The sequence below is a fragment of the Actinoplanes sp. NPDC051346 genome (assembly GCF_040682215.1).
Classification (GTDB): Bacteria; Actinomycetota; Actinomycetes; order Mycobacteriales; family Micromonosporaceae; genus Actinoplanes.
The window spans coordinates 1-57351 of the sequence record NZ_JBFBAJ010000012.1 but is presented as its reverse complement, the minus strand read 5'-3'; the positions used below and the strand labels follow the sequence as shown (position 1 = coordinate 57351).

General features: G+C 69.6%; 48 protein-coding genes, 1 tRNA gene, 1 pseudogene and 1 riboswitch. Of the genes and pseudogenes, 28 read left to right on the top strand and 22 right to left on the bottom strand.

The window, feature by feature from the left end:
- The first annotated feature begins 1 nt into the window (after position 1).
- A complete protein-coding gene (locus AB0M36_RS27080; protein ID WP_364162538.1) occupies positions 2–1447 on the top strand; it encodes a carboxyl transferase domain-containing protein in 1446 nt (481 codons plus the stop codon).
- 28 nt (positions 1448–1475) lie between these two features.
- Positions 1476–3482: a biotin carboxylase N-terminal domain-containing protein gene (locus AB0M36_RS27075; protein WP_364162535.1), complete on the top strand. Its 2007-nt coding sequence runs from the start codon at positions 1476–1478 to the stop codon at positions 3480–3482.
- 12 nt (positions 3483–3494) lie between these two features.
- Here AB0M36_RS27075 and AB0M36_RS27070 read toward each other — a convergent pair whose 3' ends face one another.
- The 5 genes from AB0M36_RS27070 to AB0M36_RS27050 all read right to left on the bottom strand — a co-directional run bounded on the left by AB0M36_RS27070 (position 3495) and on the right by AB0M36_RS27050 (position 10261).
- On the bottom strand, positions 3495–5009 hold the full coding sequence (locus tag AB0M36_RS27070) for a serine/threonine-protein kinase (RefSeq protein WP_364162532.1): 1515 nt from the start codon (positions 5007–5009) through the stop codon (positions 3495–3497).
- Between the two features lie 31 nt (positions 5010–5040).
- Complete coding sequence (locus tag AB0M36_RS27065) at positions 5041–8685, bottom strand: adenylate/guanylate cyclase domain-containing protein (protein ID WP_364162529.1); 3645 nt, start codon at positions 8683–8685, stop codon at positions 5041–5043.
- Positions 8682–9473, bottom strand: a complete 792-nt coding sequence (locus tag AB0M36_RS27060; protein ID WP_364162527.1) for an MBL fold metallo-hydrolase — start codon at positions 9471–9473, stop codon at positions 8682–8684. Before AB0M36_RS27060 ends, AB0M36_RS27065 begins: the two co-directional genes overlap by 4 nt.
- Positions 9474–9567: 94 nt before the next feature.
- The gene (locus AB0M36_RS27055; protein WP_364162524.1) at positions 9568–10050 is read right to left on the bottom strand and encodes a RidA family protein; all 483 of its coding nucleotides are present in this window, start codon (positions 10048–10050) and stop codon (positions 9568–9570) included.
- 55 nt (positions 10051–10105) lie between these two features.
- A complete protein-coding gene (locus AB0M36_RS27050) occupies positions 10106–10261 on the bottom strand; it encodes a DUF4177 domain-containing protein (RefSeq protein ID WP_364162521.1) in 156 nt (51 codons plus the stop codon).
- Positions 10262–10420: 159 nt separating this feature from the next.
- Between AB0M36_RS27050 and AB0M36_RS27045 the strand changes: the two genes are divergently transcribed.
- The 3 genes from AB0M36_RS27045 to AB0M36_RS27035 all read left to right on the top strand — a co-directional run bounded on the left by AB0M36_RS27045 (position 10421) and on the right by AB0M36_RS27035 (position 13606).
- On the top strand, positions 10421–11383 hold the full coding sequence (locus tag AB0M36_RS27045) for a hypothetical protein (protein ID WP_364162518.1): 963 nt from the start codon (positions 10421–10423) through the stop codon (positions 11381–11383).
- Between the two features lie 32 nt (positions 11384–11415).
- Positions 11416–12366 carry an ArsA-related P-loop ATPase gene (locus tag AB0M36_RS27040; protein ID WP_364162515.1) on the top strand — a complete coding sequence of 317 codons (951 nt, stop codon included), beginning with the start codon at positions 11416–11418 and terminating at the stop codon, positions 12364–12366.
- 94 nt (positions 12367–12460) lie between these two features.
- Positions 12461–13606 (top strand): ArsA family ATPase, encoded by a 1146-nt coding sequence (locus tag AB0M36_RS27035; protein ID WP_364162512.1) that lies wholly within the window; start codon positions 12461–12463, stop codon positions 13604–13606.
- Between the two features lie 6 nt (positions 13607–13612).
- Here AB0M36_RS27035 and AB0M36_RS27030 read toward each other — a convergent pair whose 3' ends face one another.
- Positions 13613–13915: a WhiB family transcriptional regulator gene (locus AB0M36_RS27030; protein ID WP_041832981.1), complete on the bottom strand. Its 303-nt coding sequence runs from the start codon at positions 13913–13915 to the stop codon at positions 13613–13615.
- A gap of 317 nt (positions 13916–14232) precedes the next feature.
- Between AB0M36_RS27030 and AB0M36_RS27025 the strand changes: the two genes are divergently transcribed.
- Positions 14233–16638 (top strand): transglycosylase domain-containing protein, encoded by a 2406-nt coding sequence (locus tag AB0M36_RS27025; protein ID WP_364163132.1) that lies wholly within the window; start codon positions 14233–14235, stop codon positions 16636–16638.
- Positions 16639–16736: 98 nt separating this feature from the next.
- On the opposite strand, the gene AB0M36_RS27020 is transcribed toward AB0M36_RS27025, so the two are convergent.
- A complete protein-coding gene (locus AB0M36_RS27020) occupies positions 16737–17189 on the bottom strand; it encodes a GatB/YqeY domain-containing protein (RefSeq protein ID WP_364162510.1) in 453 nt (150 codons plus the stop codon).
- 25 nt (positions 17190–17214) lie between these two features.
- On the opposite strand from AB0M36_RS27020, the gene AB0M36_RS27015 reads away from it, so the two are divergent.
- Complete coding sequence (locus tag AB0M36_RS27015; RefSeq protein WP_364162507.1) at positions 17215–18108, top strand: metallophosphoesterase; 894 nt, start codon at positions 17215–17217, stop codon at positions 18106–18108.
- 391 nt (positions 18109–18499) lie between these two features.
- Here the strand turns inward: AB0M36_RS27015 and AB0M36_RS27010 are convergent, their stop codons facing one another.
- Together AB0M36_RS27010 and AB0M36_RS27005 are read right to left on the bottom strand one after the other, a co-directional pair.
- On the bottom strand, positions 18500–18814 hold the full coding sequence (locus tag AB0M36_RS27010) for an SMR family transporter (RefSeq protein WP_364162504.1): 315 nt from the start codon (positions 18812–18814) through the stop codon (positions 18500–18502).
- Positions 18815–18828: 14 nt separating this feature from the next.
- Positions 18829–18894, bottom strand: a riboswitch (guanidine-III (ykkC-III) riboswitch).
- A 225-nt stretch (positions 18895–19119) separates the two neighbouring features.
- Positions 19120–20091: an alpha/beta hydrolase gene (locus AB0M36_RS27005; protein ID WP_364162501.1), complete on the bottom strand. Its 972-nt coding sequence runs from the start codon at positions 20089–20091 to the stop codon at positions 19120–19122.
- A 63-nt stretch (positions 20092–20154) separates the two neighbouring features.
- On the opposite strand from AB0M36_RS27005, the gene AB0M36_RS27000 reads away from it, so the two are divergent.
- Both AB0M36_RS27000 and AB0M36_RS26995 read left to right on the top strand, forming a co-directional pair.
- Positions 20155–20709, top strand: coding sequence for a TetR/AcrR family transcriptional regulator (locus tag AB0M36_RS27000; protein ID WP_364162498.1), 555 nt, complete (start codon positions 20155–20157; stop codon positions 20707–20709).
- Between the two features lie 58 nt (positions 20710–20767).
- The gene (locus tag AB0M36_RS26995) at positions 20768–21328 is read left to right on the top strand and encodes a VOC family protein (RefSeq protein ID WP_364162495.1); all 561 of its coding nucleotides are present in this window, start codon (positions 20768–20770) and stop codon (positions 21326–21328) included.
- Here AB0M36_RS26995 and AB0M36_RS26990 read toward each other — a convergent pair.
- Complete coding sequence (locus AB0M36_RS26990; RefSeq protein WP_364162493.1) at positions 21290–21676, bottom strand: DUF1304 domain-containing protein; 387 nt, start codon at positions 21674–21676, stop codon at positions 21290–21292. The genes AB0M36_RS26995 and AB0M36_RS26990 overlap by 39 nt on opposite strands.
- Positions 21677–21758: 82 nt before the next feature.
- On the opposite strand from AB0M36_RS26990, the gene AB0M36_RS26985 reads away from it, so the two are divergent.
- Positions 21759–22322 carry a helix-turn-helix domain-containing protein gene (locus AB0M36_RS26985; protein WP_364162490.1) on the top strand — a complete coding sequence of 188 codons (564 nt, stop codon included), beginning with the start codon at positions 21759–21761 and terminating at the stop codon, positions 22320–22322.
- A gap of 198 nt (positions 22323–22520) precedes the next feature.
- On the opposite strand, the gene AB0M36_RS26980 is transcribed toward AB0M36_RS26985, so the two are convergent.
- Complete coding sequence (locus AB0M36_RS26980) at positions 22521–23069, bottom strand: hypothetical protein (RefSeq protein WP_364162487.1); 549 nt, start codon at positions 23067–23069, stop codon at positions 22521–22523.
- Between the two features lie 246 nt (positions 23070–23315).
- Here AB0M36_RS26980 and AB0M36_RS26975 point away from each other — a divergent pair, with 246 nt between their 5' ends.
- On the top strand, positions 23316–24098 hold the full coding sequence (locus AB0M36_RS26975; RefSeq protein WP_364162484.1) for a hypothetical protein: 783 nt from the start codon (positions 23316–23318) through the stop codon (positions 24096–24098).
- 134 nt (positions 24099–24232) lie between these two features.
- Here the strand turns inward: AB0M36_RS26975 and AB0M36_RS26970 are convergent, their stop codons facing one another.
- The gene (locus AB0M36_RS26970) at positions 24233–24691 is read right to left on the bottom strand and encodes a hypothetical protein (protein ID WP_364162481.1); all 459 of its coding nucleotides are present in this window, start codon (positions 24689–24691) and stop codon (positions 24233–24235) included.
- 447 nt (positions 24692–25138) lie between these two features.
- On the opposite strand from AB0M36_RS26970, the gene AB0M36_RS26965 reads away from it, so the two are divergent.
- Positions 25139–25224, top strand: a tRNA-Leu gene (locus AB0M36_RS26965).
- A 15-nt stretch (positions 25225–25239) separates the two neighbouring features.
- Here the strand turns inward: AB0M36_RS26965 and AB0M36_RS26960 are convergent.
- From AB0M36_RS26960 to AB0M36_RS26940, 5 genes are read right to left on the bottom strand one after another with little or no spacing between them, the layout of a single operon-like run.
- Positions 25240–26304, bottom strand: coding sequence for a GNAT family N-acetyltransferase (locus AB0M36_RS26960; RefSeq protein WP_364162478.1), 1065 nt, complete (start codon positions 26302–26304; stop codon positions 25240–25242).
- Complete coding sequence (locus AB0M36_RS26955; RefSeq protein WP_364162475.1) at positions 26301–27323, bottom strand: GNAT family N-acetyltransferase; 1023 nt, start codon at positions 27321–27323, stop codon at positions 26301–26303. Before AB0M36_RS26955 ends, AB0M36_RS26960 begins: the two co-directional genes overlap by 4 nt.
- The gene (locus AB0M36_RS26950; protein ID WP_364162472.1) at positions 27310–28845 is read right to left on the bottom strand and encodes a glutamine synthetase family protein; all 1536 of its coding nucleotides are present in this window, start codon (positions 28843–28845) and stop codon (positions 27310–27312) included. The genes AB0M36_RS26955 and AB0M36_RS26950 overlap by 14 nt, the downstream gene beginning before the upstream one ends.
- Positions 28842–30251 (bottom strand): amidase family protein, encoded by a 1410-nt coding sequence (locus tag AB0M36_RS26945; RefSeq protein WP_364162470.1) that lies wholly within the window; start codon positions 30249–30251, stop codon positions 28842–28844. Before AB0M36_RS26945 ends, AB0M36_RS26950 begins: the two co-directional genes overlap by 4 nt.
- The gene (locus AB0M36_RS26940) at positions 30244–32193 is read right to left on the bottom strand and encodes a hypothetical protein (protein WP_364162467.1); all 1950 of its coding nucleotides are present in this window, start codon (positions 32191–32193) and stop codon (positions 30244–30246) included. Before AB0M36_RS26940 ends, AB0M36_RS26945 begins: the two co-directional genes overlap by 8 nt.
- A gap of 147 nt (positions 32194–32340) precedes the next feature.
- On the opposite strand from AB0M36_RS26940, the gene AB0M36_RS26935 reads away from it, so the two are divergent.
- From AB0M36_RS26935 to AB0M36_RS26890, 10 genes are all read left to right on the top strand, one after another.
- Positions 32341–33801 carry a hypothetical protein gene (locus AB0M36_RS26935; RefSeq protein WP_364162465.1) on the top strand — a complete coding sequence of 487 codons (1461 nt, stop codon included), beginning with the start codon at positions 32341–32343 and terminating at the stop codon, positions 33799–33801.
- Positions 33798–34529: a class I SAM-dependent methyltransferase gene (locus AB0M36_RS26930; protein ID WP_364162463.1), complete on the top strand. Its 732-nt coding sequence runs from the start codon at positions 33798–33800 to the stop codon at positions 34527–34529. The genes AB0M36_RS26935 and AB0M36_RS26930 overlap by 4 nt, the downstream gene beginning before the upstream one ends.
- A complete protein-coding gene (gene purB / locus AB0M36_RS26925) occupies positions 34526–35818 on the top strand; it encodes an adenylosuccinate lyase (protein WP_364162461.1) in 1293 nt (430 codons plus the stop codon). Before AB0M36_RS26930 ends, purB begins: the two co-directional genes overlap by 4 nt.
- Positions 35805–36209: a GNAT family N-acetyltransferase gene (locus AB0M36_RS26920; RefSeq protein ID WP_364162459.1), complete on the top strand. Its 405-nt coding sequence runs from the start codon at positions 35805–35807 to the stop codon at positions 36207–36209. The genes purB and AB0M36_RS26920 overlap by 14 nt, the downstream gene beginning before the upstream one ends.
- Positions 36206–36931, top strand: a complete 726-nt coding sequence (locus AB0M36_RS26915; RefSeq protein ID WP_364162457.1) for a gamma-glutamyl-gamma-aminobutyrate hydrolase family protein — start codon at positions 36206–36208, stop codon at positions 36929–36931. The genes AB0M36_RS26920 and AB0M36_RS26915 overlap by 4 nt, the downstream gene beginning before the upstream one ends.
- 43 nt (positions 36932–36974) lie before the next feature.
- Positions 36975–38393 (top strand): 50S ribosomal protein L11 methyltransferase, encoded by a 1419-nt coding sequence (locus AB0M36_RS26910; RefSeq protein WP_364162454.1) that lies wholly within the window; start codon positions 36975–36977, stop codon positions 38391–38393.
- The gene (locus AB0M36_RS26905; protein ID WP_364162451.1) at positions 38390–39706 is read left to right on the top strand and encodes an MFS transporter; all 1317 of its coding nucleotides are present in this window, start codon (positions 38390–38392) and stop codon (positions 39704–39706) included. The genes AB0M36_RS26910 and AB0M36_RS26905 overlap by 4 nt, the downstream gene beginning before the upstream one ends.
- Entirely contained in the window at positions 39706–40965 is a 1260-nt protein-coding gene (locus AB0M36_RS26900) for an ATP-grasp domain-containing protein (protein ID WP_364162448.1), read from the top strand. The genes AB0M36_RS26905 and AB0M36_RS26900 overlap by 1 nt, the downstream gene beginning before the upstream one ends.
- A gap of 78 nt (positions 40966–41043) precedes the next feature.
- Positions 41044–41484 carry a hypothetical protein gene (locus tag AB0M36_RS26895; RefSeq protein ID WP_364162445.1) on the top strand — a complete coding sequence of 147 codons (441 nt, stop codon included), beginning with the start codon at positions 41044–41046 and terminating at the stop codon, positions 41482–41484.
- A 17-nt stretch (positions 41485–41501) separates the two neighbouring features.
- Positions 41502–45350, top strand: coding sequence for a bifunctional nitrate reductase/sulfite reductase flavoprotein subunit alpha (locus AB0M36_RS26890; protein ID WP_364162442.1), 3849 nt, complete (start codon positions 41502–41504; stop codon positions 45348–45350).
- Here AB0M36_RS26890 and AB0M36_RS26885 read toward each other — a convergent pair.
- Both AB0M36_RS26885 and AB0M36_RS26880 read right to left on the bottom strand, forming a co-directional pair.
- Positions 45329–45799, bottom strand: coding sequence for a transposase family protein (locus tag AB0M36_RS26885; RefSeq protein WP_364162439.1), 471 nt, complete (start codon positions 45797–45799; stop codon positions 45329–45331). The two genes, AB0M36_RS26890 and AB0M36_RS26885, sit on opposite strands and share 22 nt — an antisense overlap.
- 33 nt (positions 45800–45832) lie before the next feature.
- The gene (locus tag AB0M36_RS26880; protein WP_364162436.1) at positions 45833–46501 is read right to left on the bottom strand and encodes a TetR/AcrR family transcriptional regulator; all 669 of its coding nucleotides are present in this window, start codon (positions 46499–46501) and stop codon (positions 45833–45835) included.
- Between the two features lie 192 nt (positions 46502–46693).
- Here AB0M36_RS26880 and AB0M36_RS26875 point away from each other — a divergent pair, with 192 nt between their 5' ends.
- From AB0M36_RS26875 to AB0M36_RS26865, 3 genes and pseudogenes are all read left to right on the top strand, one after another.
- Positions 46694–47662, top strand: a complete 969-nt coding sequence (locus tag AB0M36_RS26875; RefSeq protein WP_364163130.1) for an NAD(P)-dependent alcohol dehydrogenase — start codon at positions 46694–46696, stop codon at positions 47660–47662.
- Between the two features lie 166 nt (positions 47663–47828).
- Complete coding sequence (locus AB0M36_RS26870; protein WP_364162433.1) at positions 47829–48524, top strand: hypothetical protein; 696 nt, start codon at positions 47829–47831, stop codon at positions 48522–48524.
- A pseudogene (locus AB0M36_RS26865) lies at positions 48524–48744 on the top strand (LacI family transcriptional regulator); the annotation flags it as partial. The gene AB0M36_RS26870 and the pseudogene AB0M36_RS26865, both read left to right, overlap by 1 nt.
- A gap of 1126 nt (positions 48745–49870) precedes the next feature.
- Here the strand turns inward: AB0M36_RS26865 and AB0M36_RS26860 are convergent.
- Together AB0M36_RS26860 and AB0M36_RS26855 are read right to left on the bottom strand one after the other, a co-directional pair.
- Positions 49871–50881 carry a restriction endonuclease gene (locus AB0M36_RS26860; protein WP_364162430.1) on the bottom strand — a complete coding sequence of 337 codons (1011 nt, stop codon included), beginning with the start codon at positions 50879–50881 and terminating at the stop codon, positions 49871–49873.
- Between the two features lie 361 nt (positions 50882–51242).
- Entirely contained in the window at positions 51243–51587 is a 345-nt protein-coding gene (locus AB0M36_RS26855) for a hypothetical protein (protein WP_364162427.1), read from the bottom strand.
- Between the two features lie 170 nt (positions 51588–51757).
- Here AB0M36_RS26855 and AB0M36_RS26850 point away from each other — a divergent pair, with 170 nt between their 5' ends.
- Positions 51758–52417, top strand: coding sequence for an HAD family hydrolase (locus AB0M36_RS26850; RefSeq protein WP_364162424.1), 660 nt, complete (start codon positions 51758–51760; stop codon positions 52415–52417).
- Here the strand turns inward: AB0M36_RS26850 and AB0M36_RS26845 are convergent.
- Positions 52398–53453, bottom strand: a complete 1056-nt coding sequence (locus AB0M36_RS26845; RefSeq protein ID WP_364162422.1) for a hypothetical protein — start codon at positions 53451–53453, stop codon at positions 52398–52400. The two genes, AB0M36_RS26850 and AB0M36_RS26845, sit on opposite strands and share 20 nt — an antisense overlap.
- Before the next feature lie 1106 nt (positions 53454–54559).
- Here AB0M36_RS26845 and AB0M36_RS26840 point away from each other — a divergent pair.
- Both AB0M36_RS26840 and AB0M36_RS26835 read left to right on the top strand, forming a co-directional pair.
- A complete protein-coding gene (locus tag AB0M36_RS26840; protein WP_364162419.1) occupies positions 54560–54769 on the top strand; it encodes a hypothetical protein in 210 nt (69 codons plus the stop codon).
- Positions 54770–55399: 630 nt separating this feature from the next.
- The gene (locus AB0M36_RS26835) at positions 55400–56758 is read left to right on the top strand and encodes a LacI family DNA-binding transcriptional regulator (protein WP_364163127.1); all 1359 of its coding nucleotides are present in this window, start codon (positions 55400–55402) and stop codon (positions 56756–56758) included.
- Positions 56759–57351 lie beyond the last annotated feature (593 nt).

Here is a 57351-nt window from a genome sequence, read left to right as displayed (position 1 = left end):
CGTGACCGTGCTGGACACCGCGATCGACCCGCGCACCCCCGCCTACCTGGCCAGCCGCAGCGCGATGCTGGAGCGGCTCGCCGAGCTCGAGACGGCGCTGGAGGCGGCCCGGGCGGGCGGTGGCGAGAAGTGGGTGACCCGGCACCACGCGCGGGGCAAGCTGCTGCCTCGCGAGCGGGTCGAGATGCTGCTCGACCAGGACAGTCCCTTCCTGGAGCTCTCGCCCGTCGCCGCGTGGGGTTCCGAGTTCCCCGTCGGCGCCAGCGTCGTGACCGGCATCGGGGTCGTCGAGGGTGTCGAGTGCGTGGTCATCGCCAACGATCCGACGGTCGACGGTGGTGCCGTCAACCCGTACACGGTCGAGAAGATCCGGCGGGCCGCGCGGATCGCCTCGGTGAACCGGCTGCCGCTGGTGAACCTGGTGGAGTCGACCGGGGCGGCCGCGCCCGCGGGGCCGCCGCCGGGCGGCGCGATCGCCCGAGATCTCAGCCAGCTGACCGCCGACCGGGTGCCCACGGTGTGTGTGGTCTTCGGCGCCACCACAGGGGACGCGGCATACCTGCCGGCGCTCTCCGACTACACGATCATGGTGCGCGGGCACGCCAAGATGCTGACGATCCACCCGCAGCCGGTCCGCGCCTCGGGCGCCAACGGCCGGCCCGCACCCGAGGTACGCAGCGCGCCCACCGTCCCCGCCGGCGTGACCGGGCCGGCCGACCAGCTGGCCGAGGACGAACGCGACGGGCTGCGCCTGGCCCGCCAGTGCGTACGCCGCTTCAACTGGCGCAAGCGCGGTCCGTCCCCCCGCTCATTTCCTCCGGAGCCGCCGAAATACGACGCCGAGGACCTGCTGACGATGGTGGGTACGGACGCGGCACCCCCCTTCGACCCGCGCGAGGTGCTGGCCCGGATCCTCGACGGCAGCGACTTCGACGAGTTCAAGCCCGCCCAGGGCACCGGGCTGGTGACCGGCTGGGGCGAACTGCACGGTTATCCGATCGGCGTGGTCGCCAACCTCGGCGGCGCGTTCTCGCCCGCCGAGACGCAGAAGGCGGTCCACTTCATCCAGCTGGCGAACGCGACCGCCACCTCGCTGCTGTTCGTGCAGTACACCGGCGCTCCCACCGCCGAGCCACACGAGGCCGCCGACGTACGGCACGGCGCGCCTCTGGTCCACGCGGTCGCCAAGTCGACCGTTCCTCACCTGACACTGATGATCGGCGCCACCCCCGCCGAGGAGGCCGGGGGCATCTACGGGCGCGCGTACGAGCCGCGGTTCCTGTTCAGCTGGCCCGTCGAGCGACCGGCCGACGGACCGCTCGGCAAGCTCCCCGACGACGGCGTCATCGACCCTCGCGATACCCGTACGGTGCTCGGACTCTGCCTGTCCGCGGTGCACAGCGCGGCCGTCGAAGGCGCCGAGCACATCGGCGTGTTCCGGCCCTGACGCGATTTTCGAAAGGTAGAGCAGAGCAGTGATCCGACGTCTTCTGGTGGCCGACCGTGGGGAGATCGCCCGCCGGGTCTTCGCCACCTGCCGCCTGGTCGGCATCGAGACGGTCGCCGTCTACTCCGATGCCGACTCCGACGCGCCACACGTCACGGAGGCGGACTACGCGGTCCGTCTCACCGGCGGCTCGCCGTCGTCGACGTACCTTCGCGGCGATCTCATCATCGCGGCAGCGAAGCGAGCCGGGGCCAACGCCATCCATCCGGGCGACGGCGTGCTCGCCGAGGATCCGCGATTCGCGGCTGAGGTGGCCGACGCGGGCATGATCTGGGTCGGGGCACCGGCCAAGACGCTCGGCGTCCTGCACAGCAAGATCGAGACCAAGGCGGTCGTCGCGGAGGCCGGCGTTCCGGTCCTGCCGACGTTCACCGATCCCGAGACCATCGACGACTTCCCGGTGCTCATCAAGCCCTCCGGCGGCAGTGGCGGCGCCGGCATGCGGGTCGTCCGGGACCCGGTCACCCTCGCCGAGGCGGTCGCCTCCACCCGGCAGGAGACCGGCGACGACGTCTTCTGCGAGCCGTACCTGGAGAACGTGCGGCACATCGAGGTGCCGATCATCGCGGACGCCCATGGTGCCGTGGTGCCGTTCGGCGAGCGGGAGTGCTCGGTCCAGCGCCGCTACCAGAAGATCATCGAGGAGACGCCGTCACCGGCGGTCGACCCGGCGCTGCGCGAGCAGCTGTGCCGGGCGGCGATCATCGCGGTCCGATCGATCGGGTACGTGGGCGCCGGCGCCGTGGAGTTCCTGCTCGAGGAGGACGGCGACTTCTGGTTCGTCGAGCTGACCCCGAGCCTGCAGGTCGAGCACGCGGTGACCGAGTGCGTGTCCGGATACGACCTGGTCCGCCTGCAGTTGCTGGTCGCCGAGGGCGGCAACCTGCCGATGCCCGGCCCCCCGCCGATCCGCGGGCACGCCATCGAGGTCCGGATCTGCGCGGAGGACCCGGCGTACGCCTGGCTGCCCGCGACCGGCACCCTGCACCGCTTCAAGGTGCCGGACGTAGCCGGCTCCTTCCGCCCGCTCCCCCAGCCCGGCCTGCGCCTGGACGCCGGCGCGGTGGACGGCTCGGTGATCGGCGGGCAGCAGGACTCGATGCTGGCCAAGCTCATCGCCTGGGCGCCGACGCGCCAGGAGGCGGCACGGATGCTGGCCTCGGCGCTGACCCGCACGGAACTGCACGGCGTGGTCTCCAACCGGGACCTGCTCGTCCGGGTGCTGCGCCACGGCGCGTTCCGGGCCGGCGACGTGGACACCGGCTTCCTCGACCGGCATCCGGAGGTGTTCGCGCCGCTGCTGTCGTCGGTCGACGCCGTCCGCATCTCCTGCCTCGCCGCGGCCCTGGCCGGTGCCGCCGCCCGGCGGACGTCCGCTCCGGTTCTGCGCTCCCTGCCGTCGGGCTGGCGCAACGTCCCGTCCGGCTCGCAGACGGCCGTGTACGACGGCCCGGCCGGCCCGGTCGAGGTCGGCTACCGGATGAACCGGCACGGCGAGCTGGCGGGCTGGTGGGTGCGCGCGGTGGATCCGGAGGAGCTCGACCTCGCGGGCCTCGGACAGGCGCCGACCCTCGACGACCACCCGCCCACGGTCGTCGTGCGCGCGGACGGCTCCCGGGTGGACCTCGACGTCAACGGCATCCGGCTGAGCCTCAAGGTGCACCGGGTCGGCGAGGTCTCGTACGTGGACAGCCCCGAGGGCTCCGTCGCCCTGCGCGAGCTGTCCCGCTTCCCCCTGCCCGCCCCGGAGGCGACCGAGGGTTCCCTGATCGCGCCGCTGCCCGGGGCCGTACGCCGGGTGCTCGTGGTGCCGGGTCAGCGGGTCCGCGCGGGCGAGCTGCTGCTCACCCTGGAGGCGATGAAGCTGGAGCATCCGGTGCACGCGCCCTCCGCGGGCGTGGTCGCCTCGCTGCCCGTGCATCCCGGCGCGGAGGTCGACACCGGCGAACTGCTGGCCGTGCTGGATCCCGAGTAACCGCCGACCGGCTCAGCCGCGGGCCAGCACCGGCCCCTGGAGCTGGTCGGCGCCGCGCCCGGCGAGGCAGCGGAAGGTCCGGTCGGAGGTCGGCGGCAGCACCGACAGCGCCCACTCGGTGCTGTCGGTGCGGGTCGTGGTCCGCCGGAACATCTCCCGGCTGCACACCCGCTGCACGCTGGGGTCTGTGGTGACCGCGTCCCGGTCCTGGGGGTCCACGTGCGACGGCAGGGAGCCCACCGCGAAGACCTCCCAGCTGTGCCGCCGGGCGCAGGACACCTCGCGAGCCACCGCCGGGGTCTCCGGCCGTGGCGTGAAGCATTCCAGCTCTTCGGGGCAGTGGGCGCGCAGGGCGCGACAGCCCGGCAGGCGCGACATCGCCGTCGGCAGCGTCGAGGTGGCCGGAACGGCGAGCCGGGACGCGAGCGAGCGGACGACCGGACCCTGCGACGACGCGAGCAGCGCGCCGCCGATCGAGGCGGCGATCAGCAGGGACACCCCGAAGCCGCCGAACAGCCAGCGGCGCTTGCCGCGCTTGGGGTTCTCGGTGTGCACGGTCGGGGTCTCGTCGGCCCTGGACGCGTCCCGGGTGGGCGTCACCGGCGGCACCGGGCGCGGCTGCGTCGAGGGCGGGTACGGCCGGGGCGCCGGCGGCACGAACGTCGAGGACCGGTACACGTTCGGCGCGGCGTTGTTGGCGGGGTGCAGCCGCAGGCCGGCGAGCATCTCCCGCAGCTGCTCGGCGGTCGGCCGGTCCCGCGGGTCGTTCGCCATCCCGTATCGCAGCACCTCGAGCAGGGCCGGCGGCACGCCGGGCAGCTCCGGGATCGGCTGGTGGAAGAGGTCCATCAGGGAGATCAGGCTGGGGCTGCGGTCGGACTCCCAGCGCGGCGGCCGTCCTCGCATGACGGCGTAGAGGGTGGCGCAGAGCGCGTACACGTCGACGGCGCCCGACGGGTCGGCGTGCGAGAACATCTCGGGCGGCGCGTAGGCGGGGGTCAGCACCTCGAGGGTCACCGACGAGTCGCGCATCTCGCCGAGCACGGCGAGCCCGAAGTCGGCGAGCACCGCCGGGTTGAAGTGTGAGTAGAGGATGTTGGCCGGCTTCACGTCGCGATGCAGCACGCCGTTCGCGTGCGAGTGCACGAGCGCGTCGGCGATCTTCACCCCCAGGTCGCGGGCCTCCACGGCGCCGAGCGGGGAGACGCGCATGCGATCCAGGTACGAGCCGTCGCACAGTTCCATGATCAGGTACGGATGCTGGTCCACCGTGACGCCGACGTCGAAGAGGTCGACGACGTGCGGGTGCGACGACATCCGGCCGGCCGCCTTCGCCTCCCGCAGGAAGCGGGCCTGATCCCGCGGATTGTCGAGAGTTCGGTTCTCGACCTTGATCGCGACCTCTCGGCCGACCGAGTCCTGTGTCGCTCGGTACACGGTCGCGTACCCTCCGCGAGCCATGACGGTCAGACCGGACATACCTGGCACGTAGGGGACCGGCAGGCGACCAGGCGGGGTATCCGTCACGGCTTAGAAAATACGCGACCCGCGTGCCGGATCATCCCGGCACGTCAGACGCGTAAGCGACAGATTCCGGCGGTTCCACGATGGAGGGTGCCAGAGCGTCTCGCAGATCCTCCGCGACGACCCGTTCGCTGGCCTGTTCGGTCGAGTGCGCCAGCAGTACGGCTTCCTCCGCGGCGTCCCTTGCGCCCGACATGTCCCCGGCGGCCGCGCTGACCCTGGCCTGCACCAGCGCCGCGACCACCCCACTGCGCACATCCTCGGCCGGAATCTCCCGCGCCCGACGGATCCACTCGGCCGCCTCGCTCACCCGGCCGTCGACGAGCAGCGCGGACGCGTACGACGCCAGCGCGTGCCGCCGCGAGAACAGCAACGAGCCACTGGTGTCGCTCGCGATCGGGGCGAGCAGGCCGATCGCCGTACCCGGATCGCCCACCCGCAGGCGTGCCTCGGCCAGCAGGACCCGCGGCCCCACCTGGGCGGGCGCCAGCGGATTGTGCGGCTCGACCGTGGTCATGACCCGGCGCGCGGCTTCCTCGGCGGCCTCGTTGTCGCCGCGCTGCAACGCCACGAAACCGCGCAGCGTGCCGGCCATGCCGAGCAGCAGGGGATGTCCGGTGCGCCCGGCATGCTCGAGCGCGTCGGCGAGCAGGTCGTCGGCGTGGTCGAACTCGCCCAGACCTCGGGCGATGACCCCACGGACGACCAGCGCGAGGCCGCGGCCCCAGTCGTCGGAGACCTTGTCGAAGTCCCGGTACGCCCGGCGCGCCTCGCCGTCCGCCTCCGCGAGGTCGCCCAGTTCCGCGGCCGCGTACGCCTCCACGGACCGCAGCGTGCCGACCGCCCAGCCCTCGCCGACCCGGTCGCCGAAGGGCAGGAAGATGCGGGCCAGCCGCCGTGACTCGTGCAGCCGCCCGGCCAGCAGCCGGGCGAACGCCGTCGTGCCGCGCAGCCACGAGCGGCCCACCGGGTCGCCCAACTCGGCGAAGAGCCGTGCGGCCCGCCCCAGCACCGCGTCGGTGCCGGGGAAGTCGCCGCGGGTCGTCGTCACCCAGGCCAGGTTCTGCAGCGCCCACGCCTGCCCGTGCCGGTCACCGGCGGCCAGCGTCACCTGGTACGCGGCCGCGAACCGGCTGCTCGCCTGGCTGAGCCGGCCGGACAGGAAGTCGGCCATGCCCAGCCGGCGCATGGCGTTGGCCCGTTCCGGCGCCAGCTCGGCTTCGGTCGCGACCTTCAGGGCCTCCTGCCAGGCGGTGACCGCCCGGGGCACGTCGCCCAGCGCTTCCCGGGCGCGGCCCACCACCAGCAGCGCCTCCGCCTGACACACCGGCTCGTCCTCGGCGGCGCCGGCGATCTTCTCGCCGCAGGCCAGCGCCTCCGTGGCGCGGCCCAGCCGCAGCAGGGCCCGCGCGTGCACGAGTTGGTCGGACAGGGGCAGGCCGGCCTTGGCGAGGGCGGCAGCACGCTCGGCGTACGCGATGGAGGCGGCCGGTTCGATGTTGGCGAGCGCCCGCCGGGCCAGCCGGCCGAGCGCGGCGACGCCCAGCGGCGCGACCTCGCGGACGCTGGCTTCGGGGCGCAGCCGCACGGCGTCGGCCAGCTCCATCGCGCATTCGGCGTGGGTGGCCACGAACGCGTCCCGCTCGTTCTCGCCCAGGCTCAGCCGGGAGGCGCCGTCATATCCGAGCACGTCGATCGTCTCGGGCGCGGCCCAGCGCGCCAGGTAGGCGTGCCGGTCCGCCAGGTCGGCCTTGCCGATGCCCGCGTACGCCGCCTCGCGCATCAGCGGGGTGGTGAAGGCATATCCGCCCCGGACCCGGTGCAGCATGCGGCGTTGGAGCAGCTCGTCGACCGCCCGTTCCAGCTCGACCGCGGCGAACGCGCCCGGCCGCGCGTCGCCCGGCGACCGGCGCTCGCGCAGCGCCTCGACCACGCCCGTTGGCACGGTGTCACCCACCACGGCGGCGTCGCGCAGCACCGACCGGGGCTCGGTCGGCAGGGCGTCGATGCGCGCGGCGAGCACGGCGGCGAGGTCGCGCGACAGCAACCGGCTGCCCATCGCCCCACCGGCGAGCTGCCACTTCCCGGCCGCGTTCGCACCGACCGCGGGCATCAGCGAACCGCGCTCCAGCAGCAGCGTGACGAGCTCGGCCAGGTAGAACGCATTGCCCTGTGCGGTAGCCAGCAGGCGGTCCGCGTCCGGCTGCGGAAGCTTTCCGCCGTTCAGGTACGACGTGAGCAGCCGCGACGCGTCCGCACCGCGCAGCGGCGGCAGGGTGTGGATCTCGGCGTCCGCGAGGCGGGTCAGGGCGCCGGCCGTACGCACCAGTTCCGGGCGGCCGAGCAGCAGCATGACCACCGGCCCGTCGAGGCGCGACAGCACCCCGCCGAGCGCGTCGATGGTCTCGGCGGTGGCGTCGTGCAGGTCGTCGACGATGACGACCAGCGGCGCCTCCCGGGCCAGCGCGGTCAGCAGCTCCGCGACCGCGACCGGGACCGTCTCGGAGTCGGGCTGTGCGCCGCCGGTCGGCTGCCATTCCGCGACTGCGGCCGCGCCGACCGGGTTCGCCGGGACCTCGCCGTACCCGAGGAGGGCGAGCAGCCGGTCGATGTCGATCTCCGGGGCCTCACCGTCGCGGCTCAGCCGGGCGACGAGCTTGCGCAGCCGCTCCTCGACCACCGCGCGGCTGACCGTCGAGGCGACGTCCTTGGGCAGGCCGACGGACTTGCGGACCAGGTCCGCCAGCGGCGCGAACCGCCGGCGCTCGCCGAACGCCCGGCACCGGGCCCGCAGCACCCGGGCGCCGGTGTGCGCGGCGAACCGCCCGGCGCCCACGTCGTATCCGGCCGCCAGGCGCTTGACCTCGCCCGCGAACCGGGTCTTGCCGATGCCCGCCTCCGCGGTCATCACCATCACCCGCGGGTTGCCGGAGTCGATGACCTCGGCCAGCCGGCCGGCGACCCGGCCCAGCTCGGTCTCCCGACCCACGAACGGCGCCTCGTCGCCGACTCCCGACCGCGTGCCCGGGGCGTCGTGCAGGCCGAGCAGCTCGTACGCCGGCACCGGCTCCCGCTTACCCTTGAGCCGCAACGCGCGCAGCTGCCGCCAGGAGGCGACGTGCCGGGTGCCGGCGGAGGTGCGCGCGCCCGCGTAGACCGCGCCGACCGCGGCGGCGTCGGCGAGCCGGGCGGCGGTGTTCACCGTGTCGCCGATGACCGTGTATTCGATCGAGGCCTGGATGCCGGCGACGACCTCGCCGGTGTTCAGGCCGACGCGCAGCCCGAGCGGGGCGCCACCGCCGCGCTCGTCGTCCAGCACCCGCCGAACCGCGCGCTGCATGCTCAGCGCGGCCCGGACCGCGCGTTCGGCGTCGTCCTCGTGCGCGACCGGCGCCCCGAAGACCGCCATGATCCCGTCGCCGGTGAGCTTGTCGACGTGCCCGCCGAAGGTCTTGACGGCGCCGGCGAGCGCCGCGAGCACCCGGTCGGTGACCGCACCGACGCGCTCGGGGTCGAGGTCCTCCGACCAGGAGGTGAAGTCCGAGAGGTCGCCGAAGAGCACCGTGACGATGCGTCGCTCCGCCGCGGGCAGCGTCGCGGCGGCGGGCAGGGCCGCACCGCAGTTGTGGCAGAACCGGGCGCCGGGAACGGCCACGGTTCCGCACACAGGACAGGTCACAGCGGGTCCAACTGTTCCCGGGTGCGTGGTGATTCCCGCCTCAGAAACTCGAGCTGGGCGCGCGCGGACCACTCGGCCGCGAACCGGACGCCCGGGTCGATATCGGGATAGACCACATCGACGATCGCCTCGGGCGTGTCGGCGCCGGCGGCGAGCGCGGCGCGGACCTGGTCGAGCCGCTCCCGCCGGTGCGCCAGATAGGCCTCCGCGACCTCGGCGCAGTCGGGCCGCACCGGGCCGTGGCCGGGCAACATCAGCAACGGGTACGCCCGAAGCGTCTCGAGACTCCCGAGGTATGCCCCCAGATCGCCGTCGGGCCACGCCACCACGGTCGTGCCCCGCCCGAGCAGGGTGTCGCCGGTGAACACGGCGTCCTCGACCACGAAGCACACCGAGTCGGAGGTGTGCCCCGGCGTCGCGACGACCTCGATGTCCAGCCCGGCCAGCCGCAGCCGCGACGGCAGCGGATCGCCGTGCTTCGGATCGGCGGCGAGGATCGGCACCCCGCCGAGCATTCGGGAGAGCGTCTCGGCGCCCTCGACGTGATCGTGGTGGCCGTGCGTGATCAGAATGGCGCTCAGCGGCCGGTGCTCGGCGATGGAGGCGAGATGCCCCGGGTCGTCGGGACCGGGGTCGATGACGACCGCGTCGGGGACTCCGGGGGCCTGCAGCACCCACGTGTTGGTGCCGTCCAGCGTCATCGGCCCAGCGTTGGGCGCCAGCATCGGCGTGACCCACTCCGGCAACCGCTCGACCTGCGACGACACAGACGCCACCCCCCAGCGCATGGTACGTCGCCGAGGCCACCGGATCGAACACACGTGGTGCGACCGGCGGCAACGGCGGTCGGGCCCGGGATCGGCGTCCCGGGCCGGACCAGCGTCAGGCGATCTCGGCCATGACTTCGACCTCGACCGGCGCGCCCAGCGGCAGTTCCGAGACGCCGACCGCGCTGCGGGCGTGCCGCCCCCGCTCGCCGAAGACGTCGCCGAGAAGCTGCGAGGCGCCGTTGATCACGCCGGGCTGCCCGGTGAAGCCCTCGGCCGACGCCACGAACCCGGTCACCTTCACGATCTTGATGACCCGACCCAGGCCCACCAGCGCGTCGATCGCCGCCAGAGCGTTCAGGGCGCAGATCCGGGCCATCTCCACGCCCTGCTCGGCGGTGACGTCCCCGCCGACCTTGCCGGTGTACGGCAGCTTCCCGTCCACCATCGGAATCTGCCCCGAGGTGTACACGTAGTTGCCGGACTGCACCGCCGGCACGTACGACGCCAGCGGCGGCACGACGCTGGGCAGGGTCAGGCCCAGCTCGGCCAGCTTCGCGTACGCGTCATCGCCGCTGACCGGCGTAGGCACGGTCATGACTGTGCCCCAGTTGTCATGCTCTCCTGGCCCTCGCTGCGCTCGGTGCAGTCGATCATGACTTCTCCCGCTTCATGTACGCCACCAGCTGCTCCGAGTTCGGGCCCGGCACGACCTGCACCAGCTCCCAGCCGTCGTCGCCCCAGTTGTCGAGGATCTGCTTGGTCGCGTGGACCAGCAGCGGCACGGTCACGTACTCCCACTTCTGCATTTGCTCGCAGCTCCCAGAGATAGTCCGCTCGAGCCCCCCGGCCCGCACTTCGGCGACAGCCTAGCCAGGCAGCCGGAGCGGCCTCGCGGCCGACCGGATTCCATTACCCTGACGTGGGGGTGGTGTGCCTGTCCCGCAGGCGGAGAACAGGGGGTAACGATGACGCGACCGTCGCAGGGAGAACCCGGGCGGACCTCATCGATCGCCGCCGCGGAGGCACCGGTCTCCGACTTCATCGACGCCTCCCCGCCGCCGTCGCCGCCGTCCTGGCCGCCGCTGGGCGCCTATCCCGGCGAACCCGGCCATCCCGGCCCCCCGGAGTGGCCCCCGACGGCTGCCCCACCCGGCGACACGGCCTCCGCGACCGAGGTGATCCCGGCGGTCGTCGGCTCGACCAGCGACGCCCTGCACGGCGAGACGGTGGAGGGCGAGGTCGTCTGGCATCAGCCGCCGCCGAGCGAACCGTTCCACGCCAAGCACGAGAAGCCCGGCGAGTGGCACACGCACCCACCTGACCACCTCGCCTTCGAGCACTCGCCGCCGGCCGAGGTGCAGCCCGGCGTCCAGCACGACCAGCCGACCGAGGCGATCCCGCTGAGCATGCTGCCGCATCCGTGGGAGGTGCCGTTCGACCCGAGCCACACCGAGACCGGCTTCGTCGAGGAGTCGGCGCGTCGACCCCGGCGCACCGGGCTGTGGGTCACCTTGGCCCTGGTCGTGACGCTCCTGCTGTTCGGCGGCGGCACGCTCTCCGCGGTCCTGCTGCTGCGCAACGCCGACAGCGGCAAGGGCTCGCCGGACCCGGCCACGGCCGTCGACCGCTTCCTGACCTCGGTCTACACCCAGCAGGACGCGACCTCGGCCGGCGAGCACGTCTGCCGCGAGGCCCGCGACGAGGACAAGATCCAACAGCGGGTCGACCAGATCAAGGGGTACGCGAACGAGTACCAGGCGCCGACCTACCGCTGGAGCGAGCCGGCCGTCTCGGGTCAGGACGAGGAGAAGGCCATGGTGGCGGTGCAGCTCACGATGACCACCGACGACGAGAAGACGGCGCAGCAGCAGCTGACGTTCACGGTGGTCCGCAAGACCGGCTGGCTCGTCTGCGACGTCGCCGGCTGAGCTTGGCGACCCGAGCCCGTACGCTCGAAAGCGTGGGTAGAAGCGATTGGCCCGCCCGTCTTCACGTCGTGACGGGCAAGGGCGGCACCGGCAAGACCACCGTGGCGGCGGCGCTGGCCCTCGGCCTGGCCGCCGACGGGCACCGCACGCTGCTGGTCGAGGTGGAGGGTCGGCAGGGCATCGCCCAGCTCTTCGGCATCGAGCCGCTGCCCTATGCGGAGCGGCGCATCGCCACCCCGCCCGACGCGCACGGCGAGGTCCGGGCGCTCGCCGTGGACCCCGAGGAAGCCCTGCTCGAATACCTCGACATGTTCTACAAGCTCGGCGCCGCCGGGCGCGCGCTGCGCAAGATCGGCGCCATCGACTTCGCCACCACCATCGCACCGGGCCTGCGTGACGTGCTGCTCACCGGCAAGGTCAAGGAGGCGACCACCCGTTCGTCGGACGGCCGCCGGGCGTATGACGCGGTCGTGCTCGACGCGCCGCCGACCGGCCGCATCGGACGGTTCCTCAACGTCACCGCCGAGACCGCCAAGCTGGCGAAGATGGGACCGATCAAGACGCAGAGCGACGGGGTCGCCTCGCTGCTGCGGTCGCCGATCACCTCCGTGCATGTGGTGACGCTGCTGGAGGAGATGCCCGTGCAAGAGAGCCTCGACGCCATCGAGGAGCTGAACGGCCTGCACATCCCGGTCGGCCGGATCATCGTCAACGGCGCCCGGTCCCCTCTGCTGGCCGGCGCGAAGGTCACGAAGGCGGAGCTCAAGCGCGGGCTGGCCGCGGCCGGCCTGCCGACCGATCCGGCGACGGTGGCCGGGCTGCACGCCGAGGCGAAGGCCCACCTGACCCGGCACGGGCTCGAGGAGTCCCTGCGCGCCGAGCTCGCCGAGACCGACCTCCCGATGGTGGAGCTGCCCCTGCTCGCCGGCGGCGTGGACCGGGACAGCCTGGACCACTTCGCCGACCTCCTCATGAGCGCCTGACCCGCGAGCCGTCCGGGCGCCGGGAGTGTCTGACCCGCCACACACCGCACCACTGAAGGCCGCGACCCGAGCCTCGAGTCAGTACGCTCGAAGCGTGGCCGCTGATCAGACCGCCCCGCGCCTGAACGTCGACGCCCTGCTGGCGGACCCGGCGACCCGCATCGTGGTGTGTTGCGGCGCCGGAGGCGTCGGCAAGACCACCACGGCCGCCGCGCTCGGGCTGCGCGCCGCCGAACGACACGGCCGCCGCACGGTGGTGCTGACCATCGACCCGGCGCGCCGACTGGCCCAGTCCATGGGCCTGAACGAGCTCGACAACACGCCGCGGCAGGTCAAGGGCATCGATGTGGCGACCGGCGGCGAGCTGCACGCCATGATGCTCGACATGAAGCGCACGTTCGACGAGGTCGTGCAGGCGCACACCTCGCCGCAGCGGGCCGCGGAGATCTTCGCGAACCCCTTCTACCAGGCCATGAGCTCGACCTTCTCGGGCACCCAGGAATACATGGCGATGGAGAAGCTCGGTCAGCTGCGCTCCCGCGAGGAGTGGGATCTGATCGTGGTCGACACGCCGCCTTCGCGCTCCGCACTCGACTTCCTCGACGCCCCTGCGCGGCTGTCCCGCTTTCTCGACGGCCGCATGCTGCGCATGCTGATGGCTCCGGCGCGCGGCGGGCGCAGCATGTTCAGCCTGGTCACCGCCTCCTTCGGAATCTTCTCCCGGGCGGTGCAGAAGGTTCTCGGCGCCCAGTTGCTCACCGATCTCTCCGGCTTCGTCGCCGCGCTGGACTCCATGTTCGGTGGCTTCCGGCAGCGCGCCGACGAGACGTACCGAATCCTGCAGGACCCGCAGACCGCCTTCCTGCTGGTCGCTGCTCCGGAGCGGGACGCGGTCCGGGAGGCCGCGTATTTCGCCGAGCGGCTGGTCGCCGAGCGGATGCCGCTTGCCGGTCTGGTGTTCAACCGCACCCACTGCGCGGCCCTGGAGTCGGTCCCGCTGGCCGCGGCCGAGGCCGCGGCGGCCACGCTGGACGCCGAGGGCGATCAGCGGATCACGGCGGACGCGCTGCGGGTGCATGCCGGGTTGCTCCGGCAGATCGACCGAGAGGTACGGGTCGCCGCGCAATTCACCGGCGCGTTTCCGAATGTGCCCACGGTGTCGGTCGCGGCGCAGCCCGCCGACGTCCACGACGTCGACGGGCTGCGATTGATCGGCGATACGCTCACCGCCGCAAACTAATTCCAATCAGCGGGTCGAGACGAGCACCTTGTCGGCGCCCTTCTCACGCAGTGCGGCTTCGAACATCTTGCGCCAGCTCGCCACGTGCGGGTGCCGGCGCAGCAAGGCTCGCCGTTCCCGTTCGGTCATGCCTCCCCAGACTCCGAATTCGATCCGGTTGTCCAGTGCGTCGGCAAGGCATTCGTAGCGGACCGGGCAGCTTCGGCAGATTCTCTTCGCCACGTTCTGCTCGGCGCCCTGCACGAATAGCGCGTCAGGGTCGCCACTCTGACACGCCGCCATGCTGGGCCAGTCGCTGATCATTCCCATCTGTTCACGTCCCCCCTTGCAATTACCCCCTGACGCCCACGCGTTCATGTCCCCCAAGCCGCGCAGACGTCGTGCGAAAGCTCGCCGGACCCATCATGCTCCGTAGTCGGGCGATTACGCAACGTTGTCCCTCAAATACGTATACCTCGGAAGTTCCGGGCATCTCACTCTGACCGGACGGAGAAAACTTCGCGGGATATCTCAGAAATCGCTCCGCGCTGCCGATCGAGAGGGCAGAATCATTCTGGGCGAACCGTGACCAACTCGTCGCGTGGTCATGGGCATCTTTCGCGTACCCTGCTGTCGTGACCTCCTGGATGCGCAGACGCGATCACAACATCTTCGCCAATGCGACCTCGCTGCTGATCTGCGGCCTTCTGGCGGGTGTCGTGGTCGCCGCAGCCGCCTTTCCCGCGGTGGCGATGTCCGGTCTGGCCGCCAAGGCCGGCGGCGAAACGTTCGCGAGCCTGCCCGGCGAACTCAAGCAGGCGAGTGCGCCCCAGATCAGCCGAATCTTCGCGTCGGACGACAAAACGCAGATCTCAGTCTTCTACGACGAGTTCCGCAGCGACGTTCCGCTGAAAGACATCTCCAAGCACATGCAGCACGCGATCATCGCCGCGGAGGATCACGAATTCTACAAGCACAACGGCGTCGACCTCAAGGGCGTCGCCCGCGCTTTCGTCAACAACAACAGCGGCAAGTCCTCACAGCAGGGCGCCTCGACCCTGACGATGCAGTACGTGCGCATGTCCCTGGCGTACTCGGCGACGAACCCCCAGGAGGTCGTCAACGCCACCAAGGACACACCCAAGCGCAAGATCACCGAGATGAAGTACGCCATGCAGGTCGAGAAGGAGCTCACGAAGGACCAGGTCCTCGAGCGCTACCTCAACCAGGCGCCCTTCGGCAACGGGTCATACGGCGTCTACGCCGCCAGCCAGGTCTACTTCAAGAAGAAGCCCAAGGACCTCACCATCGCCGAGTCGGCCCTGCTGGCCAGCATGGTGAAGGCGCCTACGGCGTTCAACCCGACCACCGCCAGCGGCCACCCGCAGGCGTTGGCGCGCCGCGACTACGTCGTCGCGGACATGCTGGAGCTCAACTTCATCACCCCGGAAGAGGCCAAGAAGGCCACCGAGACCAAGATCGCCAAAACGGTCCAGCGGGTCGGCAACGGCTGTGTCTCCGTGGCGAAGAACCACTGGGGCTTCTTCTGCGACTACTTCTACCGCTGGTGGCTGGGTCGCAACGAGTTCGGCGCCACCACGTACGACCGGGAGCGGCGGCTCAAGAGCGGCGGCTACCGCATCCAGACCTCGATGGACGTCAAGGCCCAGGGCGCCGCCCGCGAAAACATCGTCGACCGCATCGGGGACAAGAACAAGAACGCCCTGCTCCTGGCCGGCATCCAGCCCGGCACCGGCAAGGTACGCACGCTCGCCACCAACCGCCGCTTCAAGCTGGACGACCCGGAGCATCCGCAGAACAAGATCTCCTCGGACCCCGCCAAGGCGAGGAAGAAGATCCGCGGTACGTACCCGAACACGACCAACCCGCTGATGAGTGGCGGCGGCGACATCACCGGCTACCAGGCCGGCTCGGTCAACAAGATGTTCACCATCGTCGCGGCGCTGGAGAACGGCTACCCGCTGGCGTACTCGATCAACGCACCGAAGAAGTACGTATCGAAGTACATCATCGCGCCGGGACCGGCCACGTGTCAGGGCAAGTACTACTGCCCCAGCAACGCGAACGGCAAGGCCGGCGGCGTCCTGAACATGTGGAGCGGCTTCGGCAGATCCACCAACACCTACTTCGTCCCGCTCCAGGAACGGGTCGGCGCCGAGAAGGTCGTCGACGTCGCCAAGCGCTTCGGCATCCAGTTCCGCACGCAGACGGACATCGACCTCTCCTCCACCGAGGAAGCGGCCCATCAATGGGGCGCCTTCACGCTCGGCGTGAACTCCTCCACCCCGCTGGACATGGCCAACGCGTACGCGACCCTGGCCGGCGACGGCATGTACTGCACCCCCACACCGGTCGAGCAGATCACCTCCCATGACGGTGACAAGATCGACGTCGGCAAGCCGCACTGCGTCCGCGCCACCTCTCCCGACGTGGCCCGCGCGGCACTCGACGCCGCCCGCTGCCCGGTCGGCGACAGTGCCCAGGTCGGCAATTGCAACGGCTCCACCGAGGCCCAGGCGTACGCCACGATCCGGCACCCGATCTACGGCAAGACCGGCACCACGGACGGCTTCAAGACGGCCTCGCTCATCATCGGCAGCAGCTCGTTGGCCGTCGCCGGCTACATGGTGAACCCGGATTACCAGGATCACCGGGACTACATGTCACACAACATCGTCAACCCCGCCGTCTATCACACGGTCGCGGACTATCTGGACGGCACGCCCAAGGTCGAGTTCAAGAAGCCCGAGAGCCGCAAGCTCTCGGCCGGCGACCAGCGCACGATCCCGTACGTCGAGTGCGCCAGCATCAACAGCGCCCTGGCCCGGCTGGAAAGCGCCGGCTTCAGCGCCACGGTCGGCGCCGAGGTCGAGTCCGAATGTCCGAAGGGCACGGCTGCCGGCACCAACCCGAGTGGCCGCACCATCAAGGGCGGATACGTCAGCATCGAGATCAGCAAGGGCCGCGACAAGGCAGACGACGACGAAGGTCCTGGCAACGGCGGCAACCGGCCCCGACCGAGACGTCGCTAACGCGCTGTTTCACGGGAAACGGGCGGGTCACCACCCGCCCGTTCCCAATGCCTCTTGAGGCGTCGATTCGCCTTGGGGGATCGATTCGCCTTGGGGCGTCAGCCGAGCTGCTTGCGTACCTCAGCCGCCACCCGGCCGCCCTGCGCCCGGCCTGCCACCGCGGCCTGGGCGGCCTTCATGGCCGGACCCAGCTGGCCCTTTCCGCTGAATCCACCGGCGTTCAGCGCCCCCGCCACCAGCTCGGCGATCTCTTCGTCGGACAGCTGGACCGGCAGGTAGCGATCGAGGATGCCACCCTCGGCATTCTCCCGGGCGGCCTGCTCCGCGCGCCCGGCACCCTCGAAAGCCGACGCGGCCTCACGGCGCTTCTTCGACTCCTTGCTCAGCACGGCGAGCACCTCATCGTCGGAGAGCTCCCGCGCGGCGTTACCGGAGACCTCAGCGGTGCGCACCGCCGAGAGCGCCATTCGTAGCGTCGAGGTAGTCAGCTCGTCGCGGCCCTTCATCGCCGCGCGCAGGTCATCGTTCAGACGGTCCTTCAGCGTTCCCATGGACGGTCAAACTACTCTGGCCTTCATGCGCAAGCGCCCCGTTATTGCCCTGGCCGCCGCGATCACCGCCGCCGGCGGCGCCGCCTTCGCCTACGCCTCCCTGGTCGAGCGCAACATGTTCACCCTGCGCCGCTTCAGCGTCCCGGTGCTCGAACCCGACGCCGAACCCCTGCGCATCCTGCACCTGTCGGACCTGCACATGATGCCGTCCCAGCACCGCAAGCAGGCCTGGGTCGCCGCCCTCGCCGGCACCGACCCCGACCTCGTCGTGGTCACCGGCGACAACATGGCGTCCCCCGACTCGGTGCCCGGCGTGCTGCGCGCGCTCGAGCCCCTACTGGGCCTCCCGGGCGCGTTCGTCTTCGGTTCCAACGACTACCGCGGGCCGGTCTGGAAGAACCCGCTGCAATACCTGCTGCCGGAGCGCGAGTACGTCCAGGGCGTCGACCTACCGACGGAAACGCTGCGCCAGTCCCTGCGGGAGGCGGGCTGGGCGGACCTCAACAACGCCCGCACGGTGCTCAAGGCCGGCGGCCGCTCAGTGGAGTTCGTAGGCGTCGACGACCCCCACGTCGACCGCGACGACTACCCCTCGGTGGCGGGCGACGCCTCCCCCGGCGCCGACCTGCACATCGGCGTCACCCACACACCGGCCTCCCGCGTCCTCGACGCGATGGCCGCCGACGGCTTCACCCTCCTGCTGGCGGGCCACACCCACGGTGGACAGGTCTGCGTCCCGGGCTACGGCGCGCTGACCACCAACTGCGACCTGCCGCAGGCGATGGCCAAGGGCCTGCACCGGTGGCCGGGCTCCGAGGCGTGGCTGCACGTGTCGGCGGGGCTGGGCACCCATCCGACGGCCCCGATCCGCTTCGCGTGCCGGCCGGAGGCCTCGATCCTGACATTGATTCCCCGCTGAGCCGTCGGCCGTTTCGTTTGCCCGCCGGGTCGGCCGCCTTGCCGCGGGGCGCCTCGGTCCCTTGGCCGCCGAGACCGCCGGGTCGGCCTTCTGCCCGGCGGGTCGGGCCTTCCGCCGGGTGGCCTCTTTTCGACCGCCGGGTGCCTCGGTCCCTTGGCCGCCCGCTCCGTCGGGTCGGCCTCTTCCCGCCGGTCGGCCTCTTCCCGCCGGTCGGCCTCTTCCCGCCGGGTCGGCCTTTTTACGCCGCCGGGCGCTTCGGTCCCTCGCGCCGCCGGACCCGTCAGTTCCTCGCGCTGCCCGACCCGTCGGCTCTTTGCCGCCTGACCTCACCGGTTTCTTTCGCTCGGGCCCGTCGGCTTCTTTGCCGCCGGGCCCTTCGGTTGGTGGCGCCTCAGTGGAAGAGCTTGAGGCCGACCACGCCGCTGACGACGAGGAGGAGGCTGAGGAGCCGGGGAAGGCTGGTCGATTCGCCGAGGGCGACCATGCCGACGATCGCCGTGCCCACGGCTCCGATCCCCACCCAGATCGCATATCCGGTGCCAACGGGAATGCTGCGCAACGCGTAACCGAGCCCGACCATGCTCAACCCCAATGCCGCCGCGAAGACCACGGTCGGCACCGGGCGGCTGAACGAGGCGCTTTTGGCGAGGGCAACGGCCCAGACGGACTCGAGCACGCCGGAAATGATCAGGACGATCCAAGCCATGACAACTCACCCTCGGGCGGTCGTCTTGTCTCGCCGGGTACGACACGCACTCGTCCGGGATGTCCGCGACGCGGCATCACCACCAGCCTAGCCAGTCCCGTTCACCGCCGACGACAGATCCGGTCGGGCCCGCCACCCGCCAGCCGCGTCCTCACCCCTTACCAGAACGCCGCGTCTCGAACCCCTGACCAGATCCGCGCCGATCTTGGTGCCTCACCCAGACCCGGCCCGACGTCACAACCGACTGAATCCGTGAATTCCCAGACGGATTCTGAAAGATCGCATTCCAGGGGCGACCGCGCCGGTCATCGGTCTTCCGCGCTCGCCGGGCGCAGGTGGTCGCGCAGAAAGGCGAGGATCTCGCGGCGGGCCGGGCGGGCGGCGGAAACGAGGCCGGGCATGCTGATGAACCCGTGCACGGCCCTCGGATAGCAGGTCAGACGGACATCGGTGCCGTCGGCATGGAGCCGCTCGACGTACCGATGTCCCTGGTCGTCCAAGGGATCCAGCGCGCCCGTGACGACCAGCGTCGGCGGCAGATCGGCGAGATTCTCGAACCGCACCGGAGACACGCTGCGCGGATCGAGGGACGGCGGCACACTCACCCTGCGCGACGTACGCAGCTGAGCCAGCGAGAGCCCCGGGTTGCCGGCGTTCGCGGCGATCGAGGGGTACTCGGTCATGGTCTCGGACCAGTCCGTGGCCGGATAGGCCAGCACCTGCGCGCGCAGCGGCGGCCCGTCCTTACGGGCGCGCAGCGCGATGAGCGTCGCGATCGTGCCGCCGGCGCTCTCGCCGAGGACCGCGACGGATGCGGGGTCGACGTCCCAACCGGCGGGGTCGTCGAGCAAGCGGACGAGCGTGTCGTAGCCGTCCTCGACCGGCGCCGGCAACGGATGCTTCGGCGCGAGGCGGTACTCCACCGACACGACCACCGCCGGGCAACGGGCCGCGAGGTGACTGTTGAGCCAGTCGTTCTGCGCGGCGGTCCCCGTGATGAAACCCCCGCCATGAAACGAGAGGATCAACGGCAACCGCGGGCCGGCGTTCTTCGGCCGGTGCACCCGCAGCTTCAGGCGACGGCCCGGAAGATCGATTGTGCGCTCTTCGATCCGTACGCGATGGTCGGGCAGACCGGTGATGATCCGCGCTGCGCGAGACGACCGGAGGCGGTTGACCTTCTCGCTCGTGGCGATCACCTGCCCGTCGGTGAGCGCCTCCCAGTCCAGAGTGTCCTTGAGGATGATGCGGGCGCCGAGCGGCGCCTTGCCAGCCACGATGTCCTCCCCTTTCAAGATACGCTACTTCGAGTAGCGTAATCGCCAGGATAGCCTGACCCGGTGCAGTCCTCCACCCCCTCCGCGGCCGGGCGTCCCCGCTCGGACCTGCACGCGACCGCGTTCGCCGCGACCCTGCGCTCCGTGAGCGAACTGGGCTACGCGGGCGCGACGATGGATCGCATCGCGGTGGCGGCCGGCGTCGCCAAGACAACGCTCTACCGGCGATGGCCGTCCAAGGGCGCGCTGATCGTGGACTGCCTCCTCGACGCCTTCGGCCCGGTGCGGTTACAGGGCACCGACCGCGGCGAGATCATGGCGTCGGCCATCCACTGGGTCGCGGCGAAGATCGGCGAACCCGGCGTCGGCGCGGCATTCGCGGGCGTCTTCAGTGACGCCATCAACGATCCGGCATTGCGCACGATCCTCTCGGAACGCCTGCAGGAGCCCTACCGGCTGACGCTCCAGGAGGCGCTCGGAGAGCCGGACGACCGGATCCTGCTCCTCATCGACATCGTCACCGGAACCCTGCTCCACCGGATGGGCATGACCGGCGAGCCGATGGTCGACGCCGACGTCGCCGTACTCGTCGAGATGGTTCTCCGCACATTCGGCTGACCGCGTCTGGCGCCGACAACGGTCAGGAACTGGCCGGATCTGGAGCAACGATCGCGGCATGACCACACAGCCCTTGCTTCCCCAGGAATCGGTCCCCGCCGGCGGCGCGGTGCTCAATCCGTTCGTCATCGTCGACGACGCGGCCGGCTTCGTCGGCTTCGTCTCCGAGGTCTTCGGAGTGCCGGAAACCACCGAGGCGCGAACCCACACGCCCGACGGCAAGCTGATCCACGCCCAGCTACGCCTCGGCACCGTCGACCTGATGGTCGCCGACCGGCTCGACGAATGGCCCGCCCGCCCCGGGCTGCTCCAGGCCTGGGTCAGCGACCCGGCGGAGACACTGCGGCGTGCCGTCGACCGAGGAGCCACCACAATCACCGAACCGACCCCGTTCTACGGCGAAGTCACCCTCGCCCGCATCCTCGACTCGTGGCAGAACCTCTGGTGGCTGTGGACGCCGGCCCCGGGCCAGCCCGATCCGGTACCGGCCTGGGAAGGAGGTTCGGACGTCGTGTTCGGCACGCTCGACAAGGCACTGAGGTCCCTGACCGTCAGCACCGGACGATCGGACCTCGACGCACTAGAGAGTGGTGCCGGCAAGGGCGACGAGGGCCACTAGCGGAGGTGCGGCCTGAATCGCGGCGGCCCGGGCGAAGCGGCGGTCGGTAGCCAGGAGCACGACGCCCGCGCCCGCCATGCAGGCGCTGGCGAGGCCGATCAGTGACCCGCCCGCGACGGTGTGGCCCGACGCGGTCGCGGCGACGCCGGCGAGCACCCCCAGGGCCAGAAACAGGTTGTACCAGCCCTGGTTGAACGCCATCGGCCGGATCGCGTCGGCGTCGCGCTGCGAGGTGATCAGGAAGCGCCGCCAGACCGCCGGCTGGGTGAAGCGCACGCTCTCCAACACGAAGAACTGGACATGTACGAGGGCGGCCAGGGTGGCGGCCACGAGGGCGACGAGGAGCACGGCGGCTTCCTTCCGAGTTCTGTACCGATCGGTTCAGAACGTATACTGCACTGATCGGTACAGATTCGTCAAGGAGGCAGCCGTGGCCCGCACCAGGTCGTTCACGACGGCGGACGCGGTGCGCGCCGCCCGCGACCAGTTCTGGGAGCACGGGTACGAGGCCACGTCCCTCGCCGACCTCGAACGGGTCACCGGACTCAACCGATCCAGCATCTACCAGGCGTTCGGCAGCAAACAGCAGCTCTTCGCCCTGGCCGTGGAGAGTTACCTGGCCGAGGTGGCGGTGCCGCGCCTGTCAGCCTTGGAGGCGCCCGGCGCCGGCATCGATCAGGTGGTCGAGTACCTCGAATCGCTGGCCGCCGCCATGGCGGGGACCCCCGCTCCCCTCGCCCGGCGCGGTTGCCTCATCGTGAACACCATCACCGAGCGCGCAGCCCACGACGCCGACGCACACACGGTAGGTATCGCCTACCGCGACAGATTGCTGCGCGCGTTCGCGGGCGCCCTTCCGCCGGAAACCGCCGCGCACCGGGCCGAGCTGCTGACCGGCTCGGTGATCGCCGTCCTGGTCACCGCCCGCCTCACTCCCGCGGCCGCCGCCACCCTGGCCCGCGCCGCCGCCATCGAGGCGCGCACCTGGCGATGAGCCGTGTCCGCTCACCTACCGCCGCTGCCCTACTGCATGACTCCCAAGCCGTGCGGTGCCGCATCAGTTGGCTGATCGCGTCGGCGTGCCTCGCGGACAGCCGCCCGTTCCCGGATAACGACGGGCGCAGCACAGGCCAGGCGCCCGGACGGGTCCGGGTTCCTGGCCTGTGTGCACGGTGACCCGTGGTCCGCCCCGTCAGGGAACGCTGAGTAGCTGCGCCGGCACCTTGCAGCCAACGCTGACGCTGTTCATGCGGTTGACCAGCGGAAATCCGTTAACAACCGGGGCGACAAAGCTCGGTTTTCGACCAGCCACCAGGTCGACGGCATACTGCTGGCGCACTCGAAGCAGCGTTTCCCAGTCAGCCAGCCAGTCCTCGGCCGGCAGGTCATCCGCAAGCCTGCTAGTGCCCAAGCCCCGTATCTCGGCCACCATGGCAACAACAGCCGCATCCTGCGTACCCATGAAGCTAGCTTTTTGCTCATTGGTCGCCTTCGGTGGCAGAACCTGCCCGGCCACCGTCGCCCGCATGGTGGCGCAGGCAGCGTCCGCCGCGTCGCTGACCTCCGGGCTATCGAGCAGCCCGGGCCGGTCATGATTCGCGTACACGTAAAAACCGGCACACGACACCCCACAAATACCGACAATGGCGGCGATGGCTATCGCAAGGACCACCTTCAGCACCGTCGGCACCGGAGGAGGACCGGTCAGATCACCCGCCGGCGGGTGAGGAAGATCAGTCACGGCTGCATCCTGCCCAGCGCGCCTTTGTGAGTCCACTCCCCGCTACATATGTAGCCTCCGCGAGGTTCTCCGCCACCGCTCGTGCAGGTCTGCCGCAGGCCTCGAGTTCGGCGGGTCCGGCACGCCGATGCGGTGCCGCCGTCGCCCCACAGCTTCCTTGACGAAAACCCACATTTTGGCATGAGTACGGCTTGAGGTTTCGGTCGATGGTTCCCTGCGTCAAGCACCTGAACTGAGGGGAACCCCATGAAGCTGTCGCGCCTCAAGGCCGTGATCGGTGCGGCCCTGGTCGGCATGCCGTTGTTGGTATCTACGCCGGCTGCGGCCGCCGCGGGCGGCCCCCTGCCCGGTCCCATCCGCGGAATGGGCTCCGAAGCGCCGTGGATGACCAGCTGGGCGGAGGGCCAGGCCACCAACCAGACCGTACGCGCCACCCGGCCCGGCAGCCTGGGCTTCGTCTGGCTGTGGATGCACGACGCCGACAACGCCGAGCACTACCACGCGACCGTGAGCGACGGCACCACCACGACGCGGTACGACTTCTGGGACGACATGGCCGCCGGGGACATCGCATACCCGGACGCCGTCTGCCAGTCATACAAGGTCACCGCATGGGGGGAAAACCAGTGGGGCCGGGGTCCCAGCCAGACGATGACCCAGCTCTCCCTGGCGCCGAGCATGGTGATGAAGCCGACCGCCACCCGTGGAGCCGACGGCACCACGGCGACATTCAGCATGCAGTACCCCCAGTGGTGGGGCTACCAGAAGTCTGAGGTCGACCAGCCGCTGCGTGACGACTCCCGCAACCCGAAGATCACCCTCCAGCTCACGGGCCAGCTGGTGCGCATGTCGGACAACAGGGTGGTGGCCACCGCCGCGGCGTCCAGCACGACGCGGGGCAGCATGTGGACCAAGACGTTCACCGGCCTGAACCCCAAGAACGCGTACGTCTTCAAGGTCAACACGGCGAACGCATGGGGCAGCTGCGGCAGGCAGCAGGGAAAGATCCTGCTCAAGGCCCGGAAGTAGCCCAGAGCTCGGCGGGCCCGACCGCTTGCCGCCTGCTACGAATGCCGCCTAGGAGCGGATAGCGTGCCGCCGCCCGATTCCCCACCGGGCGGCGGTGCGCTTTACCGGCATGCCGTCCTACGCCCGGCGAAGGCTCAGCTTCCCACGCGTGGGACGTGCGGGAGCACCTTGCCCGACACCCGGGAGGGGCCCATCTTGTCGTTGCCGCCGAACGTGAGCGTGATGCGAAGGCCCTTGTTACCACCTGACGCCGGCACCTTGCCGGAAATCCAGCACGTGTGCATGTTGGTGAGGTGCTTTTTCATGATGGGGAGGCGCTTCCTCCCGACCACCGCGTCGTCACGGCGAACGACGGCCACGATGCTCCCGTGACAGGCAGCCTTCCTGGACACCGTACGGGGAACGATGATTTCGCTCTTGAGAACGACTCCCCCGCGATTGGCGTAGGCGCTCTGGATCCGGATGTCGCTCATGGGCTTCTCGTCGCCAGGCTCGGGGGACGTGTCGGCGGCCTGGGCGGCGACCGCGGGCACCAGCCCGAAAACCGCTCCCGTGATGAGGCTGCACGCGGCCATGAAGGCTTTCCTGTTCATGGCCGCACCTATCGGCACGATCCGCCGCCAACTTGAGTGCCCGCTCGCTACCCATGCTCTCCCTGGTGCTGGTCACGCCATGTGGCAGGGTGGCGGCTGATCTGGCGGGTCGCCGCTCGGTGGGTTCCGGGGCGTCGTTGGGAGCATCGCAGACGGGCCTGCCCGCCGGTCGCACTGTCGCCGTACGGTCCCGGCTGCGGCGACCTTCCGCGTCCGACAGATCCACCGCATTCCGGCAGGGGGGCGCCGCACCCGGCGCGGGCGGGCCGTCGTCGCCGATCTCGCGTCCGCCACGACGGCGACGAGGGGGTGATCGGCCGGCGCGGACACCATCGGCGCCCGGATCAGCGCGCTGCACGACGAAGGCATCGTGACCTCTGCCTTGATCATGGCGTAAGAGCTGGCCGGCATCCAAGATCACGGTCCATGTTAGGCTGTCGGAGCCACGGGGAAGTGGCGGAATGGCAGACGCGCACGGTTCAGGTCCGTGTGCCCGAAAGGGCGTGAGGGTTCAACTCCCTCCTTCCCCACCAAAAGTTTTCTGCCGCTCAGGCAATGCGCAGCTCGGCGACATAGCACGCGCTGACCGTGCATCCGCGCCGGCGTTTGGCGTCGACCGATGCCGGCCCGTAGCTGATCTGGTGGATCCCGCGGCCTGACGCCTCGCGGATCGGCTGGTAGAAGAGCGTGGAGAAGTACCCGAGCGCGGAGTTCGCGGTAGTGTAGTCCGAGCCGGTCAACATGGCGGTCCATTCCGAACCGTCCTGGATGAACAGGCTGAAGCTGACCGTCCGGTTACCGTCGAGAAGCGCGAAGACGCACAGGTCCTCGTCCCGGACGTGGGCCCGGATCGACTCCAGCATCGCGGCCTCGGCCGCACGGTCCACTGTGCCGCTGTACTTGGCGACAAGCTGACAGCGCAGGTCAAGCAGCTCCGGCTCGCGCGCGGCTAGGGGGCGGCAGACCGGCACGAGTCCCCGCTCGGCCGTCTGGGCGAGCTCGCGTCGTACCTCGATGCGGCGCTTGCTGGGCAACGTGGCCAGGTAACCGTCGAAGTCCGACCACTTGACCGGCAGATCGCACCGGTCGAGGAGGTGCCCCACCCCGAAGCCGGCTTTGCGCAGCGCGACGACCAGATCCTCCGAGCCCGCAGTGAGATATGGCAGGACGATGCTGCGTACCCCCTGGCCGGCGGCCCAGTCGACCAGCGTGGCGACGTACTCGTACAGCACCGCCGGTTCGGCCGCGGCCGAACCGACCGGCAATGTCTGGTAGTACGGGTACATCAACATCAGGCAGGGGAAAGGTGCCCCGGGATCGAGGCCCTGCCATGGATGCGGTCCGTGCGGCAGGAAACCCGCTGCGGCGAGCTCTCCGGAGAGGATCGCGTACGGGTCCCGGCGTGCCACGGCGGGGCGCTCCGGCAGGACGGCACCACCCAACGCTGCGATGCACCCGCCGTCGGCGTCGCGTAGCGCGTACGTGTGGTACGCCCCGGGATACCACGACTGGCCGAAGGTGATCCATCGCGGGCGGACGGCCGCCGGAAGCCCCGTCGTGAGTTCCGGCCAGTCCGGCGGCACTCCGGGGGTGATTTCGAGGACCGTGCTCACTGTGCCGCGTCGTGCGTGTCGGTGACGAACGCCTGCAGCGGCATCGGAGCCATCCCGAACCGGATCTTGAAGGCCGGATTGCGACGGCCGCCTTCGAGCATCGGCACGCCCGCCCGAAAGCCGAGCTTGATGATGGCGGCCATGAGCACGTAGTACGGGCTGAACGGCAGCGCGGGATCACGGTTGTAACCGCCGGCCCAGGCGTGGACCTTCCGGGTCTCCAGGAAGACAACCGCCTTGGCGATTAGGTCGCCACCGAGCGTCACCTCGACGATGCGGGCGCCCTTGCGGGTGTACTGCAGGAACGCGGCTATGCGTTCCGCACTGTAGTAGCCGGCCGACCCCACCCGCGCCATGAGCTCCTCGAAGATGCGCAGCGTCTCCGGGTCCTCGTTCGTGCCGGGCTCCCGGTCGGTGATCTTCACCCCGGCGTCGTCGGCGCGGCGGAGCTGACGCCGGTACTCGCCCCGGTCCTTGGTCTTCAGCGACTGCAGGTACCCCTCCCAATCGCCGGCCGCCGCGAGGTCCATCCAGTATCGGGTGTCCAGGTCGATGCCGGTCAGACCGGCGCCGGCCAGGGCCTGCGCCGACGGCGATCCGGTCGGGACGTTGATGAACCCGAACCGGGCCAGACCGGCGGCGGTGGCGATGTCGCGCATCGCGCTCACGACCGCCTTGGCGACCTCGGGAGTCTTCTCGACTGCGGCCAACTGGGTGTCCGAGGAGTGCCAGACGTGGCTCAGCAAGGCCAGTTCACCGTCGGCCAGGCCGAGCGCACGCAGCGGGTCGCCCTGCACGTAACAAGGGGTCAGCGCGACCAGGCGGTCGTCGGACGCGTACGTTTCCAGGTAGTACACGTCGTGCACGGGCTGAATGGGCTCTCGCTCGTAGGCCCGCAGGAACTCGTGGCCGTAGTAGAACTCGGACACGCCCGCGGCGACCGCCAGGTCCGCAGTCTGGGGGCTGAGATCCTCGACGGTGCGAACCAGCCGGATCGTGTACGAGTCAGTAGATCGCAAAGTACTCACGCTGCTCCCAGTCCGAAACGGTGTGTGTGCTGTCCGCCCCGACCGCGTCCTGCCAGGCGCGGAAGCGCTGCCACTCGCTGGTCTTGAGCTGGTGGAGACATTCGGTGAGCGCATCGCCGAGCACACCGCGCAGAAGTTCGCTCTTGCGGAACAGTTCGAGCGCGTCGCCGAGGGTGGTCGGCAGCGCGGGTGCGTCCGCGCTGTGCGGATCGGTCGCGGCCGCATCCAGCGGCGTCGCGGCGTCGATTCCTGCCAGGCCGGCGCTGATCTGGCTCGCGATGTACAGGTACGGGTTGGCGCACGGCTCACCGATGCGGTTCTCGACGTGGGTCCCGGCGTCGCCGTCACCGCCGAGCACCCGCAGGAGGGAGCCGCGGTTCTCCACCGTCCAGACGACCCGGTCCGGGGACAGCGAGAACTCGTCGCTCAACCGCCGGAATCCGTTGACCGTGGGCACCGCGAGCATGGCCGTCTCGGCGGCGTGGCTCAGCAGGCCGGCGAGGTAATGCTCGCCGAGCTCCGACAGCAGCCGGCCTTCGGCCGCGAAGGCGTTACGACCGCTGGACCGGTAGGCCAGCGACTGGTGCAGATGCCATCCGCTCGGATCGAAGTTGCGCAGGCCCGGCAGTGCCATGAACGAGGCGTGGTATCCGTGCTGGGCGGTGATCTGCTTGGTCACGGTGCGGAAGAGCAGCATAGCGTCCGCCGCGGCCAGGGCCTCCAGCGGATCGAACGTGAACTCGAGCTGACCGGGACCGGACTCGTGTTCCATGGTCCGCAGCGGGAGCCCCAGCGTCGTCAGCGCGGCGGCCAGCGGCTCCAGGATCGGGCCCAGGGCGTGGGTGAACGCATCGAGGTTGAACTGGTACCCGCCGTTGACCGGCGCGACGGCCGGTGCCTCACCCTGCACGCCGAAACCGCCGACCTGCGCGGCGACGTCGCCGGGCAGCACCTTCGTCAGGTACCACTCGACCTCGAGACCCACCACGCCGTCGAGGTCGCGGTGCGCCAGCCTGGCGCAGACCTCGCGCAGCACCGCCCGGCCGGACAACGGGTGCGGCTGGCCGCTGCGCAGGTACTCGTCGCCGATCACCCACCCCACGCGGGCGCCGGCGGTGTGCGGCAACACGCGGAAGGTGCTCGGATCCGGAACGACGATGAAGTCACCGGCGCCGGTCAGCTCGGGGATGCCGAGCCCGCCGCCGGCCGCGAAGAAGTCCACGGCCACGTTGTGCCCGGTGTCGAAGATGAACGGCCCGGGGCTGTAATCCATACCGTTGCGCAGGACCGAGCGGAACGCCGAGACGGTCAGCGTCTTGGAGCGCGCGAGCCCGTGAGGATCGCCGAAAACCACTCGGACCAGGTCGAGCTCCCCGAGACGGCGCTCCAGATCCTCGGCGGCGGCACGCTGCTGGTCGTTCCACACGGCATGGCGGGCGACGAAGTCTCGGCTGCCCGTGCTCAGGCCGGCGAACCGACGGGAGCCGTCGCCAGGGAAGTGCGGCTCGGTCATGTGCTCTCCAGTCGAAGGTAGGAATCCATCCAGGGCAGGGCCGTCTCGAGGAGCCCGGCGGCGTGCAGGACCAGGTCGTCACGATTCCAGACGCCCACCAGTTGGAGGCCGACGGGCAGGCCGGTGCTGCCGTGGCCCACGGGCACCGACACCGCGGGTTGGCCAGTGAGGTTGAACGGATGACACGCGGCCGCCCAGGCCAGCCAGTCAAGCGCCGCAGGGTCGTGCCCCGAGGCGGACGGCGGGCACCAGCGGTCACGGTCGAACGGCGGGACCGCGACCGTGGGCATGGCCAGCAGGTCCCATCGACTCATGCAGGTGTGCATCTGCTGGACGAGGGTGGCGCGTCCCTGTTCCGCGTGCAGCAGGTCCGCCGCGCTCAGCCCCCGTCCATGGCTCACCACCGGCATGCGGTCCGGGTCGGCCAGGTGGTCCTGCTCCGGCGGCTGGCCCGCCGCTTCGACCGCGGCCAGGATCCGGACCAGCGCCGGATACGGATCCTCGAACGGGCTGGCCAGCTCCGTGACCTCATGACCGAGGTCGGCGAGTGCGGCGACCGCCGCGGCGCAGCGTGCCGCCACATCCGGGTGCGACACGGCGCCGCCGGGTTCGGGGATCCACCCGATGCGCAGCACCGCGGGTGGTTCCGCCGCGGTCCGCGCACCGGGGAAGAGACTGTACGGATCGCGCGGATCAGGGCCGGACATCACGTCCGTGAGCAACGCCGCGTCGTGCACGCTGCGTGCCAGCGGGCCCAGGTGGGAGAGTCGCTCGACGCTCAGCGGCACGTACGGCACGCGCCCGAACGTCGGCTTGAAACCCACCACGCCGCACAGGGCCGCCGGGATGCGGATCGATCCGGCCCCGTCGGTTCCGGTGGCGGCCACTCCTAGGCCGGCGGCGACCGCGGCGGCCGCGCCACCGCTCGACCCGCCCGCCGTACGCGTGCGGTCCCACGGGTTCGCGGTGGATTCCGCGATCCGGTTGCGGGTCGACGCGCTCCATCCGCCTTCGGACGTGTTCGTCTTACCGATGACGATTGCTCCGGCCGCGCGCAGCCGTGCCACCGCGGGGGCGTCCTCGTCGGGAATCCAGTCGCGTAGCGCACGAGAACCGCGGGTGGTCCGCAGGCCCCGGGTCGGGGTCAGGTCCTTGACGGACACCGGCACGCCCAACAGGGGGCGAGCCCGCAGCGCCGCCATGCCCTCCGTGCGCAGTTCCCGCTCGGCGCTCTGCGCCTGCGCCATCGCGCCTTCCGCGTCGACGGTCAGGAAGGCGCGCAGCCGGGTGTCGTGCTCGGCGATCGCGTCTAGCACGCCTCGGACGTACTCCGTCGGGCGCAGGTCCCCGGTGGCGTAATGACGGTGCAGCGCGGCGCTGTCGATCCAACGGAGCCGGTCATCCATGGTGGGATCGGTACCAGCCGTTTGTGAAGTCCGCGACGACGGGCGAGCTTTCCACCATCGCCTGATACACCTGCCGCAGCAGCAGACCGGTGGCGATGGCGGACCGCAGGTCGGCGATCGAGAACGCGGGTTCGGCCGTACGCATGAGACGGAGGTCATAGATGCCCGGGAGCTCCCGGCCGTCCACGAGGACTCCGAACGGGACTCGGATGGCGTAGCGCACGCCGAAGTCGACGTGTCCCGTGTGGTGCTGGTCCGACCAGTCCGTCAGGTCGGGCATGGTGGGGGCGAAGAACCAGTCCGAACGCTTGGACGTGAGATCCGACGTCTGCACGCCGAGCATGTGCGGCAGGTAGTGCCAGGTGTTGTAGCGCATCCGCGCGCTGTACGCGCTGAGGCACTTCACGAGGTCTGCGCGCGTGTCGAACTGCTCGGCGAACGCCCGCCGAGGCGTCACGCAGCAGTAGAAGTCGTTGGTCCGCAACGTCAGGGGATCCGGCGCATCCTCGCCGGGTTCGGCGAGCAGCGAGGCGAACGACCGTGGCCCCCGGCTCATCGCCACGTCCGCAGCGAACGACTCCGCCGCGGTGGTGAGGTAGGCGTGCAGAAATTCCTCCAGGGCGCTGGAGAATCCCGCAGGCGCGGGGGCGGTCGCGATCCGGCCGGCCAGGCGCGCGATGGCCGGTCCGCCGGTGATCGGCCCGGACTCCGGCAGGGCGGCGCCCGCGCGTGCTTCCATGAATGCCCGTACGTCGTCGGGCGCGTCGGACAGCGTGAGAGGGTCGCGGAACAGCCGTTCGCGCTTGTGCAGGTTCAGCCCGAGGATCACCCGGTAGGCGACCGTACCGGCGGCCAGCGTCCGCGAACGTCCCTCGGCGCAGGCCGCGGCGAGCCGGTCCAGCCAGGGGCCGAGTGAGAGACCTGAGCGTTCCGGGACGGGTGCGCCGTACGCCGTGAGCCGTTCGCGGAGAAAGCCCTCCAGCCGGTCCGGGACGAGCTGGGTGCCGTTGAACTCCTCCACGCGTACCGGTGGGCCGGAGGCCAGCAACGAGCCCAGGCAGGCGATCAGACAGGCGTCTTCGGGTGACCACTGCGCGACCGGGGTGTTCGCCAGATCGGTGAGTACGCACCCGGTCTGACCGAGATTGAATGACTTTCCGGGAAGATTACTGAGCTTGCCCAGGTTGCTGTAGACGCGATCGCCGACATACAGCAGAACCGGTGCCATGTGCACCGTGGCGGCGGCGATGGCGGCCAGCCGGGCGGTAATGCGGTCCGCGGGCTCGCCGGCGAGCGCATCGCGCAGCCGTGCCCAGTCGGCGTTTGCCTCGGCGATGGCTGTCCGGCGCCGATCGGCGAGCGTCGGGGGTTCGCCGTTGCGCCACGTCAGCGCGCCGATCGCGTGTGCGTCGGACGGGGTGCCGCCGTCGTCCGTGGCGCGCCGGGTGAATCGCACCTGCCCCGTTCCAGTCAGTTCCAAAATGGTGCCCGACCGGGCTTTAGGATCGATTTCGGAGTCGGATCCGAGCAGTTCCCGATAGGTAATCAGATCGGCTGGCGAAAGCGCCATGATGCTGCTCTGCTCGGCCATTCGTTTGTTTAGAGTCAGGCACACCTCGACTGCCGATTCGGCCGTTGCGCATTCGCGCGCCTCGGCGGCCACCGCAGCGACAAGTTGTGCGAAGCCCTCGCGAGCCAATGACGTCACTAACGCCCCCCGTTTGCCTGAAATCCCGTCGTTCGAGGATCGATCCACAGTTTCATTCCGCCAACGACCGAGGCAAAGTACCGGATCTTGACGGTGATCGGCAAGGCGGTTCGGGGCACCCGGGTCCTGGTCGGACATGTTGGAGATCCATGTCGGAGCATGACGTTCACATGTGTGACGGGTTGACAGCCATGATCGTTTCGTGGAACTCTTCAACGGCACGCGTCGATCCAAGTGGACGTAGGGTCGGGCGAACGCGTGGTACGCAACGGGGGAGAAATGCATACGGCTGTGCCGTGGGGTTCGATCCGATCGATGCGGTCGGCCTCGTTAGTGGAATTGACCGCCGTATACCAGCTCGCTGCGACTCTGCCGCCGGCGATGGTGATTGACGTCACGGGCTGGACGGTGCTTCTGATCGCCCGCGACGGCGACATCGAAGATTGCGGATGGATTGCCGAAGCGTCCTCCGCTGCGCGCGAGCTGCGCCACTTCGGAATTGCATTCCGGCTGCTTCTGCCAGGGCATTCCGCCGAGCCGCTGCCAGAGCTGCGCGACGTCGCCGCGGCCGTTGCCGCAGAGGCGGGATCCACCGCCCCGGCCGGGACCTACCTGCTCGGCGGCCCGCTGCACGGGTGGCATCTCCCGCCGTCGGAGCCCGGTCAGCTCGGCGCCGTCGTCGAGCTCGTGCGACGCTACCGTCTCGGCTTGTGGCGCGACCTGATGCTGCCCGCCCCGGCCCTGCAGCAGCGCCACAAGCCCGGTTCGGACTCCACCGGCGTGGTGCAGTTCGAGGTGAACGGCCCGGTCGTCGCGAAGATCGGCCCCCGAGCCGTCATCGAGTCCGAATCCCGGTTCGTCGCCGAGGCGAACGCCCGCATGGCAGCGGCGGGACGACGGACGCTGTTTCCCGAGGTGTACGCGGTCGACATCGACGGCGAGCAGGCCACCAGCCTCATGGAGGCTGCCGTGCCCGTGTCGATCGACCAGCTCTTCGCGGACGAGGCGAAGACGCGGCTGGCCGTCGACGCGACCACCCGGCTGGAGGCCCACCTGGCCAGCCTCGCCGAGTGGTACCGGCTCACCGCGGAGGCGAACCGTCAGCCGACCGTGGCGGACTACCTGTACCGCGGACGCTTCACCAAACTGCGGGAGAACCCCGCGTTCCGGTTCACCTTCGGCGAACGGTTCCCCGGGGCAATCCTGGACGCCGTACTCGACATGCCGGTTGTGCTGCCCGGCGGTGACCGTGTCGACGGGTACTCGGCGGCCACCCGCTGGCTCGACACCACGGCGAAGCGCCTGCTGCCCACGGGGGGCAGCACTGTGCATGGCGACATCTACATGACCAACATGCTGCAGCGCACCGACGGCAGTCCGGTGTTCATCGATCCCCGCACGGTCTGGGACGGCGTGCAGCGGACCGACCCCGGCTTTGGTGATCCGGTCTTTGATCTGGCCACCCTGCTGCACGGCGTGCTGCCGATGGCGGCGATCCTGCACGCGGTGGGCAGCGACCGCAGCGAACAGCTCCTGGATCTGGATGCTGTCGACCTCGGGGCGCCGGAACTAGACCTTTCCTCGCTGACGCTTCCGGTGGGCTTCTCCGAAGAGACGCGAGCGCTGGAACAGCGCCTGCGGATGGTGTCCCCCCTCGCCGAACCCGAACCCGTGGTGCGGGCGCGGCTGTACATCGGCGCGGCGGCCTCCCTCGCCGGCTGGCTGAAGTACGACCGATCGCTGCGTACCCCCGAGTCCTGGTTGGCTACCTACGCCTTCCTTGTCTGGTATCTGTCGCAGGCCAAGGCTGTCTGCGCCGCCCACAACCTGGAGACGACGTGACCGTCATCGACTACGACAACCTGGCCACTGAGTACGCGCGGCACCGCCGTACCTATCCCGGGCTGGTGGAGCACATCGTCGACCGTGCCGGCATCACCGCGGACTCGACCGTTCTCGAAGTGGGCTGCGGCACGGCCAATCACGCGACGTCGCTCGCGTTGAGCACCGGGGCGAACTGCAGTGGCCTGGAGCCCTCTACCGAGATGCTGAAGGTGGCCGCCTCGCAGCCGGCCTCGCTGGACCTGCGCCAGGGCCGGGCAGAGGACCTCGACTACGCCCCGGGGACGTTCGACCTGATCTTCTCAGTCGACATGATCCACTTCGTGGGTGATCCCGCCGAGTACTTCACGCGGGCCTTCGCCGCCCTCAAGCCGGGCGGCTACTTCTGTACGGTGACTGACTCCGAGTGGAACATCCGCCACCGGCTGCCCCTGTCCCGCTTCTTCCCTGCCGCCATCGAGGCAGAGCTGGGCCGGTTCCACCCGGTCGCCGCGCTGAGCGACGCGATGACCGGCGCGGGCTTCGCCGACCTCGACGACGTGACGGTGGAAAGCACCTACGAACTGACCGACGCGAGCCGGTTCGAGGAGAAGGCGTTCTCCTGCCTGCACCTGATCTCGGAGGCCGAATACCAGGAGGGAATCACCGCGCTACGCGCCGCGCTGGCCGAGGGACCGGTTCCCGGCAACCTGCGCAGCTCGGTCCTGTGGGCGCGGAGGCCCCAGTGATCCCTCGCTACTCCCATCCGGAGATGGCGGGGCTCTGGACTGACGAGGCCAAGTACGCCTCGTGGGTCCGGGTCGAGCTGCTGGCCTGCGAGGCCCAGGCCGAACTCGGTGTGCTCTCGCCGGCCGAGCTGGCCGAGATCCGTACGGGCCGGGTGCCGACGCCGCAGCGCGTGGCAGAGCTGGAGAAGGACCGCGACCACGAGATCCTCGCGTTCCTCGCGGCGTACACCGAAACCATCGACGGCCGGGCCGCCCGCTGGGTGCACCACGGTATGACCAGCTACGACCTGGTCGACACAGCGCTCGGGCACACCCTGGCGCAGGCCTGCGACCTGGTCCTCGCGGCCGGGCGGCAGCTCCGCGACGTCCTCGCGCGGCGCGCGCTGGAACACTGGGACACTGTGTGCGTGGCCCGTACACACGGGATTCACGCGGAACCCACCACCTTCGGCCACAAGCTGGCCGTGCACGCGCTCGCCGTGCACCGGACCCTCGAACGACTGGGTGCGGCCCGCACCAAAGTGGCGGTGGGCACGATTTCCGGCGCGGTTGGCACGTACGCGCAGATCGACCCGTTCGTCGAGCGGTACGTCTGCGAACGCCTGGGCCTCGGGTGCGAACCGGTGCCGACCCAGGTCGTCGCGCGTGACCGGCACGCCGACTTGGTCAGCACGCTCGCGTTGTTCGGGGCGGTCGTCGAGCAGGTGGCGTTGGAGCTGCGGCTGCTGCAGCGTACGGAGGTCCGCGAGGTCGAGGAACCCCGTACCGCCGGCTACCAGGGCTCCAGTGCGATGCCGCACAAGCGCAATCCGACCTCCAGCGAGCGGTTGTGCGGCCTGGCCCGGGTGCTGCGGGCCAACGCCTCCGCGGTGCTGGAGAACGTGGCGCTGTGGCACGAGCGCGACCTGGCGCACTCCTCGGTCGAACGGATTGTCTTCCCGGACAGCTTCCAGGCGCTGCACTACCAGCTCCGCAGCGCCACCGAGGTCATCGAGGGCCTGCGGGTGTTCCCCGACCGGATGCGGCGCAACCTCGACGCCACCAACGGGCTGATCTACAGCTCCGTGGTGATGCTCGACCTCGTCGCGGCCGGAACGGACCGTGAGAGCGCCTACCGGACGGTACAGGCGGCCGCGACCGAGACGTGGGAGAGTGAGCGCCCGCTGATCGAGACGTTGCAGGAGCGGGGGATCGCGGTCCAGCCCGAGCAGTTCGACCCACGACGTTTCCTGACCCAGAACAGCCTCCTGCGCGAGCGCCTAGAGGAGATCATCCATGTGGAAGTGTGAAGTCGTCGACGCGTCCGGCCTCGACGTCGACGAGGTGCTGTCGGTCTACCGGGCCTCCGGTCTGGCCGAACGCCGCCCGGTGGACGACACGGAGCGGTTCACCGCGATGGTGCGCGGCGCGAACCTAGTGGTCACTGCGCGCATCGGGGACCGGTTGGTCGGCATCGCCCGCAGCATCACCGACGGGGCGTACGCCACCTACCTGTCGGACATCGCGGTCGACCGGGAATTCCAGCGGCGCGGCATCGGCGTCGACCTGATCCGGGTCACCCAGGAGGCGGCTCCTAGGGCCAAGGTCATCCTGCTCTCGGCCCCCGCAGCCGCCGAGTACTACCCGCACATCGGCTTCACGCAGCACCCATCCGCCTGGGTGCGCGACGCGCTGTCATGACCCGGCCGGTCATCGGCATCAGCACCTATGAGGAGTCGGCCACCTGGCGTGGCTGGCATCGGCGTGCCTCGCTGGTACCGACGGATTTCGTGGCCGGTGTCGCCGAGGTCGGCGCCATCCCGGTGCTCCTGCCCCCGTACGGAGGCGAGGCGGAAGCCAGGCGGGTAGTCGCCGGTGTCGACGGCATCCTGCTCGTGGGCGGCGCCGACATCGCACCGGAGCTGTACGGGAACCCGCGCGAGGAGCACACCGGCCCGCCCGCCCCCGATCGCGACCGGTGGGAGGCGGCGCTGGTGCGCGTGGCCCTCGACGAGAACCTGCCGTTGCTGGGCGTCTGCCGCGGCATGCAGATGCTCAACGTGGTACGCGGAGGCACGCTGCGCCAGCATCTGCCGGCCGTCGTCGGCACCGACGCCCACCAGCCCGCCGCCCCGCAGTTCGCGACCAACGCCCTGCGACTGCACCCGGATGCGCTGCCCGGCTCCGTGCTGGGCGAATCCCACCCGGCCGCCTGCTACCACCACCAGGCGATCGACGCGGTGGGGGACGGACTGGCCGCCACCGGCTGGGCGTCGGACGGAACGATCGAGGCGATCGCCGATCCCGGGCGGCCCTTCGCCGTCGGCGTGCAGTGGCACCCGGAGGTCGAGCCCGACCGCCGGCTCTTCGCCGCGCTCGTGTCGGCGGCCGCCCGCCGCAGCGCCACTCAGCTCGTCCCATGACCGAACTGCCGACACGTCGCGCCCGATGACGAAGGGACCGAGCATGCGAGCCGTGGCAACGCTGCTGCGAGACGCCAGCTTCGCGGAACAGATCGAGTATCGCCGGCGGCGGGCTCGCTCGGCGTACGAGCCGTTCTGCCCGCGGTCGGGCGCCGCCCTGGCCGGAGCCGCGGACCGCGACCGACTGGTCGACCTGCTCCACGACGCGGCGCCTGTGCCCGACGGCTTCGATCCGTCACTGAGCCGGGTGCTCGCCGAGGCCGGGTTGATCGAGGACTCCGCACCCGGGCGGTGGGAGCTGACCGCGTTCCGCGGAGTGATCGCGGCACGGGACCGCGCGGGCGGCGGCCAGGTCTACATCGGCGAGGACTCGCTGCGTTTCGTCGACACGATCCTCGACGCCGCCCCCCGGGGACTCGCCCTCGACGTCGGTGCGGGTTCGGGCATCACCGCCTGCGCCCTGGCGCGCAGCGCGGACCGGGTCATCTCGGTGGACGTGGTGGCCGAGGCGGTCCGGGCCACCACACTGTCCGCCGCGCTCAACGGTGTCACCGACCGGGTGCGGCCCACACTCGGGCGTTTCCAGGAGATCGAGCTGCCGCGCCGGCTCAACTGCATCGCGGCGAACCTGCCCTACGTGCCGGTTCCCGACGGGTTCGCGTACTCGCCGGCGGGCAACGGCGGCCCCGACGGTCTGGCGCTGATCCGGACGCTGCTCGAGCAGGCGCCCGAGATGCTGGATCCGCGCGACGGCACGCTCGTCATGCGTTTCCAGAGCCTGGGCGACGAGAACGATCTGCTGCTGCTCCCCGATCTGCGGCGCTTCGCCACACAGACCGGCTTCGACGTCACGGTCACCGTCGACGGCCGGGTGCCGTACGAGGTCCGTGCCGCCCTCACCGCGCTGCTCGCCGAGGCCCGTAATCCGGATCGCGATCGCGCGCAGTTGCTCCAGGCGACCACCGCACACCTGCGTTCGTTCGGCCTGTCGTCGTTCCTCGCATGTGGCCTGGTGGCGCGCTCGGGCGGCACTGGTGAGGTCAACGTCGTCCACCTTCGCCCGGCATCGGTGCTGGACCGGCATCTCGTGCCGGCGCGCCGCCTGCCGGACGTCCTCGCCGCGCGGAACGAGATCGGCGCCGACTACTGGCGGGCCGCCCGCGACCTGCCGGACGGATTCGGGGAACTCGGCGACGTCCAGCATGTGCGGGCGCCGATCGACCGCATCGACGAGTTCGTCGGCGCCCTCGCCGACGGCTTCACCGTCCGGGCCGCGGCCGACCGGGTCTTCGCCGACCTGGTGGCGGTTGATCCGCTGCGTTCGCGCGCCCTGCTCGTCACCGCGGAACTGCTGGCCGAGCAGCTCCTTCACGCCGGGCTGGTCACGCTTTCCGGTGACCACCAGGCCGCCGGATCGCGCCACCACGGCGAGCACTCGACACGTGCGACGGCCGCGCGATGACCGTTGTTCCTCTCGGGCGCAAGCTGGCCGCCGCGGTTCTGCCGCGTACCCATCGGGGTCGGGTCCTCTCGCTCGGCGCCACCATGGACGCGGTGGCCACGGGCATGTTCCTCGCCGCGGCGACCCTGTACTTTGTGGGGATCGTCGGCATCTCGGTCATCGACGTCGGCATCGTGCTGTCAGTGGCGAACCTGTGCGGGCTGGCCAGCCCGCTCCCGCTGGGCTGGGTGGCCGACCGGGTCGGCGCCCGTACCGTCTATCTGGTCCTGCTGTTCGTGCGGGCGGCGGGCTATCTGGGCTATATCTTCGTCGACGGGTTCGCCGGGTATCTGGTGCTCACCTGCGTCCTGACGGCCGCCAGCCGCGCCTGTACGCCGTTGCTGCAGGTCATCGTCGGCGAGTTCGAGGGCGAGCAGGACCGCACCCAGACGATGGCGTCGCTGCGGTCGGTGAGCAACATCGGCCTGACCGTCGGCTTCCTCATGGCCGGCATCGTGCAGGCGACCGGATCCCGTCTCGCCTTCGCCGGGCTGTTCGTCTTCATCGGCCTGTCCTTCGTCGGCGTGGCGGCGGCCACGGTCCGCGCGGCCCGGATCCGCACACCACCCACGCCCGCCGGTACCCGTACGCAGGCTCCGGGCGTTTCGGAGCAACCGGTGACGCCGGCGCTCGACGACGGTCGCTCCCCGTACCGAGACACGCGGTTCATCGCCTTCACACTGGCGAACGCGGTACTGATGTTGCACGACTCGATCCTGTTCATTCTCGTTCCACTGTGGGTCGTGCAGCGGGCCGGGCTTCCGGCGACGGTCAGCTCCGTGTTGCTGTCCATCAACACGGTCCTCACGGTCATCGTTCAGGTCTATCTCGGACGGTCCCGGCACGGCGTGGCCCGGTCCCGGCGGCTGCTGCGATTCGCCTGTGCGGCGCTCGTGGCCGCCTGCGGGCTGTTCGCCGCGACCGACCACCGCTCCGCCGCCGTGGTCGTCGTCGGCGTCACCGCCGCGGTGGTGCTGCTGACCATCGGTGAGAATCTGCACGCGGTGGCGGGCTGGGAGCTGTCGTACCGGATGTCCACGCCGGCCGCCCGCACCCAGTACCTGTCTTTGTTCAGTCTCAGCACCACCGCACAGATGATCGTCGGCCCGGTGCTCATCACCACGGTGATCCTGCCCGGTGCGAGCGCCGGATGGGTACTGCTGGCCGTGGGCTTCGTGGCCGCCACCGCGCTCGCCGTGCTGACGGTCCGTGGCCTCACCGATCCGCCCGCAGTGCCCCATGTCTCCTCCCGTCGAGTATCCGAGGTGTCCTGATGGCCGAACATGTCATGGTCTTCGGCAGCGGTGGCGACATGCCCGCCCGATTCCGCGCGGCCGGGCCGGAGATCGTCACCACTTTGATGTGCCGCCTCGACCACATCCCGCGTCTGCTCGACCCGACCGGGCACGAGCGCGTCGTGGCCCTGCCCGCGGACGCGTCCGACGCCGAGTGGGTCGACATGGCCCGGGCCGTCCACGCGACTCAGCCGGTCACCAGGATCGCCATGTTCGGCGAACACGACCAGGACCGGGCGGCGGTCGTGGGCGCCGCGCTCGGCCTGGCCACCCACCCGGTCGAGGTAGTGCATCGGGTGCACCACAAGGAGGCCATGCGGCGGCGGCTGCGTGAGACCGGCGTGGAAGAGGTACCGGCCGTACTGGTCACCGACGCCGGCGGGATCCGGGACTTCGGCGCGGCGTGCGGGTTCCCCTGCGTGGTCAAGCCGGTGGGTGGAACGGCCAGTTTCGGTGTCTCGATGGTGTCCGATCCGTCGGGGGCCGACGTGGCGTTTTCCCGTGCCGCGGGTGAGCACGACGGCGTACGCCTGAAGGAGGTGCTGGTCGAGCGGTTCTTCGTCGGTGACCAGTACAGCGTCGAGGGGTTCTCTGAGGGCGGCGAGCACGTGGTTGCCGCCATCACGCGCAAGTACTCGGATCCGCGGACGCTGGTGGAGCTCGGCCACGCCCTGCCGGCGCCGCTGGATGACGCGCAGCGCGGCGAGATCAGCGCGTACGTCGCCCGGGTGCTGGATGCCCTGGGTGTCGAGTTCGGGCCGACACACACCGAGATCGTGCTGACCGCGGACGGTCCCCGCATCATCGAAACGCATCTGCGTGCGGGCGGTGATGACATCTTCGCCATGGTTGCGGACGCGGTCGGCGTCGACCTGCTTGACTTCCAGGTGCGCCAGACCCTCGGCGAGAAGGTGCTTCCCGAGATCAGAGCAGTCCTCGAGGACGCCGAGCGACCGCGGCGCTGTGATGCGATCTGGTTCGCCACCGCACCGGCGGCCGGCGAGCTCGTCGAAATCACCGGGGCGGAGCCGACCGTGGAGTACCCCCATGTCTTGCCGAAGGCGTTGGTCCGGCCCGGCGCGGTGCTGACGGGGCTCGGCAGCTCGTACTCCCGGCTGGCCCAGGCCCGCGCACACGCCACGGATGCCGAGTCGGCTTTGTCGGCGGCCCGCGACGCGGTGGGGCGGATGCGCTTTCTGACCCGCGTGACCGGCGTCCCGCCGCACGATATTTGCTGAGACCGCCCTTCTTTGCGTATCGCGGTCCCGTGGCGGTTGCGCGACGCCAGCAGGCCTCTATCTATGGAGTCATTGCGCATGAGAATTGCTGTTGTCGATGGCTATTCCACTGGACGGCTGCTGGCTGCGATGCTGCACGATCGCGGCGCCCAGTGCCTGCACGTGCAAAGCCAGCCGCACATCAGCGAGTTCTTCCTGCGCGGCTTCGCCGCCGCGGTCTACGAGGCCGACCTGGGCTACACCGACGACCCGCGGCAACTGGCCGGCCTGCTCCGAAAGGCCCGGGTCGAACGGATCATCGCCGGCACCGAGTCCGGCGTGACTCTTGCCGACACGCTGAACCACCTCCTGGAACTGCCGGGAAACGACCACGGCACCCGCGCCGCGCGCCGTGACAAGGTGGCCATGGCCGCGGCGGCCCGCGCGGCCGGGTTGGCCACCCCGTACGCCGAGGTGTTCGACGACGCCGGCCGTGCGGGTTTCCTCGGCCTCGAACCGGACTCACCGCGCGGGGACTGAGCAGTGCGGACTGAACGGTGAGTGTGGCCGGCAACGGGGATGTCACGCAGGTTCGGACGGTGTGCTCGTACTGCGGTGTCGGGTGCGGCATGGTGCTGGACGTGGGGCGCGCCCCGGACGGGCGCCGCACGGTGCTCAAGGCCGCCGGTGACCGGGCGCACTCGACGAATGCGGGCCGGTTGTGTACTAAGGGCGCGACCAGCGCCGATCTGATGGCCGCGCCCGGCCGTGCGGTCACCGGGAAGGTCCGGTACGAGCGCGGTGCCACACCCGCCGATCTGGACGTGGACACGGCGATCACCGAGACAGCCCGAAGACTGCGGTCGATCATTGACACACACGGGCCGGACGCGGTGGCCGTCTATGTCTCTGGGCAGATGACGTTGGAGGCCCAGTACCTGGCGAACAAACTGGTCAAGGGGTTCATCGGCAGCAACCAGATCGAGTCGAACTCGCGGCTGTGCATGGCCAGCGCCGGTTCGGGCTACAAGTTGTCGCTGGGCGCGGACGGCCCGCCCGGCTCGTACGACGATTTCGACCACGCCGACGTCTTTTTCGTCATCGGCGCGAATATGGCCGACTGTCACCCGATCCTGTTCCTGCGCCTGCTCGACCGGGTCAAGTCCGGGGCGAAACTGATCGTGGTCGACCCGCGGCGCACCGCCACCGCGGACAAGGCCGACCTGTTCCTGCAGATCCGCCCCGGCACCGACCTGGCCCTGCTCAACGGCCTGCTGCACCTGCTCGTGGCCAACGGAGCCGTGGACGAGCGGTTCATCGCCGAGCACACCGAAGGCTGGGCGGCGATGCCCGCGTTCCTGGCCGACTACCCGCCCGGACGCGTCGCTGAGATCACCGGTATTCCCGAGGCCGGCATCCGCCGCGCCGCCGACCTGATCGGGTCGGCCGGTGAGTGGATGAGCTGCTGGACGATGGGACTCAACCAGTCCACCCACGGCACGTGGAACACCAACGCCCTGATCAACCTGCACCTGGCCACCGGCGCGATCTGCCGCCTCGGGTCGGGACCGTTCTCGCTGACCGGCCAGCCGAACGCGATGGGTGGCCGGGAGATGGGCTACATGGGCCCCGGCCTGCCCGGCCAGCGTTCGGTCCTGGTGCCGGAGGATCGGGCGTTCGTCGAGACCGTGTGGGGGCTGCCGGCGGGCAGCCTGCGGACCGAGGTCGGCATGGGCACCGTGGAGATGTTCTCCCGGATGGCCGGCGGGCACATCAAAGCCTGCTGGATCATCTGCACCAACCCGGTCGCCTCGGTCGGCAACAACAAGACCGTCATCGAAGCCCTGAAGGCGGCGGAGTTCGTCGTCACCCAGGACGCGTTCGCCGAGACGGAAACCAATGCGTACGCCGACCTCGTCCTTCCGGCGGCGATGTGGTCCGAAACCGACGGCATCATGGTCAATTCGGAGCGGACCCTCACCCAGCTCCGCCCGGTCGTCGACCCGCCCGGGCAGGCGCTGCCCGACTGGGAGCTGATCGCCCGTGTCGCCTGCGAGATGGGCTACGCCGACGCGTTCACCTACGCCTGCGCCGCCGAGGTCCTCGCCGAGATCAGGCAGTTCGCGAACCCGCAGACCGGGTACGACCTGCGTGGGGTCTCCTACGAGCGGCTTGCCGACGGTCCCGTGCAGTGGCCCGCCCCACCGAATGGAGAACGGCGCAACCCGATCCGCTACCTCAACGACGGCGTCAGCCAGTCCCTGCGGGTCCGGCCCGACGGCAGCCGGCCCCGGCTGAATTTCGCCACCGCCGACGGCCGGGCGGTGTTCTTCGCCCGCCCACACCTGCCTGCTGCGGAGCTGCCCGACGACTGCTACCCGTTCGTGCTGAACACCGGTCGACTGCAGCACCAGTGGCACACCATGACCAAGACCGGCAAGATCGCCAAGCTGAACAAGCTCAACCCACGACCGTTCGTCGAGATCAACCCCGCCGACGCGCAGACCCTCCACATCAGCGACGGCGACCAGGTCGAGGTCGCGTCCCGCCGCGGGCGTGCCGTGCTGCCCGGGGTCGTCACCGACCGGGTGATGCCGGGCAACTGCTTCGCCCCGTTCCACTGGAACGACCTGTTCGGCGAATACCTCAGCGTCAACGCCGTCACCAACGACGCCGTCGACCCGATCTCCTACCAACCCGAACTGAAGGCCTGCGCCGTCACCCTCACCCGCATCGCCACATCGGCTGCGCCGGCGGGCCATCGGCCCGCAGACGCTCACGACGTTCGGGTGCTGTGGGCTTCACAGACCGGCAATGCCGAGGAGTTCGCGCACACGGTCACGGCCCGGCTGACCCAGGCCGGTCTGCGGCCCGTGCTGCGCGGCATGGACACCGCGGCCACCGACGCGCTCGGCGCCGCTGCGGACCTGCTCGTGGTCACCAGCACGTTCGGCGACGGGGACGCCCCGGACAACGGCCATGCGTTCTGGCGCAGCCTCGCCGAGCCGGACGCGCCGCGCCTGGACGGCCGCCGCTTCGCCGTGCTCGCGTTCGGCGACTCCAACTACGCCGACTTCTGCGGCCACGGCCGCCGCCTTGACTCCCGCCTGCACGAACTCGGCGCCGCCCGCCTCACCGACCGCGCCGACTGCGAACCCGACTACGAACCGGGCGCAACAGCGTGGCTCGTTCAGGTCATGGATGCTCTGAGCACCCCCCGTTCGCCCGAAGCCGACCCCGTTCGCGTGGTCACGCCGGACGCGGGGCGGGCCGCCGCAGAGCCACCCGTACCCAGGATGTCGGCGCCGTCGACCGCGGTCCTCACCGGCAACCACCGCCTGAGCCTGCCCGGGTCGGCCAAGGACGTCCGCCGGTTCGTCCTCGACACCGGCGGCGACCTGAAGTACGAGGCCGGCGACACGCTCGGGGTGTGGCCCACCAACTGTCCCGACCTCGTCGCCGAGTGGCTTGCCGTCACCGGGCTGAACGCGGACACCCCGGTCGAGATACCCGGCCTGGGTTCCACCGGTCTCGCCGACGCACTGCACCGGCACCTCGACATCACCCGCGTCACCGGTGCCCTGCTCCGTTTCGTCGCCGAACGCACCGGCGACGCGCACCTGCGGACGCTGCTGCGCCGCGGCAACACCGGTGAAATCGCGAAATGGGCCTGGGGTCGGCAGGCCGTCGACGTCGTCGCCGACAGCGCTGTCCGGGCCACCGCGAGCGACTGGGCGAGCGTCCTCGGTCGCCTGCAACCACGCCGGTATTCGATTTCGTCGACACCCTTGACCGACGTCGCCTCGGTCAGCCTGACCGTGTCCGTGGTTCGCTTCGCCAACCGCCACGGGCGAGCCCGCAAGGGCGTCTGTTCCGCGTTCCTCGCCGATGCGGCATCCGGCACCGGCGTGCCGGTCTTCGTGCACCGTACGCCGCACTTTCGCTTACCCGCCGACCTCACCGTCCCGATCGTCATGATCGGCCCCGGCACCGGGGTCGCCCCGTTCCTCGGCTTCCTCTCCGAACGGCAGGCTCGCGGCGCCACCGGCAGCAACTGGCTGTTCTTCGGAGAGCAACGGCGTGCGACCGACTTCTACTATGCCGACGAACTCGCCGCCCTGCAGGACGACGGTGTGCTCACCCGGCTCGACCTGGCGTTCTCGCGTGACCAGCGCACCAAGGTCTATGTGCAGGACCGGATGCGTGAACACGGAGCCCACCTGTGGAGATGGCTACAGGACGGCGCGCACGTGTTCGTCTGCGGCGACGCCGGCCGGATGGCCCGCGACGTCGACACCGCCCTGCACGACATCGTGGCCGCCCACGGCCGCCTCACTGCCGATGCCGCTGCGGCTTACGTCAGGCAACTGGCGACCGACAGACGTTACGTGCGCGACGTGTACTGACCTTCGGTGTGTTTCTGCACGGCCCGCGGAGTGGCCGACTGGCTCAATGTTGCGCACCGGGTTAGATGGAGAGTGACTGGAGGGTCGTTCAAACCCGGGGTGGTAGTTCTGAAGATCTCCAGGGCGGTGACGGTGTGTAACATGTCGGGGAAGTCGGTCATGATCCGGTGGTAGCCGATCTTGAGGATCTTCCAGTTCTTCAAATGCGATATGGCGCGTTCGACGGCGGCGCGTAGCCGGTTGGCGCCGTAGTTGTATGCCTTCTGCTTGGCGGTCAGTTCGCCGCCGGGTGGTTTCTTGTGTGGGGTGATCGGGCCGGTTCCTTGGTAGCCGCCGTCACCGATCATGCCTGTTCCGCCGTCGGTGAGGTGGTCGGTCCAGCGTTCGGCGATGCCTGAGATGAAGAACGCGGCCGCGTCGTGGCGGGCGCCGTTGACGGGCTCGCCCACGTCGGCGACCTGCGCGACGGTCCGTGAGCGTTGCTATGCGGAGGCTCTCAGGGGCTCGAGGGCGGCTAGGACGAGGTCGAGGCCGAAGATGAACTCCTCTGCCGGGTCGTAGCCGGCAGCGACAAGCGCCGCGGCGGACTCGTTGAGGTAGGGGAACTCGTCAGGAGGAAGCTGGGGCAGGAAGACGTCCTCGGCCATGTCCGCGAACTCATCGGCGGTGTCGAACGGCAGGTTGGCTGCCTGCAGGGCGAACCCGTAGACGTAGACGTCGAGCAACCAGTTGGCGTGCGTCGCCATCAAGACCGAGAAGCCAGCCCTCCTTAGGCAGGCGGTGACCGCTTCGCGGTGGCGGAGGTGCGCGGGCCCCGGCGATGTCCGCGACTCCATCAGGCCGATCGCCCACGGGTGGCGTGCGAGAACCTGTCGGGCGGATACCGCCCGACGTCGCATCGCCGACTGCCAGTCGGTCTCCTCGGGCGGGAGCTCGATCTCCTCGAACACGACGTCGATCATGGCGTCCAGCAACTCCTCCTTGCTCGCGACGTAGTGGTAGAGCGACATCGCGCCCGCGCCGAGCGCGCCAGCCAGCCGGCGCATGCTCAGCCCATCGACTCCCTCGCGGTCGGCGAGCAGGACCGCCTCGACCACCACCCGCTGCTTGCTAAGCCCCGCGTCTGACGCGACCTGGCGTTGCTTCCTCACGGACACGGGTCTCCTCGCTCCCTTGAACGGCTTGACTATCGTACAGCGTACGAGCATAGTACGGCGTACGACGTACGGTGTACGAACCGTGAGAGTCCACTGCGGACGTGAGGAGCTTCTGTGGGAACCGAACAGCGATTGAATGCCGGAGACCGCCTGGTGCCGCAGGCGAGTCCGGCCGGGGCGGCGACGATGCGGGCCACCGTCCAGCACCGCTACGGCCCGCCCTCAGTGCTCGAGTCGTGCGAGGTCGGGCTACCGCTGCCCGGTCGAGGCGATGTGCTCGTCCAGGTGGGCGCGGCCTCAGTACATCCCGGCGACTACTTCGTCATGACCGGTGAGCCGTACGTGCTGCGGCTGGCGTTCGGGCTCCGCCGGCCGCGCCACGGCATCCCTGGCAGGGACTTCGCTGGCGTGGTGGCAGCGGTCGGGAAGGATGTCACCGCTCTCCGCCCCGGCGAGGAGGTGTTCGGCTGGAGCACCGCTGGAACGCTCGCGGAGTACGCCTGCGTCCCGGCGGACAACCTCGTGTCCGTGCCTGCCAACCTGTCGGTCATGGACGCGGCAGCGGTCCCCACCTCGGCCATGGCGGCGTTGCAGGCATTGCGCGACATCGCGAACGTTCGACCGGGCCAGACGGTGCTGGTCACGGGCGCGTCGGGCGGCGTGGGCTCCTTCGCCGTACAGATCGCCAAGGCGTTTGGCGCCGAGGTGACCGGCGTGTGCAGCACCCGCAACGTCGACCTGGTCCGGTCGCTCGGTGCCGACCACGTCGTTGACTACACGCGGACCGACTTCACCCGCGCCGAGAAGCGCTACGACGTCATCCTCGACAACGTGGAAGCCCAACCCCTGGCGGCTGTCCGCCGAGCGCTGACGCCCACCGGCACCCTCATCCCCAACAGCGGACGCGGCGGCCGCTGGCTCGGCCCCCTCGGTCGGATCGTCAAAGCGCGCGTGCTGTCCGGGTTCACCCGTCAGCAGCTGAAGCCTCTCGTGTCGATCGCGAAGCGCCAGGACCTGCTCACCCTGGCCGGCCTCCTCGCGACCGGGCAGGTCACGCCGGTCATCGACCGCACCTACCCCCTCCACGAAGCAGCCGACGCCCTCCGCTACGTCGGGGCCGGCCACACCCGAGGGAAGGTCGTCGTCACCGTCTGACGACCGGACCGACGAGAACGACCCAACCCGTGCGCACGCACGCCCAGACCCGCCGCCACTCCGGCGGAGGGACCGCTCCTCTCGAAGGAAGAACCGATGACCATCCGAACGAACACCTCGAACCTGCTCGACAACCCGCCATCCGACTGAAACGAAGGTGTAAGAGATGAGATCACCGCAGAACACCGCCACCACGCTAGCCCGCAGTTGGTTCGTTCGAGGCCGGCTCGTCGGCGCCGGGGCGATCGCGTTCGCGGTGTCGGTGGCGATAGAAAACGCGGTGCTGGCGGGAACGGGCGCGCCGAGCTTCGGCGCTCCGATCGAGGAAGTGCTGGCCTACTACGCGGCCAACCGCGACTCGGTCGCGATCGCATCCGGTCAGGTGGCCCTGAACCTGCCGCTGCTGCTCGTGTTCGTGACGGGCCTGCACGGCCTCGTGGAGCGGCGCGGCGGAGCGGGCGCCGACTGGTCGCGCCTCGCCTTGGCCGCCGGCGCGACGCTGTCGGCCATCTTCGTGCTTGTCAACGTCCTGCAGATCGGGCTCGCGCTCTCCGCCGGCGGGCTCCCCGAGCCGACGCCCGCGTTCGAGCTCGTCTGGCAGGTTCACGCGGCGACGTTCGCGCTGGCGCTGCCGACGCTCGGCACCACCTTCATCGGCGCGGCCCTCGCCGCGCACGCGAGCGGGCTGACTCCGGCTTGGCAGCGCCTGCTGGGCCTGATGGGCGGGAGCCTGCTGCTCGCCGCGGGGCTCGGCAACCTCGCGATCGCCGACGGCTCGGCGCTGATCTTCGTCGGGCTCCTAGGGTTCGCCGCCTGGCTCGTCTGGCTACTCGCGACCGGCGTGCGCCTCGTCCGATCGTGACCGAGATGGATGAGATGGGGGTTCCGGCCAAACTCAAGGACGACCGGATGGGGCACGCTGACGGGTCGGTAGGCGCGCGCTACTCCACATCACCGCCGCGATGCGTCAGGCGCTCTGCGATGGCCTGACGGAGCGGTGGATCGCCGCGCTACCCGCCCGGAGGGACCTATCGCCGCGCTCGCCAGTGGGGATGCTCGATCGGCTGCTGCGGGCGCTCTAAGTCGGAGATCGGCAAAATCGTCTCGTCTCCAAAACGGTTCTAGAGACGGACCAGGGCCGGATCTCCGTTTCCGGAGACCGGCCCTGAGCTGCACTTTCATCTGGTCGGGGTGGCCGGATTTGAACCGACGGCCTCTTCGTCCCGAATTAGGATCATGACCCGCCGGATCCAGCGTCTCTTCCAAAGCCCAGGTAGCGACGTTGGACAGCGTCGGGATGACCAAGCCTGCAAGGGTCAGATCTTCAAGGTCCACTCCCCGATCACTCCCAGGGCTTAGAGGACGGCTGCCGACGAATCCTGGCGCCGGCGACCCCCGCGGCGATGGCACCAGTTCCGACGCTCCTCCGGCAGCCCCTGCAGCCCTGCCCTTCGCCGGTACTTGTCGCACGCAGGTCGCACGCCGCCGCCCGCCCCTTCGGCCATCCCGTTCACCGTCGACCCACCCTCCGGGGAGCGGGCCGCCGCCGGGGCCGCCACAACACGACTACCGCGAGACGCGTACGGACGCTGGCGGCCCCGGCGGTGGTCTGCTCGGCTTGCCTGGGTCGATGGTGGGCGGGATGGCTCCCCCCATCCCGTGATCCCGAGCCCCGCCGGAGGCAACTGCTGATCCTCGACCTCGTGGGGCGGCTCGCCGATACGCTCGACCGATGGATCCGGTGGTCGAGCGGGCTATGCAGATAGCGGCCTTGGTGTTCCTATCTGTCTTCATCGCCGTTATCGCATGGGCCGTTTGGTCCAGCAGGCGTAACTCGAAGGATCGACGGTCCAGCACGGGCGACTCCGGTTCCGGCGGCTCCGGATCCGGCACCTCCTCAGGCAACGCCGGGGATTGGGGCGGATCCGACGGAGGCGGTGGCGGTGGCGGTGACTGAGTTCAGCCCTCTGCAGGTGCGGACCGCCGCGCCGGCCGATGCCGGCCGCAGGCCGCCAGCAGGCCGAGCGCGAGCGGTGCGCCGCGCTCGCGCGGCGCCTTGATTCAGAAAAGATCAATTCGGCAGTTGCCTATCTTCCGAAGTTATCTTCCGAAGTGTGACCTGCCAACTGATGTGCGACGCGGATCCGCCACGTGAGGTGCGACGGTGGAACGCGCCTTGTCGGGGCAGGTCAATGCGCTCAATCAGCGCTAGAGCAATCCATCCCCCGCCCCGGGAGTTCGCATTTCAGCGATCCAACGATTGACTGCGGACCGGTCAATTTCGGCGAGTGGATAAGCGCGGGTCTTTGCCGTCGCTCGAGCGCCAGGCGACCATTCTCCGGTAGTGACGAGCAGGCCAACCTGCGCACCTTCCCACCTAACGTCAGCAGCGAGCGCTTTGACTACAGTCTTAGTGATCTTGCGCTTCTCCCGCTTGCATTGAACGATCACAAGCGGACCGCTACTTTCGGCACTACCTTTTAGGCTGGCGCGGAGGTCGACCCCATCGTCATTCCTCCCCACCCCCATCTCGACGCTTAGCCCCGCGCGATGCAGATACTCGCCGACCAGCGCTTCGAATCGCCTCCAGTGAACGTCGTCAACGTTGTCCAAATTTGCGTTCAGGTAGTCGATGAAGCGCTGGTCGAAGAAGGTGTTCAGGCTCGATGTTGCGGACTCGACCTCGAAAAGGTCTCTCAGCGGAACAAGATCTGGCCACTCGGCGCGCCTTATGCCGCCCCATGGGCTGATCATCAGGCTTGCGTTAATTGAGGCCATCAGCTTGATAGCGATCAGCGCCCCAGTGTGCCCATGCCTCTGTTTGATCCTCTCAAGAGTCGGGGTGGGGTCAATCCTCCCTCCCCTTGGCGTGCTTTGAAGGGCGCCGTCTAGATCCTTCAGGACATCATCCACGACTTCTAAGGCCATTGCTTGCTCGCTGGCCGGCAGCCCCTGCAGTGCCGAGACGACAGGCAACCGCGGCCCCGCTGCTGCGTCGGGATCCCCAAATGCCGCCAAGGCGACTCGCGCCAGCTCCTCGTACTCTTCGGACCGATAGCGATATGTCGCTTCCATGTCGTCGGGCCAATCAGAACCTAGACCGGCGCTGGTGATAGCGTTATGCAATTCACTGGCGGTCACCAAGACGCCAAGCTTATAGCCAATCAGTTCCACTAGGCCGTCGACTAGGTCTTTTCCCTGCATCCAGATGCCACCCATGTTCGCCTTCCGTTTCGCAGTCGCAGCAAAGTATTCTACTGCTGGAGTCGGAACTCTAAAGCAGAAGTCAATATGTACTCTGCTTGGGCTAGAATCATGGTCAGGCGCCTACCTAATAGAACGCCCTCTCATCGGCTACTAGCGTGCGCTCGGCACGCGGAGACGATCGCACGGAGCGTGACGCTACGGCGGAGCCGGCGCGCACGATCGGTGGCACAAGAGTCAGGCGAATTGCAACGGCTGGTCCTACTTTGCTGGGCCGTCAGTCGGGGTGGTATCCGCCGAACGCGAACCTGACCGCCAGCGACGAACTAGCCGCCAAGGGTTCCAAAAGATCGACCAGCGAGCGCTGGCGGGAACGCTAACCGAAGACTCGGCCGAATGCCGCCCCGATTGCTTCTGAATTTCCGCTGACCGACGGGCTAGCAGTGGCTGCGGCGGTGGTCTCCCCGTCTTGGCAGGCGTCGGCAACCGCACGGGTCAGCTCATCGTCGCTGAGCGCGTCGACCTGGCCCAGGATCTGGAGCGGGTCGGCGTCCCATGCGGCGATGCTGGGCGGCAGCTCGCCGTCGAGCCGGTCTCGGATGATGTCGTGCAGCTCCTGTGCCACGGTGGCGGCGGGGTGACCGGCGAACACTGAGCAGATCGGGCCGTCGAAGTCGATCAGCAGGCATTGGGCGCGGCCGACGAGCGCGGCGAGCGTCATGGCGTGTAGATGATGGTCCATACGGTTCTACCACCGGCAGTCGACAGTGGCATGCGGCGAGGTACGACTCGGTACGGGCACGGCCTGCGAGGTAACGCCGCTTCGGTCGTCACGCTGAACTCTCTCTCTGACTAAATCGCCCGGGCGGCTGGCGAGTTAGGCTCGGCGCCATGATCCGAGCTGTGGTGTTTGACGTCGGTGAATGTCTGGTGAATGAGGCAAGGGAGTACGGCACCTGGGCGGACTGGCTCGGGGTACCTCGCCACACCTTCTCCGCGGTCTTCGGAGCGGTTATCGCACGCGGCCAGGACTACCGCGAGACCTTCCAGGTGTTCCGACCCGGTTTCGATCTCACCGAGGAGCGGGAGAAACGGGCGGCGTCGGGTCAGCCGGAGTGGTTCGGGGAGGACGACCTCTACCCGGACGTGCGCCCAGCGTTGACTGCCCTGCGGAAGGTTGGCCTTTGGGTGGGAATCGCGGGCAACCAGACAGTGCGCGCCGGAGGGCTGTTGCGCTCGATGGATCTGCCCAGCGACATGATCGCTACGTCGGACGACTGGGGCGTCTCGAAGCCGGACGTTGGCTTCTTCGAGGCGGTGGCGAAGGAAACGCCGTGCGGGCCGGAAGAGACCTTGTACGTCGGTGACCGACTGGACAACGACATCCGACCCGCAGTCGCGGCAGGCTTCAAAACGGCTCTGATCCTTCGGGGGCCGTGGGCAACCATCCAACAGGACGACCCGGAGGCAGACCGGTTGGCGACGATGCGAATCGAGTCGCTTGCCGAACTGCCCGAGCGGATCGCGGCGTTCAACGGCGAAGCGCGCTGAGAGTGGTCTGCCAGCCGTAGAGCCGATCGTCGAGCTCGCGGACATACTCGGTATCGGCCCACGGTTGCAGGCTCTGGCGAACTTCACGGATGCGCTCCATACCGGTGGCGTACCAGATGATTCCGAGCTGGTCGAGCGCCGCCTGAGCGTGGACGCATGCCTCTTCGGGGTGCTTGCGGGCGACCTCGACGGCGGCCAGGTCGCCGAGGATGACGGTGCGCTGCTTGCCCTCGTCGGCTGGCAGCGCCTCCAAGGCCGCGGTGAGGGTTTCGTGTGCCTGGGCAAAGCGGCCGGCCTTGAGCTGAGTGTTCCCCTTGAACGCCGCCAACCGGACCGGAGAGAACCATGTGAACCACTCGGGCGAGCGGTGCTCGCTCCCGGTGGTCAGTATGTCCTCGGCGTGTGCGATGACTCGGAGTGCGTCCTTCGGATGCCCGCAGCGGGTGTCGCACTCGGCCTCTACAGCGTCGATCCAAGCCAGGAACTCGGCCGAGGCCGGACCACGCCGGGCGTACGTGCGGGCGGCCCGGAGGCGTTCGGCTGCCTCGTCGCGGCGCTGCGCCCAGCCGGGAATGAAGGCGGCGTGCGCCAGAATCGCGGCGCCGAGGAGCGGATCGTTGGCCTCGCCGGCGGCCTGCAGAGCGCGCACGTAGGTGGCGTCCGCCTCATCGGGCTGTCGGAGGTCGAAGAACTCGATGCGTCCGGCGAGCAGCAGCGATTCGGCCAGGGCAGTGGCGAGCAGACGCCTGGCGACGCCTGTCGTCTCCGCGAGTAAGTGGAGACCGAGCCGCGTGTGTTCGGCGACCGTGGGGTGCAGGTGCGCGGGTTGAACACTCCAGTAGAGCCGGCGGTGAGCGACTGTGATGGTGTTGTAGTCGGCTCCGATGGTGGGCGGCTGCACTGCGGCGGTCGGCTGAGGCAGTGGAAGGCCGGCGGGGACAGGGATTGAGGTATCCCGCCCTGCGGGGGCAGCTTGCCCGGCTGCCGGTTCGGAGTCCTGCCACGGTGGGGTGAAGCCGAGCTGCTCGATCGGCATCTGCAGTACATGAACAAGGAGGCGCTGGTGGTCGGCTCGCGGCCAGGGCGGAGCCGGTGACTCCCACCTGCGGATCTGGCGCACGCTGACCTCCATAGCGCCGAGACCGATGCGCGGGGCAGCCTGAGTGAGCGCGTTGGCGAACGCCTGTTGAGAGGCGTAGCCGGCGTGCTGTCGGGCGGCCTTGAGGCGGGTGTTGCCGGAGGATTGAGTCATGTCCTGTGCCTCCTTAGGCGGGATCAACTCCTAACCACCGTAGAACATGATGGGCCTCAAGTAGGACTCTGATCTCGCCAGAGCGGCGTCCTTCTCATCAAAAAGTCCTCTGTAAGTCCTCTCAGCGGCCTTCTTGTCCGATATGGAGTGGGTCACTCTCATGGCATGAGTGACAACGGGGCTACGCCGACCACCTCACGAGCGGACGACCTCTCGTTCTTGCTCCGCGAAGAGGCTTCCGGAAGGTTCCCGTCCGCCGGCCGATGCCCGCGTTGCGAGGGCAGGGGATGGAAGGTCGTGACCGCCTTCCGCGTAGTCCCTGTGGCCGAGCGACCCGTCGCCGTGGCACAGGGTGGCTGCCTGGATTGCGCGGGGACAGGAAAGGCCGCGGCTCAGTCATCCGGTTTTCGCTCATGAGCCAAAGCGGGCCGTGCGACGGGTTCCCGTGACAGCACCGGTCCGTCCAGCCGGCACCGGGGCGGACGCAGCATAGCCAGCCAGGCCCCCGATCTGGACGGTGATGGCCGTCCGCCTCGGTGCCTTTCCACCGCTAGGGAGCGACCTCACATGAGTGGACTGCGTTCTCAGGACTACGGCAGCGCAGCGCGGTATCCGATGTCCCTGTCGGCGCAAGAGTTGGTACGACGGCTCGCGAGTCGGCTAATCACCGACCATCCACGTGGAGCAGAGGGCTTCTGCTTGACCTGCTGGCCGCGTCGCCGGTACCCCTGCATTGCGCGACGCCTCGCGATCGTTGGCCTCGTCACGGCGGGCCGACGGCACCCGCGGGCTCGGACGACGCCAACTGAGGTGGGCAGCCAATCTCCCAAACCGGGCGGCCGGCGATGAGCGAGCAGAGGCATCCTAAACCGCTGGTCCAGGTAGGTGACGTGATCGAGATACCAGAGGCCGACTACTGCTACGGCCTCGGCATACTAAGAATGCGCATAACGGCCATGACAGTCACGCCGCAGGAAGTCCCCCGCTTGGAGTGGATTCGCTTGATCGGCGTGCCCCTCTACAGCAACGAACAGGAAGGTCCCGAGCGCGAAGCACTCATCCGGGTGGAAGCCCTTCGTCAGCATCCACCGAAACGATGAGAGGCGCTACCGAGGAAGCCAGTCTTGACCCGCGAGACACGCTCGTCATCCGCTACCGCTCGCTGGTCGCTGGTCGCCCGACGGCACAACGAGGTACGTCGCGACGGGAGATCAATACGGTGCAGGTGCGGAGATGCCCTCCCCTGCGTAGCCGTACTGAACCTCCTCCACGACATCGCGCTCGACGCAAACTGGGTCGTCTCGGAGGAGCCGAGGATTTCGTCATCGTCCAGGAAGGAGAGGCGGACCCGCATCGGGGTGGGGTCGCCGTCGAGGACGACGTAGCCGACGCCGGGTGTGGTCTGCGGGATGCGGTCGATATCGAGGCATCCGTCACGGCCGTACCTGCTCCACGGCCGCGCCAGCCGGCCCGATCAGCGGAGGCTCCGGTGACTTTGCGAGCCCCGGCCGCCTCGACGCACACGGACTTCGGATGTTGCGGCGTAAGCGGGGGAGGCGTTCATGCCGTTCGCGGAGAAGTGAGGCGACTACTACCGGGCTCGGTTTTGGGCGCGACCGGGTGACTTGCAGACGGTCAAGGACGCGGCTGGAAGGACCGCTAGATTTCGGACGAAGCGAGATGCCGAGCGTGCCGCCACAGACGCGGAGGCCGACGCGCGTAAGTCGAAGGTGGATCCGCGTGCGGGCCGGGTGAGCTTCGGCGACTACGCGAGCCGCTGGTACGCCGCACGAGACCTCGCCGCGTCGACGATGCAGAACTACCGGCGGCACATCGAGGAACACCTGCTGCAGACGTTCGAGGACATCGCGGTCGCTGACATCCTCTCGTCGGACGTGGCCACGTGGGAGAAGGCCGAGCGCGCGGCCGGCTATGCCGAGTCGAGCATCAAGACCTGGCGAGGGACCCTGCATCTCATCCTCGGCGATGCCGTGGAGGAAGGTCTGCGCGAGGTCAATCCGGCCACCCGCCGTCGTGGGCGGGGAAAGCGGGCTGGGCGGTCCCGTAGCCGTGGGCCGGAGAAGGTGGTGACCGACGCTCTCGGCATTCTGCTCATCGCCGAGCGTGCCGCTCTGTTGTCCGGCCGCGATGACGAGTTCGTCGCCGTCGTGCTCAAAGGCTTCACGGGCATGCGCTGGGCCGAGCTCGTGGGCCTGGAAACGAAGTTCGTGAGGCGGGGCAGCATCCGGGTCGAGTGGCAGCTATACGAACTCGACACGGGTGAGTTCCTGCGGTGTCCACCCAAGGATGACTCCCATCGGACGATCGATAGTCCCGACTGGCTTGACCGCCTGGTCGCCGGGCATCTCGCGTCTACCAAGCCTCGGCCGTGCTCCTGCCATGGACGCACGTATGTCTTCCGCGGTCACCGCCCCGCGAACGGTGCGGCTCGTGCGGCCGGGCCGAAGCTGGTCGATGTGGCCCGTAGCGCCGGTGTGTCGACCGGAACCGTTTCGGCAGTGCTGAACCGTCCGGAGTCGGTGCCGGAGGCCACCCGCCTTCGGGTGTTGCAGGCGATCGCTGAGCTGGGCTACGTCCGAGGCGGGCAACCGTCGGGTGAGCGTGCGCCGCACTGGCGGCGGACGGGCTTCGCGACCTGGCTGTTCCATCCCGCTGCTTCAGGCCTGTACCCGCGGGTCGCACCGCACGACGCCCGGCCGGTTCCTGTGCTTGGCGAGCCCTGGCCCGGGGTGCCCGCTCGCGGTCGCGGTGCTGCGCAAAGAGCCGACGCCTGCTGGGTGCCGATCGCCTCGGGGCTGACGCCACACGGCCTGCGGCACAGTCACAAGACCCAGATGCAGGAGCTTGGCGTTCCAGCCGTTCTTCAGGACGGTCGCATGGGGTACTTCGACGGCTCGGTCCAAGCGCGCTACTCGCACATCACCCCGGCCATGCGCCGTCAGTTCCTCGCACACCTGACAACCCTGTGGGAAGGCGCTCTGGATGCGCGGCTCGGGATGGCAACGCACTCCCCGGTGGCGGTCCTGGATCGTCTCCTGGATGCGCGCCGGAAGGCAGGTGGGGAGTGAGATTCAAGATCCACTCCCAGATCACTCCCCGGAGCGGGCCGGGAGACAGTTCAGGGCCGGTCCCCCGTGTGGAGGACCAGCCCTGAGCTGGTGTTTCTCTGGTCGGGGTGGCCGGATTTGAACCGACGGCCTCTTCGTCCCGAATGAGGAGATCATCCGTGTCTTATGCAGGAACTCCGTGCTGCCCAGCAGGTCAGGGGCCTGGGATGCGTCGGTATGTGTCGGCGCTGCAAGGCTTGGTCAGGCTACTTCTCTCCAAGCTGTCTCCAAGGAACTAGCCCGAAGCCGCTGCCTTGCCGCGTAGCACCGAGGGGCATTGGGGCCTCTGGAGGACTTCTATCGCCCTCCCACGCTTTCGAGGTCTGCGAGCTACCGCCTGCGAACGGTCGCCAACGTTCGTGACCTGGGATTTGTTTGACGGTCGGACCGCAGCGGACGGCGGCGGGACGCGGCGAACGAGACCAGAACTGAGACCACATCAAGGTGTCGTACCCCTGGCCTAGGTTCTGTCTCGTAGATCGTGGTGGCGATCATGAACGTCGATCGTTGAACCGGCATGGCACGTGGCGATCTGACGAGTGAGGAATGGGCTG

What these genes read in the sequence shown, in the direction of transcription:
- AB0M36_RS27060 (WP_364162527.1), bottom strand. Translation starts at nt 9,473, where the DNA reads ATGCGCTGGGGGGTGGCGTCTGTGTCGTCGCAGGTCGAGCGGTTGCCG.
- AB0M36_RS27055 (WP_364162524.1), bottom strand. Translation starts at nt 10,050, where the DNA reads ATGACCGTGCCTACGCCGGTCAGCGGCGATGACGCGTACGCGAAGCTG.
- AB0M36_RS27050 (WP_364162521.1), bottom strand. Translation starts at nt 10,261, where the DNA reads ATGCAGAAGTGGGAGTACGTGACCGTGCCGCTGCTGGTCCACGCGACC.
- AB0M36_RS27045 (WP_364162518.1), top strand. Translation starts at nt 10,421, where the DNA reads ATGACGCGACCGTCGCAGGGAGAACCCGGGCGGACCTCATCGATCGCC.
- AB0M36_RS27030 (WP_041832981.1), bottom strand. Translation starts at nt 13,915, where the DNA reads ATGGGAATGATCAGCGACTGGCCCAGCATGGCGGCGTGTCAGAGTGGC.
- AB0M36_RS27025 (WP_364163132.1), top strand. Translation starts at nt 14,233, where the DNA reads ATGCGCAGACGCGATCACAACATCTTCGCCAATGCGACCTCGCTGCTG.
- AB0M36_RS27020 (WP_364162510.1), bottom strand. Translation starts at nt 17,189, where the DNA reads ATGGGAACGCTGAAGGACCGTCTGAACGATGACCTGCGCGCGGCGATG.
- AB0M36_RS27015 (WP_364162507.1), top strand. Translation starts at nt 17,215, where the DNA reads ATGCGCAAGCGCCCCGTTATTGCCCTGGCCGCCGCGATCACCGCCGCC.
- AB0M36_RS27010 (WP_364162504.1), bottom strand. Translation starts at nt 18,814, where the DNA reads ATGGCTTGGATCGTCCTGATCATTTCCGGCGTGCTCGAGTCCGTCTGG.
- AB0M36_RS26995 (WP_364162495.1), top strand. Translation starts at nt 20,768, where the DNA reads ATGACCACACAGCCCTTGCTTCCCCAGGAATCGGTCCCCGCCGGCGGC.
- AB0M36_RS26975 (WP_364162484.1), top strand. Translation starts at nt 23,316, where the DNA reads ATGAAGCTGTCGCGCCTCAAGGCCGTGATCGGTGCGGCCCTGGTCGGC.
- AB0M36_RS26970 (WP_364162481.1), bottom strand. Translation starts at nt 24,691, where the DNA reads ATGAACAGGAAAGCCTTCATGGCCGCGTGCAGCCTCATCACGGGAGCG.
- AB0M36_RS26950 (WP_364162472.1), bottom strand. Translation starts at nt 28,845, where the DNA reads ATGACCGAGCCGCACTTCCCTGGCGACGGCTCCCGTCGGTTCGCCGGC.
- AB0M36_RS26945 (WP_364162470.1), bottom strand. Translation starts at nt 30,251, where the DNA reads ATGGATGACCGGCTCCGTTGGATCGACAGCGCCGCGCTGCACCGTCAT.
- AB0M36_RS26935 (WP_364162465.1), top strand. Translation starts at nt 32,341, where the DNA reads ATGGTGATTGACGTCACGGGCTGGACGGTGCTTCTGATCGCCCGCGAC.
- AB0M36_RS26920 (WP_364162459.1), top strand. Translation starts at nt 35,805, where the DNA reads ATGTGGAAGTGTGAAGTCGTCGACGCGTCCGGCCTCGACGTCGACGAG.
- AB0M36_RS26915 (WP_364162457.1), top strand. Translation starts at nt 36,206, where the DNA reads ATGACCCGGCCGGTCATCGGCATCAGCACCTATGAGGAGTCGGCCACC.
- AB0M36_RS26910 (WP_364162454.1), top strand. Translation starts at nt 36,975, where the DNA reads ATGCGAGCCGTGGCAACGCTGCTGCGAGACGCCAGCTTCGCGGAACAG.
- AB0M36_RS26905 (WP_364162451.1), top strand. Translation starts at nt 38,390, where the DNA reads ATGACCGTTGTTCCTCTCGGGCGCAAGCTGGCCGCCGCGGTTCTGCCG.
- AB0M36_RS26900 (WP_364162448.1), top strand. Translation starts at nt 39,706, where the DNA reads ATGGCCGAACATGTCATGGTCTTCGGCAGCGGTGGCGACATGCCCGCC.
- AB0M36_RS26895 (WP_364162445.1), top strand. Translation starts at nt 41,044, where the DNA reads ATGAGAATTGCTGTTGTCGATGGCTATTCCACTGGACGGCTGCTGGCT.
- AB0M36_RS26875 (WP_364163130.1), top strand. Translation starts at nt 46,694, where the DNA reads ATGCGGGCCACCGTCCAGCACCGCTACGGCCCGCCCTCAGTGCTCGAG.
- AB0M36_RS26870 (WP_364162433.1), top strand. Translation starts at nt 47,829, where the DNA reads ATGAGATCACCGCAGAACACCGCCACCACGCTAGCCCGCAGTTGGTTC.
- AB0M36_RS26860 (WP_364162430.1), bottom strand. Translation starts at nt 50,881, where the DNA reads ATGGGTGGCATCTGGATGCAGGGAAAAGACCTAGTCGACGGCCTAGTG.
- AB0M36_RS26855 (WP_364162427.1), bottom strand. Translation starts at nt 51,587, where the DNA reads ATGACGCTCGCCGCGCTCGTCGGCCGCGCCCAATGCCTGCTGATCGAC.
- AB0M36_RS26850 (WP_364162424.1), top strand. Translation starts at nt 51,758, where the DNA reads ATGATCCGAGCTGTGGTGTTTGACGTCGGTGAATGTCTGGTGAATGAG.
- AB0M36_RS26845 (WP_364162422.1), bottom strand. Translation starts at nt 53,453, where the DNA reads ATGCCGATCGAGCAGCTCGGCTTCACCCCACCGTGGCAGGACTCCGAA.